This window comes from Bacteroides sp. AF39-16AC, assembly GCF_003602735.1.
GTDB lineage: Bacteria > Bacteroidota > Bacteroidia > Bacteroidales > Bacteroidaceae > Bacteroides > Bacteroides uniformis.
This window is the reverse complement of the sequence record NZ_QTLN01000007.1, coordinates 115,343-173,013: the sequence shown is the minus strand read 5'-3', so window position 1 is coordinate 173,013 and position 57,671 is coordinate 115,343. Positions and strand designations below refer to the sequence as shown.

The following is a 57,671-nucleotide window of genomic DNA, read 5'->3' as shown; positions in this document are numbered from 1 at the left end:
TTCCCTATTCCGCAGACGGAGATGGATGCTAATACCTTAATGGTGCAGAACCCGGGTTATTAATTAATTTAATCAGAAGAATATGAAGAAATATATTTCACACCTTGTATTTGCCTTACTGGGCTGTGCAGCCTTATCTGCTTGTGTAGATGATGATTACATGGAATTGGATAAAGGACAGAATGAACTTGTACTGACGGCCAGCAAGACGGAAGTTGTTTTGAATGAGCAGGCACATGCCGATGATGCCCTGGAGCTTTCCTGGACTACGGGAACCAATTATGGGACGGGTAATAAAATTTCTTATACGCTGGAATTGGCCAAGACCGGCAGTGATTTTGCAGATTCTTATGTAGCTGTGGAGAATGCCGTACAAGAATACTCATGGAAAAAGAGCGTGGAGGAATTGAATGACATCCTGCGCAACCATTTTGGGGCAACTGCCGGGGAGAACATTTCGTTGGAAGCGCGCTTGACAGCTACTGTAACGGAACGGGACGAAAAACAGGTGTCTACCACTGCTTTCAGTGTTACAGCCTATAAACCGCTCACATCCACCCTTTATCTGATAGGTAGTGCCACTCCGGGCGGCTGGAGTGCCGATGATGCGACAGAGATGACCCGCAAGGACAATGGTATCTTTACATGGACGGGCCGGCTTGTGGCCGGTGAATTTAAGTTCATCACGACCTTAGGCTCATTCCTGCCCTCTTACAACAAAGGAACAGATGGATTGCTGGTTCTTCGTAGCAGTGATGACCAGCCGGATGAACCTTTTGTTGTCGAAGAAGACCATAATTACATCGTCGAAGCCAATCTGTTTACCGGTGTTCTTACATTGACCCAGACAGAGACGTTGGCACCTGCCTACGACCAGCTTTATTTTGTGGGTAACGCTACGGATTGGGGATTCGTGAAGATGAAACAAGATGTGCTCGATCCATACTTGTTCCGCTTCGGCAAGTTCTTTGAAGTGGGCAAAGGAGGGGAATTCAAGTTCGGAACCTCCGATGGAAGTTGGGAGAACATGTATAAGGCCAAGAATGCCGATGCTGCTTATACCGATACAGAAGTGGTGTTTGTGAAAGGGTTCGACCCGGACAATAAATGGGTGCTGAAAGACGGGGAATGCGGCAAGGCCTACAAGATTTGCATGGATATCCGTAGTGGTAAGGAACGCATGATGATGAGCGAATTTACTCCGTATGAGATGATTTATATGGTAGGTGATGCTACTCCGGCCGGTTGGACGATTGGTGATGCTACGCCGATGCAGACAACGGATAATCCGTATGTGTTTACTTGGAAAGGTACGCTGAATGCCGGTGAGTTGAAATTTACTTGTGATAAGCAGGAAGATTGGAATGGAGCCTGGTTCATGCCGGCTGTAGCAGACAAACAGCCTGCAGGAGAAACAGAACCGATGCTTTTCCTTGATAAATCAGACGAAGCGTTCAAAGCGCAATATCTGGACGTGATGGTAGGCGGCATCGACCAGAAGTGGAAGATTACGACAGCAGGTTCCTATCTGATTACTTTGAATCAGCTGGAAGAGACAATTTCAATCGTGAAACAATAGGTATCTACAATAGATGAAGAAGATAGTTTATACAACAATGGTAGCCTTGCTGCTGGTTGCATGCAGCAAGGAGAGTGATGATACCGGTAGCGGTACCGGTGGAGGCGGAGAGAGTGGAGGGGTTACGGAAGTAACCCCAGTCACCTCGGACTTGACGGTCAATCTCACTACCGACAAGGCATGTTACCGGCCGGGCGAGAGTGTTTCTTTTACAGCTGACGCCCTTCCTGCCGGAGCTAAAATCCGCTACCGGACAATGGACAAGGTTGTATCGGAGCAGGCTGCTGTCGGTACTACTTGGACTTGGACTGCTCCGGCAACCGATTATACCGGTTATCTGGTGGATGTATACCGTACAAAAGAGAATGGAACAGAGGTTATTCTTGGTACTATTGCCGTAGATGTATCCAGTGACTGGACACGTTTTCCACGTTATGGTTTCGTTGCCACTTTTGATGCTTCGAAAAAGATGGATGGAGTGATAGAGAAGGAGATGGCTTTCCTGAACCGTTGCCACATTAACGGGGTACAGTTTCAGGATTGGCACAACAAGCATCATTGGCCGTTGGGCGGTACGCGTGAGCATCTGGACGAGGTCTATAAGGACATTGCCAACCGGGAGGTCTATACCGAGGTAGTGAAGAAGTATATCTCTACACAACACAGCCTGGGCATGAAGTCCATGTTCTACAATCTATGTTTCGGAGCTTTGGACGATGCCGTTTCCGACGGAGTAAAGGAAGAATGGTACATATTCAAGAACACGGGACGCATGGATAAGGATTCGCATGACTTGCCCTCCAGTTGGAAAAGTAATATCTTCCTACTCAATCCCGCCAATACGGAATGGCAGGCATATATTGCCCAAAGAAACGATGATATTTATGCCAATCTGGACTTTGACGGTTATCAGATAGACCAACTGGGAAACCGGGGTGACCGCTATGACTATGATGGCAATAAGGTAAATCTGCCTAAGGGATATGCCTCGTTCATCGAAGCCATGAAACAGAAGCATCCGGACAAGCGTTTGGTGATGAATGCCGTCTCCAGCTATGGAGCTTCCCAGATAGCTGGTACGGGTAAAGTGGATTTCCTTTATAATGAAGTATGGGGCGATGAGGCAGGCTTCAAGGATCTGCACACCATTATCAAAGCGAACGACCAGTATGGCAACCATGCCTTGAAAACGGTGTTTGCCGCATATATGAACTATGACAAGGCAGGTAGCAGTACCGGTGAGTTCAATACACCGGGTGTGCTGCTGACGGATGCTGTGATATTTGCTTTGGGAGGCTCTCATTTGGAATTGGGTGACCACATGCTATGCCGCGAGTACTTTCCAAGCACGGCTTTGCAGATGAACGATGTACTGAAAACAGCCATGATTCGTTATTATGACTTTATGACGGCTTATCAGAACCTGCTTCGTGATAAAGATACGGAGGCGGAGATTTCCGTTTCTCTGAACTGTACGGATGCTGCGCGGAATCTTTCTCTGAATGCATGGCCGCCGCAGAAGTCTGCCATCACTGTATATGCCAAGAATGTAAATGGCAGGCAAGTCATTCATCTGCTCAACTTCCTCAATGCGGATAACTTAAGCTGGAGGGATTTGAACGGAACAATGCCCGAACCGCGTCTGGTGTCCGACGTGCCGTTGAAGATGAATGTTTCCGGTAAAGTGAACAAGATATGGGTTGCATCGCCCGATTTCCATGCCGGTGCTTCGCAGGAACTGTCATTCGAACAGAAGGACGGCACGGTTACCTTTACCTTGCCCTTGCTGAAGTACTGGAGCATGCTTGTGATGGAATAAGAATATCCAATAAAGGAACAAACAGATTATAGTAATGAAGAAATATATATTTTTATTTTTTGCCGTCTGTGCATTTTCAGTATATGCGAATGCACAGAACCGCACCGGAGACTGCACTTCTTATACCAGTGACGACCGCAGTGTGACCTTCTATTTAAATGACAGTTCTGCCATACAATTACGTCTGTGTAGCCAGTCTACGGTACGTATATGGTTTTCTCCCGACGGTAGTTTCCAGCGGAGTAATCCTTCCTTTGCCGTCGTCAATGAGGACCTGGAGGATGTCGGTACCGTCCATGTGGACGAACAGAATGCCTGCTACGAGATTTTTACCCCTAAACTCCGTATCCGGGTAAACAAGTCTCCGTTTAACTTACAGATATTCGACAAGTATCAGAAACTGCTGTTCAGTGATTATGCCGATAAGGGGCATATCAGTAACGGGCAGCGCAAATTGGAATACAAGACCCTCCGTCGTGACGAACACTTCTTCGGCTTGGGAGAAAAGACCGGCAAGCTGGACCGTCGCGGCGAAGCCTACAAGATGTGGAACAGTGACAAGCCTTGTTATAGTACCGTTGAGGACCCGCTCTACAAGAGTATTCCGTTCTTTATGAGCAGTTATCGTTATGGTATTTTCCTGGACAATACGTATAAGACCGAATTTAAGTTTGGTACGGAAAGCCGCGATTACTACAGTTTCGAGGCTCCTGGGGGAGAGATGATTTATTATTTCATCTTCGGGAAGGATTATAAGGAAATCATGAAACAATATGTCGACCTGACGGGAAAACCCATAATGCCTCCTAAATGGGCATTGGGCTTTGCACAATGCCGGGGACTGCTGACGAGCGAGAAATTGTCTTATGAAATAGCTGAAGGCTATCGTAAGCGCGGAATTCCTTGTGATGTTATTTACCAGGACATAGGCTGGACACAGTATTTGCAGGATTTTGAGTGGCGGAAAGGGAACTACGAGAATCCGAAAAAGATGCTTGCAGACCTCAAGGATATGGGCTTCAAGGTGGTGGTTTCGCAAGATCCGGTCATTTCACAAGCCAATAAGCGGCAATGGGAGGAAGCTGATAGGTTAGGGTATCTGGTAAAGGACTCCACCAACGGCAGGAGTTATGACATGCCCTGGCCCTGGGGTGGTAATTGTGGCGTAGTGGACTTCACCCTTCCTGCTGTGGCAGACTGGTGGGGAGCTTATCAGCAGAAGCCCATTGATGATGGCATTGCCGGTTTCTGGACTGATATGGGTGAACCTGCCTGGAGCAATGAGGAGCAGACGGAACGCCTGGTGATGAAACACCATTTGGGCATGCATGATGAGATTCACAATGTTTATGGTCTTACGTGGGATAAGGTGGTGAAGGAGCAGTTTGAAAAACGGAATCCTAACCGTCGCGTATTTCAGATGACACGTGCCGCTTTTGCGGGCTTGCAACGCTATACCTTCGGCTGGACCGGTGACTGTGGAAACGGTGATGACGTGACGCAGGGTTGGGGACAGATGGCCAATCAGATTCCGGTACTGTTGTCTGCCGGTTTGGGAATTATTCCTTTTACTACTTGTGACATTACCGGTTATTGCGGAGATATAGAGGATTATCCTGCGATGGCTGAACTTTATACGCGGTGGATACAGATGGGCGCTTTCAATCCCCTGAGCCGCATTCATCATGAGGGCAACGTGGCTGTGGAGCCGTGGCTGTTCGGCGAAGAGGCCGAGAAGAATGCCAAGGCGGCCATCGAATTGAAGTATCGCCTTTTGCCTTATATCTATACGTATGCCCGCGAAGCACACGAAACGGGGTTGCCTCTCATGCGACCGATGTTTCTGGAATATCCGGCAGATATGGAAACGTTCTCTACGGATGCCCAGTTCATGTTTGGCAGCGAACTGCTGGTTGCTCCGGTGGTAAAGAAAGGAGCGCGAAACAAGAATGTGTATCTTCCTGAAGGAACTTGGATTGACTACAACAACAAACACACAGCATATAGCGGTGAGCAATGGATGACGGTGGATGCTCCCCTCAATACTATTCCTATGTTTGTAAAGCAGGGAAGTATCATACCTCAAATGCCGGTCATGAACTATACGGATGAGAAACCGGTCTATCCGGTTACGTTTGAGATATTTCCTGCTGCAGCGGGCAGTGAAACTACCTTCTCGCTTTATGAAGATGCAGGAACTGATTTAGGATATTTGCGTGGAGAGTTCATGCGCACTCCTATTACTTGCCAGACTACCGACAAAGGCTATACGCTGAAAGTAGGTACACGGACTGGTGAGAAATATAGCTTACCCGGCCAACGAAACCTGATGTTCTGCATCTATACGGAACAGATGCCGAGAACAGCTTTGCTGGACGGTCAGAAAATCAAGAAAACGAATGTCGGAAAGCTGGAAGAAAATCGGGAGACAGAGTTTACGATAACTACCTGGTGTCCTGACAAGAAGCTGGGGACTTGCCTGCTGAGGTTGCCGGATGATGGAAAGGAACATATCATTGAGTTTATCTATTAACACAAAAAACATATCATTATTATGAAGAAATTTGTACTTAGCGCGGCTTTGCTTTTTTCTGCCCTGGCGGGGAATGCTGAAGGCATTTCATCCCCTTCGGGCATGGTGAAGCTGGATTTTGAACTGACAAAAGACGGGAGACCAGCCTATCAGGTGGATTATAAAGGGGCTCCTGTCATCAATCCCAGTACGTTGGGATTGGAACTGAAAGGAGCTACCAGCCTGATGGATGGTTTCAAAGTAGTAAGGACTTCTACTTCCACTTTCGATGAAACCTGGCAACCGGTGTGGGGGGAGACAAAAGATATCCGCAACCACTACAACGAATTGCTGGTAGAACTTGAACAACCGTCTACCACTCGTTTTATGAATATCCGTTTTCGGGTATATGATGACGGCGTGGGATTCCGTTATGAGTTTCCGCAACAGAAGAATCTGGTTTATTTTGTGATAAAGGAAGAGCATTCCCGATTTGCCATGACCGGCGACCATACTGCCTGGTGGATTCCGGGAGATTATGATACCCAGGAATATGATTATACGGAGTCCAAACTCTCTGAAATCCGTGGACTGCTGCAGGGAGCTGTGAGTGACAATGCGTCACAAACTGTCTTTTCGCCGACAGGTGTCCAGACTTCCATACAGCTTAAAACAGCTGATGGAGTGTACCTTAACCTGCACGAGGCAGCCTTGGTGGACTACTCTTGCATGCATCTCAACCTGGATGACAAGAACCTCGTTTTTGAATCCTGGCTGACTCCGGATGCTCAAGGAAATAAAGGGTATATGCAGTCTCCCTGCCATACTCCCTGGCGTACGGTCATAGTCAGTGATGATGCCCGCGAGATACTGGCCTCCAATTTGATTCTCAATCTGAATGAGCCTTGTAAGTATGATGATACCTCCTGGATTAAGCCGGTGAAATATGTCGGCGTATGGTGGGAAATGATTGCAGGGGGAAAGCCCTGGGCATATACTTTTGACCTCCCTTCTGTGAAACTGGATGATACGGACTATTCCAAGGTGAAACCGAACGGCATTCATCCGGCCAACACGGCTAATGTGAAGAAGTACATAGACTTTGCTGCCGAACACGGTTTTGACCAGGTATTGGTGGAGGGTTGGAATACGGGTTGGGAAGACTGGTTCGGTAATTCCAAGGATTATGTTTTCGATTTCGTGACTCCTTATCCCGATTTTGACATCAAGTATCTGAATGAATATGCTCATTCCAAGGGTGTCCGTCTGATGATGCACCATGAAACATCGGCTTCCGTCCGTAACTATGAGCGGCACATGGAAGCTGCCTACCGTCTGATGAATAAATATGGATATAATTCGGTAAAGAGTGGCTACGTAGGCAATATGATTCCCCGTGGCGAGCATCACTATGGACAATGGATGAACAACCATTACCTATACGCCGTGACCGAAGCTGCCAAACACAAGATAATGGTCAATGCCCATGAAGCGGTACGTCCGACTGGTTTATGCCGTACCTATCCCAATCTGATAGGCAATGAATCTGCCCGAGGCACGGAGTACGAGGCTTTTGCTGGTAACAAGCCCTTCCACACAACGGTACTTCCGTTTACCCGTTTGCAGGGTGGTCCGATGGACTATACGCCCGGTATCTTTGAAATGGACATCAATAAGTTGAATCCGAACAGCCATACGCATGCCAATACTACCTTGACGCGTCAGCTGGCACTTTATGTCACTATGTACAGCCCTCTACAAATGGCTGCCGACCTTCCTGAGAATTATGAGCGTTTCATGGATGCTTTCCAGTTCATCAAAGATGTGGCTGTGGATTGGGACGACAGCCGCTATCTGGAAGCTGAGCCGGGACGTTACATCACTGTTGCCCGTAAGGCAAAAGGTACGAATGACTGGTTTATCGGTTGTACCAGCAGTGAGCACGGACATGCTTCAACTCTGAAACTGGACTTCCTGGATGCAGACAAGCAGTATATTGCAACCGTCTATGCCGATGCAAAAGATGCCGATTATAAAACAAATCCGCAAGCTTATGTTATCCGTGAAGGTATCGTTTCTCCCAAAACGGTCTTGAAACTGAAAGCTGCTTCCGGTGGTGGCTATGCCATCAGCATCATGGAGGTGAAAGATAAATCTGTATTGAAGGGACTGAAGAGGCTTTCCGGGAATATCTGATTTACGGGCATAAAAAAAGGAGTACCGCTGTACTCCAACCTTTGTTAACCTTAAATCTAATACTATGAAAAACACATTGCAAAGATACGGACTTTTGATAAATCTGCAAATTATCCAACTAAAAAAGTATGTTTTATAACACTTATTAGCCGTTTATTCCTTTGCTTCTATTTTTGTTAACAAAAAGGATGCGAATGTGTCAAAAGCACATGAAGACTTTTATAATGTTATAATATTAGGCGCGGATTACGCGGAATAATGCGGATTCAATAAACTAAATCCGTGAAATCTGCGTCATCCGCGCCTAAAATAAAGCGTTAAAGAAGGTTTTGACACATTCCCCTTACCCTTTTACTTCCTGATACATAAATCTTTTAATGCTCTTCTTTGCCGTTTTCTCGAACTCCTCGAAGTGTATCTTGACTTTTGTTATCTGGCAGTAGGCCGGTAATTGCAGATTCAATTCATTCCGATTGTCCTCCATAACCTTTTCGATGTCCGATTGTTCCATACCATGGGCGAATGCATCGTCAAAATCCGGATAGATAAGAGCCACGAGCTTGTCGTTCTGCAATACGATCAGTGATTCGGACACATAGGGCATGTTGTTCAGTTTGCTTTCAATCTCTTCGGGATAGATGTTCTGGCCACTGGCTGTGAGCAACATGTTCTTGCTGCGTCCACGGACAGTGACATATCCTTCGGTATCCATCGTTGCAAGGTCGCCGGTGTGCAGCCAGCCGTTTACATCGATGATTTGGGAAGTCGCTTCGGCATTTTTGTAATAGCCCAGCATCAGATTGGCACCTTTACAGATTATTTCTCCTGCCACGTTCTGAGGGTCGGGAGAGTCTATCTTTACTTCCATGCGGGTGGTTGCCTTGCCACAAGAGGCCAGTTTCAATGTTTCCCAGCGGCTGGAACAAATGATGGGGCCGCATTCCGTCATTCCGTATGCAATGGTATAGGGGAAGCCTATCTGCTTCAGGAAGCGTTCCACTTCGGCATTGAACGGTGCTCCTCCGATGATTATTTCATCGAAATTACTGCCGAATACTTCCATTGCCTTTTTGCGCATGTCAGCCTTGATTTTATCGTTGACAATGGGCATCCGCAATAGCAGCTTGCCTATTTTATTGTCTATCCGGGGCAGGATATCCTTCTTGATAATCTTTTCTACGATGAGCGGTACACACGAAATGACCCGTGGCCTGATTTCGGAGAATGACTGTGCAATAATCTTGGGAGACGGCATACGGGTAAGGAAATACAGATGGGCGCCTGCGGAAAAACCGTATAGAAAATCGTACACCATACCAAATACATGTCCCAGAGGCAGCATGGATACAATATGGTCGCCCGGACGTACGGGAAGCATCTCATGGCAATATGCAACATTGGACCAAAGGCTGCGATAGGGGAGCATGACCCCTTTGGAATATCCCGTGGTGCCCGAAGTATAGTTTATGACAGCCAGTTCTTCGGGTGATTCCTCCTTGCGGTAGCTGATATGCTCGGGACGGAAATTCTTGGGGAAACGTGTGCCATAGAGGACGTTGCGATGTTCGAAAGCCTCCATCAGCTGCTCGTTGCGGCAAACTACCGGAGTGAAGTCCGTCAGCAGTACGATACCCATCAGCAGGGGCATTGCCTCTTCATTGAGGTTTTCCCATGCCCGGTCGCCGACAAACAGCAGCTTGGCTTCGGAATGGTTGACGATGTTGTGGATATTGTCGGCCTTGAACTCATGCAGAATGGGAACAATGACAGCTCCATAGGTAACCGTCGCCAGAAAAGCGACTGCCCAATGTGCACTGTTACGTCCGCAAACGGCAATCTTGTCACCGGGCCTGATGCCGGCGCTTTCCAATACGATATGGAATTTGGCTATTTTCCGTGCTACATCTTTGTATTGCAGTGTAATTCCTTTGTAGTCTGTCAGGGCGTTGCGATCCCAGTTTTTAATAATGCTTTGTTCTATATAATCGATGAACCCTTGTTCTTGTTCCATTCAGCTGTTGCACACTTTAGTTAAAACTGCGCAAAGATAGGTCTTATAGTGATGCAAAGCAAATAGTTTCCACTTTTTTCTTGCCCTGAAACGGATAGAAACTTATCTGTAATTCTTATTCCTTGCTATTTTCCGAAATAAGAAGCAGCTTGTCACCGGCATGAAGTTTTAATGTTCCGTTCGGAATGAGGTACTCATCGCCACGTTTTACAATCATCACCAGTGTGCCTTTGGGCAGGTTCATGTCTTTCAGGGTGTCTGCCTGCTCCAGCATTTCTTGTGTAATGGTCATGTCGTGCAGGTTGGAGTCAATCTCTTCGGGCAGTTCAACTCCGAAATCATTTCCGGTCTTTTCCAGCGGGGTGGAGAGGCCAAGCAGCCGGGCTACCCAGGAGACTGTGGTACCCTGGATGACCAGTGAGACGATGGTTATGAAAAATACGATGTTGAAGATGACATGGGCGCCGGGCACGTCAGCCACCACGGGATAGGTGGCAAAGATAATGGGTACTGCGCCACGTAATCCTACCCACGATACGAATAGCCGTGACTTGAGGGTGATTCTCTTGCCAAAAGGCAGCAGGCAAAGAAAAACGCTGAGAGGACGTCCCACGACAATCATGAATACGCCGATGAGCAATGCCACGACTGCAACTTCCAGCATCTCATGGGGGTTGACAAGCAGACCGAGGCAGAGGAACATGATGATTTGGAAAAGCCAGGTCAGTCCGTCCATAAAAGTATAAATCTCTTTCCGGTGCATGATTTTGTTATTGCCTACCATCATTCCGGCGATATACACGGCCAGGTAACCGTTGCCTTTCAGCAGGTCGGTGATGGAGAAGGTGAAGAATACAAAGGACAGCAACAGGATAGGATAGAGTGCCTGGTTGTCTATATTCAGCCGGTTCAGCATAAGGATGGCCAGCTTTCCGAGGAAATAACCGGTTGCGGCACCGACAATGAACTGTATGGCAAAAGAGCCCAATATCTGGGGAACTCCCATTCCGGAGGACTGGATGAATTGAATCAGCACGATTGTCAGCATATATGCCATCGGGTCGTTACTACCGCTTTCCAGTTCCAGCATGGGGCGCAGATTATGCTTCAGGTTCATTTTTTGTGAACGCAGAATGGCGAATACAGAGGCTGAGTCGGTAGATGACATGGTGGATGCAAGCAAAAGGGAGGTTATCAACGGCAGGTGGATGTTGGTCCAGCTCATGCCGGACAGCCACCAGATAAATAATCCGGTAAAGAGGGCCGTGAGCAGCACTCCTGCAGTTGACAAAACAATGCCGGGAGTCAATATGGGCTTTATCTCCGTAAACTTGGTGTCCATGCCACCGGAGAACAGAATGATGCTGAGTGCAACCATGCCGATGAACTGTGCTTCCTTGGCGTTGTGGAACTGCAATCCCAATCCGTCACTGCCGAACAGCATACCGACGACAAGGAAAAGCAATAACGCAGGTACTCCGAAACGGTAGCCGGTCTTGCCGACAATGATGCTGACGAAAAGTAATATGGAACCTATAAGTAGTATGTTTCCTGCTGTAAATATCATAAATTCTATGCTATATAGTTTGAAATGTGATGTTTCTTATGTCTAATAGTACAAAGATATGCAATGTGTTTAACAAATACAAATCTAAAATAGTTCAATTGAATTTTAAAATAAAGGTGGTTTCTTTACCAGGCAATAAGGATAAATTTCCGCCGGAAAGCCTCATTATTTGCCGGGAAATACTCAATCCAATACCGCTTCCGCCCTCTTTGGTCGTAAAGAAGGGGATAAATATGTGTTCGGCAATGTCATTGGGAATGGCAGGTCCGTTGTTGGAAATTTCTATCAGTATGGCTTCCGCTTCGTTGCAGTAGGCACGTATGTTGATATGTCCTTCTTTATCTGTATTTTTATCCGATTCGATGGCTTGTATGGCATTTTTCAGTAGGTTGATGACCACTTGTGATACCAGGTTTTCATCGGCATATAGAATAAGGTCGCTTGGCGCGATGTCCGTATGAAAGGTGACCCGGACATCGGGGTACTGGTGACGGGCGAGTTCGACCATCCGCTCGATAAAGCTTTTTACGTAGAACAAGGATGGTTCGGGGGTGGGAATACGGGTGAATTTCCGGTATGATTCCACAAAAGAGAGCAGGCCTTTGCCTGTACTGCTGATAGTCTGCAGGCCGTTTCTGATTTCTTCTTTGGAAACTTGCGCTTCGGTCAGTCCCAGCAGTGTATCGCTCAGGGAGGTTATGGGAGTGACGGCATTCATTATTTCGTGCGTCAGTACGCGGGTAAGCCTAATCCAGGAATCTATTTCCTTTTCATCCAGCTCGTTGTTGATGTCGTTCAGGGCGAGGATGCGCAGATGCTCTTTACGGACTGTGATGTCGCTGACGCGGACAGACATGTTTACAGTGCCTCGTTCGTTGTTGAAAGGCATTTGCAGTTTGTCTCCCGGGCGGCAATTGGCAAGAAGGGACGAAAGACGCGGGTCTACGCGGTTCAGCTGGCTGACGTGGGTAAAGACATTGAGGCCCAGCAAACGGAGGGCTTCGCTGTTTTTCTGATATACGGCACCATTGTCGTTCAGCACGAGGATGCCGGTATTCACGCAGTCCAGGATGAGTTCGTAGTACTTTTCTTGCTGGGCTGTTTCACTTTTCACATTATAAAGTATATGGGCAACCCGGTTCAATGCACGGTTCACGAGGCGTGCGTCGGCAGTGTTTTCCGTTTCGGAGAAGTGGATGGCATTGTCGTTGTTTTCGATGGCGTCGAGCATGAAAAGCACCTTTCGCACATGATGGCGGTATAGCTTCTGCTGCCAGTACAGGGCTATGGAAAGCAGCGCAGTGCAGAACACGCCCCAAAATACGTCCACAGTCCACATCACCCCTGCAAGGAGCGCTACTGCCAGACTGACGGCAACGCGGAATGAATAATTAAAGGCCATACTTCTTCATTTTGTTGTACAACGTCTGGCGGGTGATACCCAGCTGTGCGGCGACGGCAGAGAGATTTCCGCTGCATTTGTCGAGCGTCTTCCGTATCATCTGCATTTCCATTTCTTCGAGCGTGGATGCGGTTGCTTCGGGAGTGCCGGTTCGCCGTGCCAGCTGGAACAGTTCTGCAGGAAGGGTTTCGTTGTCACAGATGATAATGGCTTTTTCGATGGCATGTTCCAGTTCGCGGATATTGCCGTACCAGGGGTGGAGCGTAAGTTTCTCGCAAGCGCCGTCCGTCAGGCGGACGGGGGGCTTGTCATATTGCTTGCAGAAGCGGGCGATGAAAAGTTCTGCAAGGGGGATGATGTCTTCGGGCCGCTCGCGCAACGAGGGTATCTCAAGATGTATCGTGTTGATGCGGTATAGCAGGTCCTCGCGGAATTCGCCTTTTGCCACCATCTCGGGCAGATTGCGGTTTGTAGCGCAAATCAGCCGTATGTCTACGGGAATGGGAGTGTTGCTGCCTACACGGACAATGCTGCGTCGTTGGATGGCGGTCAGCAGTTTGGCTTGCAGATGGTAGGGGAGATTGCCTATTTCATCGAGAAAGAGGGTGCTGCGGCTGGCTGCTTCGAACTTGCCGGCACGGTCGGCATGGGCATCGGTGAAAGAGCCTTTCATGTGGCCGAACAGTTCGCTCTCGAAAAGGCTTTCGGTGACTGCACCCATATCCACACTTACCATCTCCTGCCGGTTGCGCGGTGAAAGGGAGTGAATTTCGCGTGCCAGCATCTCTTTACCGGTACCGTTCTCGCCCGTAATAAGGATATTGGCATCGGTAGAGGCCACTTTTTCCACCAAAAGGCGGAGCTGCTGCATGGCGGGGCTGTTTCCCCAATACATGTTGCGGGTATCTGCAAACAGGTGGCTGCTTTCTGCCGTACGTCCGGCATTTGGGCCGTTGGCCGGAGATTTTGTTTCAGAAGCTGATACGGCATTCAGTAAGGTTTCCACCAGTTTCTGGTTGTTCCAGGGTTTTACGACGAAGTCTGTGGCTCCTTCCTTGATTCCCCGTACGGCAAGGTCAATGTCGGCATAGGCGGTAAACAGCACTACGGGCAGGGTGGGACATTGCTTCTTTATTTCATGGAGCCAGTATAGTCCCTCGTTGCCGGTATTGATGCCCGAGGTGAAGTTCATGTCAAGAAGAACCACTTGCCATGACCTTTCTCGCAATACGCTGGGCAGGGTTACGGGAGAGGGAAGTGTGATTATCCCTTCAAAATATGGCTTTAACAAAAGCTGCAAGGCGGTAAGTACGCCTCGGTTATCATCGACAATCAGGATGTTTCCGTTTTTTTTTGCCATAAACTATTTCTGTTTTCTGCAGGCAAAGTTAATGATTTATCTGCATTATATTCGGTAAATCTCTCAGTTTTCAAAGTATTAAGATTCTCCTTCTCATTTAGCAAATCCTTATGCCGCTTTATTTTATATTTTTGCTTACTAAGAATTAATCGTCCGACAGTTGTTGAATTATCGTCCGACAGCTGTCGGACGATAATTCAACAACTGTCGGACGATAATATAACGATTGTGGGACGAATAGATTTAAGTAAAACAGAAATTAGTTGGCAGCAACTTCAGTAAGAGTTCATGGCGGTACTGAAAAAAGAACTTATAGCAGTTGCAGTTTGATACCAAACGACAAGCTCAGATAATCCTTGGGTTTCAGATACTTGTTGGTGAAGGCGCTGACTACATATAGGTCACATGTACTTATTTCATAGAAGAAAGTGATTTCTTTGGCCGTGAACCGTCGTTGCGGGTCGATGTCGTAAGTGATGCGCTGTCCTAAGAATGCATGGATGCGTACCTTAGAGGAGAAACCATAATATCCTTTAGGGTAGCGTTCCGGTTCATTGACCCAGAATTCATCGCCGAATACCGTGTTCAGATACATACCGCAAGCCAGCGGTTCTACAGAAAAACGGCTCTGTTTTATTTGCAGGCTCCAGGGAAGGTAGTTCTGCTTGACGGTGAATGTCAGCTTGGTACGTTTGGAGTCATATTTGGGCAATACTCCGAAGAATACGTCTGTTTCCCATTGGTTTCTTCTGCCGTAATCCCATCCGGTACCGAATGACAGCAACCCCATATTGCCGGCAAACTGAATTTTGGTGTGCGTCGGAATCAAGGCCTCCCAATGCCTGCGGTAGCGGTGTACGCGGCGGTCATAACGGTTCTCTCTGGTCTGGCTTTCAATGACGGCATCCGGTTGCAGGTCCATCCATACGGTATCGTGTTCTATGATGAAGATGGTATCTCTCTCTTGTGAAAAAGCAGAAAAAGAGCATACCGACAAGAAGACGACGGCGCATGCCAGGTGATTAATAATATGCCACTTCGCGTTCATATCCGTCGGGGGTTATGGTGAATATATAGTAATTGCGGTTCTTCATGCAGTCGCTCATGTAATACATTATCCCATCTTCAAAGAGGTCTTTCTCGAAGCGATGGTGTTCGTGTGCGGATGTACAGAACTGCAGTCCGGGAAATTCCTTGATGTAACGCTGGAATACGTGTGCCACATTATTGTTGAACTCGTTGCAGAACGGGCGTATATGCATGGACACAACGGTTTTATCGAATTCCTCTTCATGGTCGCGTATCTGTGCGGCAAGAAACTCGAAGTCGGGAATGGGGCGGGAGTAGTCAAATTCGATGGCGTTGGTATTCAGGCAGACAAACTTTACCCGTCCTGCAATGAAGGAGAAATTGGGGTCTCCGAATATTACGCGATAAGTCTCTTCGCCCGTGCCCAGACAGTCGTGGTTGCCGAGAAGTACCACATAGGGTATCTTGAGTTTGTTCATAATGTCCCGTTGCCAAAGGAACTCGTCTGTTACACCGAAGTCACTGACGTCTCCGCCATGAATGACGAAATCTATGTCGTCCCGCTTGTTGAGGTGGCTTACAAAGTCGTCGGTCTCGTCATACCAGCGCTGGGAATCACCCATTGTTACGAACCGGATTGTTGTCTTGTTCTGGCAGTTCTGCTCTATTTGGGCAATGTTGTGGGCATTGACATCGGTTTCACCGCTGATGTGTACATCGTAAGGGTGATAATCTATCATGTCGCAGCCGGCTATAAGCAGGCATAGGAATGAAGGATATAAGAGTTTGGGGAATTTCATGTGCAGGTGCTTCATTTTACGTTTATACTCTATCTTTAGAAAACTGTGGGCAAAGGTAAAGTTTTCATTCTTATGGATTCTTTTCTAATTTCCCTTTTTTTTGTTCTATGAGGCTGAACAGAGATTCGGCCTCTGTCTAATTTTTAGACGGGAGTGTCTAAAAATTAGACACCTTTGTCTTCTTCTGAAATACGATATGCGCTGATAATCAGGTTTGTGTATTCTTTGGCACGCTTTCTGCAATATGAAAAGCAAGAAAATAAATCTAATAAACGATAAACGGAATGAAACAAATCTATTATGTAATTCAGACTTTACTGCGGGGACGCGGTTCGAATATCATCAAGGTCATTTCTTTGGGATTGGGATTGACGATGAGTATTCTGCTTTTCTCCCGCGTGGCATATGAACAGAGTTTTGACACTTGCTTTAAGGATTATGATAACTTGTATCAGGTATGGTCGATATTCTCGGTGAAAGGAGAGAAGTTTGAGCCTCAAGAGTGGAATTGCGGTCCCGTGGCAGGGGCCATTTTGGAGAACTTCCCCAAAGAGGTGGAGTCGGCAGTAAGTTTGAGCACGTCTATGGTATCTGCTCCTCTTTACAATGGAAGCGTGCGTCTTGATGACAGGAAGATTGCAGCCGATTCGCTGTTCTTTCGTACTATGGGCATCGACGTCCTGAACGGCAATCCCGAAAAGGACTTGGTGCAGAAGGATATTATTTTCTTGAGTGAACGCTTTGCAAGGAAAGTGTTCGGTGAGGAGAATCCTATAGGGAAAACGCTTAATTATGACCATCAGTTTGACCTGACGGTGAAGGGAATCTATGCCAATTTGCCTGAGAACGCCACAATCAATCCGGAAGCGGTTATCTCGATGCCTACCTTGTGGAGCCGCAACTGGAATAACTACTCGTGGAGCGGGGGAGACAGTTGGGTAGAGTTTATCCGTTTCCGTCCCGGTGCCGACAAATCTGTTGTCAATGCGCGTATTGATGCCATGATAGACAAATATCGCCCGGCAGAAGATAAGAAAGAGTACGGTTACACGGCTTTTGTGCAGCCCATCCGTGATACATACCGCAATTATGATGATGTGCAGCGGATGCGTGTCATTATGAGCATTCTTGGTTTTGCCATTCTTTTCATTGCGGCGTTGAACTATGTGCTGATTTCCATTTCCTCTTTGAGCTACCGCGCCAAGTCGGTAGGCGTACATAAATGCAGCGGTGCGAGCGGTGGCACGGTTTTCAGCATGTTTTTGCTGGAAACGGGTATCATCATTGTGGCGGCATTGCTGCTGATGGCGTTGATAATGCTCAACTTCCGCGATTTTGTGGAAGACACGGTCGTTGTAAAGCTCTCCACCTTGTTGGCTCCGGAGCGTATCTGGGTACCGTTGTCGGTAGTGCTTCTGCTGTTTATAGTGGGAGGCGTATTGCCGGGCCGGCTCTTTGCGCGTATTCCCGTATCGCAGGTGTTCCGCCGCTATACCGAGGGGAAGAAGGGCTGGAAGCGTCCGTTGCTGTTTGTCCAGTTTGCAGGCGTGGCATTCATTAGTGGATTGATGTGTGTGGTGATGTCGCAATACCAGTATGTACTGAAAAAGGATATGGGGTATAATCCCAAGCAGATAGCCATAGGCAATGCCTACTGGGATAATGAAGCGACGCGTGATGCGGCTTATCAGTTCTTCAAGGGATTGCCCTACGTGGAAGCGGTGTCCAGCGCCAACAGCACGCCCATTAGCGGATATAGCGGTTCGATGATTCATAGTGAGAGCGGGCAGGCACTGTTCTCTTGTCGTTCTTCTTATTTCATGCGCGAGGATTTTCCTGCTTTGATGGGCATGACTATGAAGACGGGACGTATGGCGCGCGATAAAGAGGAAGTCGTGGTGAACGAAACCTTTGCTGAGATGATGCGTTGGGGAGACGACGTCGTGGGCCGTACGGTATATACCGAAGGGAATACATTCAAGGTCGTAGGGCAGTTGAAGGATTTCCAGATAGAGAGTTTCAGAACCGAGAAGATGCCTTTCATAGCCCGGGGAAACAAGAATTTTTATGGAACGGTACATGTCCGTTTGAAAGAACCCTTTACCGAAAATCTGCAGAAGCTGAACCACGATGTAGCCGAGGCTTTCCATGACCAGACTATTGACTTTACCGGCTATGAGAAAAGAATAGAGAATAGTTATAATTCTGTCCGTGTATTCCGTAATGCCACTTTGATGGCGGCAGTGACCATGTTCTTCATCATGCTGATGGGACTGATTGGTTATACCACCGACGAGGTGCGCCGCCGCAGCAAGGAGATTGCCATCCGCAAAGTGAACGGCGCAGAGGCTTCTGGCATCTTGGAAATGTTGTCAAGGGATATACTCGTTGTGGCAGCTCCGGCAGTTGTCATCGGTACGGTATTGGCATGGTATGTCAACGGAATGTGGATGGAACAGTTCGCGGAGCGTATTCCCGTCAGTTGGGCAGTATACGTACTGGTAGTGATGGCCAATTTGGTGATTATCGTAGCCTGCGTACTTTGGAAGTCCTGGCGGATAGCGAACGAGAACCCGGTAAACAGCATTAAGAGCGAATGATAATAATATTAATACATAGAATATCATGATTGAAATTAACAACATCAGCAAAGTATTCCGTACTTCGGAAGTAGAGACAGTAGCATTGAACCACGTCAGCCTCGATGTAAAGGAGGGGGAGTTTGTAGCCATTATGGGACCGTCAGGTTGCGGCAAGTCCACCTTGCTGAACATCCTCGGGCTGCTGGACAATCCTACGGAGGGCAGTTACAAGCTCCTCGGTCAGGAAGTAGCGGATTTGAAGGAAAAGGAACGTACCCGTGTGCGCAAGGGCAAGCTGGGATTCGTGTTCCAGAGCTTCAACCTGATAGACGAACTGAATGTGTACGAGAATGTGGAACTTCCCCTTACGTACCTCGGCGTGAAGGCAAGTGAGCGCAAACGCATGGTAGAGGATATTCTGAAGCGGATGAACATCAGCCACCGTGCCAAACACTTCCCACAACAGCTTTCCGGCGGTCAGCAGCAGCGTGTGGCGATAGCCCGTGCGGTCGTAACCAATCCCAAGCTGATACTCGCCGATGAACCTACCGGTAACTTGGACTCCAAGAACGGAGCTGAGGTGATGAATCTGTTGACAGAACTGAATAAAGAGGGTACTACGATTATTATGGTGACCCACAGCCAGCACGACGCCTCGTTTGCACACCGCACGATACATCTTTTCGACGGTAGTGTGGTGGCAAGTGTGGCAGCGCAGGATTTGTAACGGACTTTTAAAACAACTTCCATGAGACAACTATATTACACTCTCCAGACATTGATACGAGGAAAAGGCTCCAACCTCATCAAGATTGTTTCTCTGGGACTGGGGTTGGCAGTCAGTATCCTCATTTTTTCCCGTCAGGCATTCGAGCTCAATTATGATACCTGCTACAAGGACCATGAACGTTTGTGTCTTGTCAAAACAGTATGGTATTACAACAACGAGTATCATCCTTCGCATATAACTCTTGGACCGGTGGCTGGTACCATTGCCGAAAACCTGCCTGACGAGGTGGAGAGTGTTACCGTCACCCAGCAATGGTGGAGCAATTCGGCTTGGTTTGCCAATGAACGCCGTTTCCAGACCAATGCCATGACGGCCGATTCTTGTTTCTTTGCCACTATGGGCATTGATGTTGTCAGTGGAGACCCTCGCGAGCTGAATAATCCGGAGGTGGTCTTCATCAGCAGGGAGCTGGCCGGCAGCATGTTTGCCGATAAGAATCCCATCGGGCAGACGGTGGTCTATAACAAACAGATGTCAATGACCGTGAAGGGCATTTTTGAAGATTTCCCCGAAAACTCCAGTTTCTATGGAAGTGGTGTCGTGATGTCTCTGGCTACCTCCTTCAAGCATCATTGGGGATACTGGGGATGGGGAGGTGGAGACAGCTATATGTCCTTTGTCCGTCTGCGCCCGGGGGTGCAACTGGACGATGTGAACACCCGAATAGAGAAACTTGCCGAGCAGGTGCGCAAGAGCGATGATGTGTTTATCAGTCTGGTTCCGATAAAGGACTACCGTATGGAATTTGGTATCAGTACCATGCGTATGGTATGGATTCTGTTGACGCTGGGAACCGCCATACTTTTTATTGTGGCGATGAATTATGTGCTTATTTCCATCTCAGCCATGAACCGTCGTGCCAAAGCTATAGGCGTACATAAATGTAGTGGGGCAAATACGGGAACTATTTTCGGTATGTTCTTATGGGAGACCGGAGTCATCATGCTTTCTTCCTTGCTGCTTGTAGCGCTGCTTCTATTTAATTTCCGTGAGCCGTTGGAGGACATGCTCGACGTTAGTCTTGCCGGTCTTTTCTCTTGGGAAAACATTTGGGCACCGCTTTCAGTGATAGTCATTTTGTTTATGATAGGCGGCATGTTGCCCGGGCAGCTTTTTGCCCGCATTCCGGTGACGCAGGTTTTCCGCCGGTACACCGAAGGCAAGAAAGGCTGGAAACGTCCGCTCTTGTTTGTGCAGTTTGCCGGTACCTCTTTTATTTTCGGCTTGTTGGGGCTGGTGCTTATGCAGAGCCATTACATCACCAATAAAGAACGTGGATTCGATTACCACCGGGTGGCTTATGCTTCGGGCGTATCCTTTGACTCGGATGCGGAAAGCGATGCAAATCGTAGTGTGATGCTTTCTTTGCCTTATGTGGAAGATGGAGCTTGTAGCGGTAATCTTCTTACAGACGGATTGAGCGGAGAAGGGGTTACGACTGATAACGGGCAGTGGATGAGCATGCGTTGGGTGGAATTTGGCAAGGACTATGCCCCGTTTATGAAGTTGGAATTTGCGGAAGGCAAGAATATGGATGCCCCTGGGCAGATATTGGTCAATGAAACATTTTTGAAAATGATGCATTGGGAAGATAAACCGATAGGCAGGCAAGTGCGCAACGGCGATCGCATAGCGGGCAATATTGTAGGTGTACTGAAAGACTTTGCTACATCCAATGCCGCTTATGTGGCGGTGCAACCTATGTATGCAACTTATCTTGACCGATTTTCCGGAAACATCCAATTACGTCTGAAAGAGCCTTTTGACGATAACCTCAAGCGTTTGAACGAAGACATGGAAAAGCTGTTTCCCACCCGTGACATTGTATTTTCCTCGTTCCAAAAGGTCATTGACGACCAGAACAGTACCGTCACGGATTTCCGTAATGCAGCTTTACTGGCTGCCATAACCATCCTTTTTGTTACGTTAATGGGGTTGATTGGCTACATCAATGACGAGATACAACGCCGCAGCAAGGAAATTGCCATCCGTAAAGTGAATGGTGCGGAAGCGTCATCCATTCTCCGGCTTTTCTCGAAGGATATATTCTGGATATCCTTGCCGGCCGTTTTTCTTGGAGGGCTGGGAGCCTGGTATATAGGCGGTGTCTGGATAGAGCAGTTTGTGGAGGGAGTGGATTTTGGTATCTGCGGATTCTTGCTTATTGCATGCATTGTACTATTGCTCATCATCGGTTGTGTAGTATTCAAGGCATGGCGGATTGCCAATGAGAATCCGGTAGACAGTATCAAGAGTGAATAAAGAATAACTTCAGGAAATTATGAGGCGGCACATTTATTATACATTACAAAGCTTGTTGCACAAGCAAGGTTCCAATGCCATTAAGATTGTATCTTTGGCATTGGGACTGCTGATGTCTGTATTTCTATTTGCACGGATTGCATTCGAGTTGAGTTTTGATAACTTTTATCATGATTCGGATAACCTTTATATTGTGAAGACGGGTTGGTTGAAAAATGGAGTGTTGGAAGGTAACGAAAGTCGCTTTACCATCATTCCGATTCCGGCTGCCATTGCCGAAGAGTTTCCGGAACAAGTGGAAAGTAGCACAGTGAGCTGTTCTCTTTTTGATAATAGTTTCCAGTTGGGTGAGCGCCAATTAGATATGTCCACGGTGATGGCAGATACACTTTATTTTTCTGTACTCGGTTTGGAGATGATAGAAGGCAATCCACAGGATTTGGCGGGTCCGGATGTCGTATTCCTTTCCGCCAAGTCAGCAAAGGAGGCCTTCGGTGACGAAAATCCGATAGGGAAAACACTGCGTTATGATTTTTGGGGATATCAGACTACACTGCTCGTGAAGGGTATCTTTGCCGATATTCCGTTGAACACTTCTTTGGAGAGGCGTCCAGAGGCAATCATTTCCTTTCCTACTATAGGGCGGCATCTGAAGTGGGACCTGGGTTGGCAGAGCGGCGGAAACTACGACGGTTATCTCAGGCTGCGCAGTCCGCAGGATGCTGATTGGCTGAATGAGCGTATGTCCATAGCTATTGCCCGTCATATTCCACCGGAAAGTGGTTTAGAATTGAGCGTACGTATTGTCCCTATCCATAATCTGCATGTCGAGACTCCTCAAGTACGGAAGATGATTTGGATTATGTTCTTCCTGGGTATCGTGCTGCTTTTTACGACCGCATTGAATTATGTACTCGTTTCCGTGGCTTCGCTGACACAGCGTGCCAAGGCCATCGGTGTACACAAATGCAGCGGTGCTTCGGGAAGTAGCATCTTTTCCATGTTCATGGTAGAGACTGCTATAGTAGTAGGGCTTGCCTTGCTGCTCATTGGACTGCTGGTGTATATTTTCCACGAAAAAATGGAAGAATTGGCAGCTGTACCTCTCAGTGCTCTTTTTGACTGGCAGAATCTTTGGGCACCATTGTCGGTGATACTGTTACTGTTTATTTTAGGTGGTTGCCTGCCTGCCATGCTTTTCGCTCGTATTCCGGTGACACAAGTGTTCCGCCGCTACACTTCCGGGCGTCGTGGCTGGAAACGGGTACTGCTTTTTGTTCAGTTCATCGGAGCGGCATTCATTCTGGGGATGATGCTGATGGTCGTTTCACAGTACAGTTATGTAACGACGCGTGACCGTGGTTGGCGTCCTGAACGTGTGGCATATACCACCCAGCGGGAAGTGGATGGCAATAGCCTGCGTAGTCTTGTCGGCAGTTTGCCTTATGTGGAAGGGGTTGCTTCGGCAGAACGCCCTATATTGTGGTTCGGTTCTAACCAGCCAATTCTTGACAATCAGGGTAACGAGCTTTTCTATCCTCGTAATACTTGGTTCGACAGTGATTTTCTTCCTTTCATTGGTCTGAGACTGAAAGAGGGGCATAACTTGACGGGAGAAGGTCAGTTGCTTGTCAACAGTGTCTTTTATGAGAAGATGAATTGGACAGACAGCCCCATAGGCAAGCGGGTGAATGATTATGGCACTGTTGTCGGGCTGTTAGACAGTTTCAGTTTTGCCGATATGCCCAACGATAATTTGCCGGTGATGGTGGAATGGACGGGGAAGACAGCTGCCACCCTGCATGTTCGCCTCAAAGAGCCATTGGATGAAAATCTCGCCCGCCTCAATGAAGAGATGCATCGGATTTATCCTCAGAAAAGCCTCGTATTCCGTTCGGTGGAGCAGGAAATGCGCAGTTATGCCGAGTCTGTACGGGTATTTCGTGATGTCACCCTGCTGGTTTCATTGACCATACTCTTTATCATTCTGATGGGACTGATAGGCTATGTGAATGATGAAATCCGCCTGCGTTCAAAAGAGATTGCCATTCGTAAAGTGAATGGAGCGGAGACGGAAAGTATTTTGCTGTTATTGTCAAGAGATGTGCTTTGGCTGGCCATTCCGTCTGTCGCCATAGGTATTGGGGGAGCATGCCGGGCCGGAAAGCTTTGGGCGAGCCAGTTCTCTGATGTTGTGCCATTCCCTATAGGCGGATATATTCTTGTAGGTTGTCTGTTGCTGTTGTTTATCGTTGCTACCGTGGTATTGAAGGCATGGTGCATTGCCAATGAAAATCCGGTAAAGAGCATCAAGAGCGAATAAAGTTGCCGCAACATACATCATGCGTTTGGGGTAGACAGACCATCTGTTTGGGGCGAATAGATGATGTGTTTGGGCTGAATGAATGATATATTTTCGAACAATTTGTTTGTTATAACATAAAATGCAATATTTGCAGTAGAATAAATCACTTTCACCTCGCTTTTTCGGTAATTCCTGTGGGTAATCTCTTTACATATATCCACAATGCCACCGCTGCCGTTACAAAAGCAAAGAAGTCCGATACCGGCATACATATCCAGATGCCGTCCAGCCCAAAGTAATGCGGGAATATCAGTAGTCCCGGCAACAGATACAGTAATTGGCGTGTCAGCGACAAGAAGATACTGATTTTCGCTTTCCCGATGCTTTGGAAGAAATTGCCGATGACAATCTGTGCACCTACCAACGGGAATATGGCTACGGCAATGCGTACGCCTCTGGAAGCAATATCTATCAACTCTTCATCACTGGTAAAGATGGCAGATATGGCATGGGGGAACAATTCGCAGATAAGGAAGCCGGTACTGGTGATACATACTCCGGCAATGATGGTCAGGCGCAGGGTAGCCTTCACACGGTCGTGCTTTTGCGCACCGAAGTTATAGCCTACAATCGGTTGCATTCCCATCGTCAGCCCCAATACAATCATTACATAGAGTACCAGCAGTCGGTTGATAATGCCATATGCCCCGATGGCCATATCGCCTCCGTACTGTTGGAGGCTGTTGTTTACGATAATCACAATGACACATGCCGTGACGTTCATCAGAAACGGTGACATACCGATGGATAATATACTACTGATGATACGTTTCTTCATCTTCCAGAACCCCCGTTGCAGACGTACCACACTTGTCTTTTGCAGGAAATGGCTCACTACCCACACCATGCCGATGAACTGCGAGATGACCGTTGCCGTTGCAGCTCCCCGTATTCCCCAGTCAAATTGGAAGATGAAAATGGGAGCGAGGATTATGTTGCAGACTACCGTTACCATAGACGTGAGCATCGCTTTCTTGGGATATCCCGTGGCACGCATGATATTGTTCAGGCCAATCATGGTATAAGTGACGGGGGTACCCAGTAATATCACCTGCATAAAGTCGCGGGCATATGGCAACGTATCATTGCTGGCACCGAAGAAGCGCAGGATGTCATCCAGAAAGATGAATGAAATACTGCCGAATAGGAATGCGTTGACCAGGCAGAACATCAGTGTGTTTCCCAATACTTCCGTTGCTCCGTCCAGGTCTTTCTGTCCCAACCGGATGGACGAAATGGTGGAGCCACCTGCCGATACCATCGTACAGAAAGCCACGACCAGATTCATCAGAGGGAAAGTAATGGCGAGTCCGGCAATGCCCATAGGACCTACGCCATGACCGATGAAAATGCTGTCGATGATGTTGTACAACGAAGTAATCGTCATGCCTATAATGGCCGGAATGGAGTACTGCACAAGCAGTTTGCCAATACGTTCGGTTCCTAATATATGCGCGTTGTTCATTTGATATGAGTCAATTAAGGAGCACAAAGGTATAAAATATTTGTTTGATTCGCAGATTATTCCCACCTTTGTACGCTATAATGTTTTGGTATTAACAGATTTAGGTAAAAGAAAGTTTATGGACACAACAAAAGCAACCGCCGTACTTTTTGATTTTGACGGCGTGGTGGTAGACACGGAAACACAGTACAGTCACTTCTGGCATGAAATGGGAAAGCAGTATTTGGGTATGGATGATATTGAAGGCAGGGTGAAGGGCCAGACGCTGGTCTATATTTATGATACCTTTTTTCCGGGCATGGCGAAGGAACAGGCCGAAATTACCGAACGGCTGAACCGCTTTGAACAGGAAATGTCATTCGACTTTATTCCCGGAGTGCTTGACTTCATTGCCGACCTACACCGGAATGGGGTGAAGACTGCCGTAGTGACCAGCTCCAACGAAGCGAAGATGGCAGCTGTCTATCGGGTTCATCCCGAAATAAAGACTCTTTTCGACCGTATCCTTACGGCCGAGATGTTTACGGCTTCCAAGCCTGCACCGGATTGTTTTCTGTTGGGTATGGAGGTTTTCGGCACAACTCCCGACACCACATATGTATTCGAGGATTCTTTCAACGGGCTGAAAGCCGGCATGGCTTCAGGAGCTACCGTTATAGGGTTGGCAACCACCAATTCCCGTGAAGACATAGCTCCGTTGTGTCATTATGTATTGGATGACTTTCAGGGATTCACTTACGATAAATTAACTCAATTGTACAAGTAATCAGAAAAAGGATTACCTTTGCGCCGAAAATTAAATTGAGTAATTGTAAATTGCCAAATTGTAAATACTATCATGGGTTATATTTCAGACGACACTCGTAAAGTGACTACACATCGCCTTATCGAAATGAAGCAGAGAGGCGAAAAGATATCAATGTTGACATCATATGACTATACTATGGCGCAGATTGTGGACGGTGCCGGGGTAGACGTGATTCTGGTGGGAGATTCCGCTTCCAATGTAATGGCAGGCAATGTCACCACGCTTCCCATCACGCTCGACCAGATGATTTATCATGGCAAATCCGTGGTTCGCGGTGTGAAGCGTGCCATGGTCATTGTCGACATGCCTTTCGGCTCTTATCAGGGCAACGAACTGGAGGGATTGGCTTCCGCTATCCGTATTATGAAAGAAAGCCATGCCGACGCCCTCAAACTGGAGGGAGGCGAGGAAATCATCGGTACGGTGAAGCGTATCCTCAGCGCCGGTATTCCCATCATGGGACATCTCGGACTGATGCCCCAATCCATCAACAAGTATGGAACATATACGGTCCGTGCCAAGGATGATGCCGAAGCCGAGAAACTGGTACGCGATGCGCATTTGCTGGAAGAAGCCGGATGCTTCGGACTGGTATTGGAGAAGATTCCTGCCGCATTGGCTGCCCGCGTGGCAAGCGAGCTGACTATACCCGTTATAGGCATCGGTGCCGGTGGCGATGTGGACGGCCAGGTGTTGGTGGTTCAGGATATGCTGGGTATGAATAACGGTTTTCGTCCCCGTTTCCTGCGTCGCTATGCCGACCTGCATACAGTGATGACGGATGCCATCAGCCGTTATGTATCCGATGTGAAGAATTTAGATTTCCCGAATGAGAAAGAACAGTACTAACAAACTCATGACACTCAATTTTTGGCGGATGTGTACGGCAAATCTGTTGCTGTTCATATCCGTCTATATGCTTTTCCCTTTGCTTCCTTTTGTGATGGGAGAGCAGTTGGGTGTTTCCGTCGGGCAGGCGGGCAGCATGTTTCTGGTCTTTGTGGTGGCCATGTTTGCTGTCGGTCCTTTCCATGCCTATCTGGTCGATGAATATAAAAGGAAACACGTGCTCCTTTACTCCGCACTCATTATGCTGGCGGCTGTTCTGGGATATGCCTTTGTGGATGGTTATACGAAATTTCTGCTGCTTGCCGCTGTGCAGGGAGCATGTTTCGGGCTGGCAACCACAGCGGGCATTACGGTGGCCATCGACATAACGACTTCCGCGCGCCGCAGCGCAGGAAACATGGTATATGCATGGGCTGCACGCTTGGGCATGCTGGTGGGTGTTGTGTTGGGCATTGGAATGTATAAGATGTATGGTTTCCGTATGGTGACCTATCTGTCCGTAGCGGCCGGACTGGCTAGCATATTTTTCGCATCGAGGGTATATGTGGCTTTCCGTGCTCCGATAGGCGTGTCGTTGTGCAATATGGACCGCTTCTTATTGCCGCGTGCATGGGTACCTGCCATCAATATGCTACTGATTGCTTTTGTACCGGGAGCGTTGCTGCCACTGATGTTTGTGGGCGATTACTGGTCATTGGCGGCATTGGCTGTATTGGTGTTCATTACAGTCCCGTTCATGAAGATGTTCGTCAAGCTGTCGCACCATTGCCAGCGTGGAACGGCAAACACCACTTGTCATTTGTCTATGGAGGCAGGGCTGCTGGTGGGCATGACTGTGGCTTGCCACCTGATGGACAAAGCGCAGATATACCATGTGGCGTCTGTTGCTGCTATGCTTGCCGTATTTTTCTTTGTACTGCTGACCTATCCTTATTATAAGAAGAAGCGGGTGAGGTAAGGGATAAATACAATCAATCCTATAATGGCTGCCGTTGCAGCACATACCAGTACTGCTCCGGCGGCTATGTCTTTTACTTGCCCTGCCACGGGATGCTGTTGGGGAGACACCAGGTCGACCAGCTTCTCAATGGCGGTATTGAACAGTTCGGCTGCTATCACCACTCCGATGCAGAGAATGATTATCATCCACTCCATGCGGGTAATGCCTAAAACGAATCCTGCAATGACTACCACAGCCGTAGCTATCAGATGGAAGCTCAGGTTCTGTTCTTTTCCTATGCAACACCGGATACCTTTCCAAGCATATCCGAAACTGCGCAACTGCTTTTTAAAGTCGTACTTCATGGATTATAGTTGTTGCTTAATTCCTTGAAACCTGTTTCACTCCCTTTACTGTTCTCAGTTTCTTGACAAGTGCTTCCAGATGTCCCGTATCGCTCACCATGATGGTCAGTGTTCCGGAGAACAGCCCGTCATGCGAGTCAATGCCGATGCTTCTCAAAGTAATACCCGTTTCTTTGGAAATGATGGAAGTGATGTTGGTCACGATGCCGATGTCATCGTGTCCCACTACGCGCAGGGTGATGGGGTACTGTGTACCTTGTGACTTTCCGGCCCAGCGTGCCTTCACGATACGGTAGCCGAAACGTGAGTGCAAATCACTGGCATTGGGACAATCGCAACGGTGTATCTTGATACCTCCCGTCACACTGACAAAGCCGAATACATCATCTCCATAGATGGGATTGCAGCAGCGTGCCAACTTGAAATCCAATCCTTTCAGATTTTGATCAATGACCAGTACATCTTCTTTGGTACCTATCTCTTCCGGTATGCCTTGTTGAAGGTTATAGCCTTCAGCACTGCGGTAGACAATATCGTCGCGCGTATCATTTTCCCGTCTTTGCTGTTCCTGGTATTTGTCTATAATCTCGTTGACATCCAGTTCTTCATCGGCTATGGCTTGATAGAAGTCGGTCACTATCTTGAAACCGAGGCGCTTGATGAGGCGCATCATGGTTCCTTCATCATACTCTATCTTCCGGTTCTTGAACTTGCGTTCCAGGGTTTCCTTAGCGAAGGCGTGCTGGCGTGCAGCCATTTCCTTCAATGCCTGGCGTATTTTGGTGCGTGCCTTGGAGGTGGTTACGATGTTCAGCCAGTCCTGCTTGGGCGTCTGCGTATTCGATGTCATTATCTCCACCTGGTCACCGCTATGCAGCATTTGCTTCAGCTGTACATTCTTGCCGTTCACTTTTGCACCGATACATTTGCAGCCCAGTTTGCTATGGATGTGGAACGCAAAATCGAGCACGGTGGAGCCTTTGGCAAGTTTGAACAAATCACCTTTGGGGGTAAATACAAATACCTCGTCTTCGTACAAATCCAGTTTGAACTGGTCCATCGTTTCCAGTCCGTTGCTGTCCGAGCTCTCTAAGGCTTCGCGTACGGAAGTCAGCCATTCGTCAAGACCAGATTCACCTTTCACTCCTTTGTATCGCCAATGGGCGGCCAGGCCTCGTTCGGCAATATCATCCATGCGTTCGGTACGTATTTGTACTTCCACCCATTTGCCTTCGGGGCCCATCACGGTGATGTGCAGTGATTCATATCCGTTGCTTTTAGGTACGGACAGCCAGTCGCGTAGCCTTTTCGGGTTAGGCTGGTACATATCTGTTACGATGGAGTAGGCCTGCCAACATTCCAGTTTCTCCTTTTCCAGGCAAGAGGCCAGGATGACGCGGATGGCGAACAGGTCATACACGCCTTCGAAGGGGCATTTCTGCTTCTTCATTTTCTGGTAGATGGAGTGGATGGACTTGGTGCGTCCTTTGATATGGAACTTCAGTCCGGCTTCTTCGAGCTTCTTCTGTACCGGTGCAATGAAGGCGGCAATGTACTTGTCACGCGATGCCTTGGTCTCATTCAGTTTTTCCTTGATATGGTAGTAAACTTCCTTTTCTGTATATTTCAATGAGAGGTCTTCCAGTTCCGACTTCAATTTGTACAGACCCAGCTTATGGGCAAGGGGCGCATAGAGATAAGCCGCTTCGTTGGCTACCTGCCGACGGGCTTCATCGTTCTTGCAATCTTTTATCTGCCGCATGATGTTTACGCGGTCGGCAATCATAATGAGAATGACACGCATGTCCTCAGCGAAAGTCAGCAACAAGTTGCGGAAATTCTCGGACTCGATGGTAGGACTTTTGGAATAAAGTTCGTTTACACGTATCAATCCCCGGATGATGCCTGCCACATCCTCGCCATAGATTTGCTCCACTTCCAGAGCGGTGCAAGTGCCGCAGCGCACGGAGTCGTGCAGCATGAGCCCCAGGATAGAAGCACGCTTCATTCCGATTTCTTCCGCTACAATGACAGCCGTCTGCATATCTTTGATGACGGGATTCAAACCGAATATATCACGCTGGATACGGTTGTTCTGTATAGTATTGACAAGATGTGTTTTCAGCTTTTTGCAGTCCCCCTTCTGGAGGGTTTCTCCGGAAAGTTGCAACAGTTTGCGGTAGAGCGAGAAGAGTAAATCTTTCTCTTTGATAGTGAAAAATTCATCAGTTTCCATAATCGTCCGTATTTTATGCTTCAAAGGTAAGTTTTTTCTTCATTTTCTTGACGGCAGTTCTGCTTTTTTTGTATTTTTGGGCATGAATTAATAAAACAAGATATTATGATAACACCGCAAGACAAAGAGTTGCTCGAAAATAAAGGCATCTCCGAAGAACAAATAGCTGAACAGTTGGCTTGTTTCGAAAAAGGTTTTCCATACTTGAAGCTGTCTGCCGCCGCTTCTGTAGAAAAGGGTATACTGGCTCCGGATACGGATGAACAGAAGAAATACCTGGATGCCTGGGAGGCATATACACAAACCGATAAAGTGGTGGTGAAGTTTGTGCCTGCTTCGGGTGCTGCCAGCCGTATGTTCAAGAACTTGTTTGAATTTCTCGGGGCAGACTATGACACTCCCCAGACAAACTTTGAAAAGACTTTCTTTGAGAAAATAGAGAAGTTTGCCTTCTATGATGACTTGAATACCGCTTGCCAGAGGACTGCCGGAAAGGATATACCGACTTTGGTTGCCGCTGGAAACTACAAGGCGGTTGTTGCTGCCTTACTCGAAGGGGCCGGACTGAACTATGGTGCTCTGCCCAAAGGATTGCTTAAGTTCCATAAGTATGAAGACGGTAGCCGCACGCCGCTGGAAGAGCACTTGGTAGAAGGAGCATTGTATGCTGCCAATAAGAACGGTAAGGTGAATGTGCATTTCACGGTTTCGCCCGAACATCGTGCCTTGTTCAAGGCTTTGGTAGACGAAAAGGCTGCCGCTTATGCAAAGAAGTATGGGGTGGATTATAACATCTCTTTTTCGGAACAGAAGCCGAGCACCGATACCATTGCCGCCGATATGGAAAACAAACCCTTCCGCGACAATGGCAAATTGTTGTTCCGTCCCGGCGGTCATGGCGCCTTGATTGAAAACTTGAATGACCTTGATGCGGATATTATCTTCATAAAGAATATAGACAATGTGGTACCCGACAAGCTGAAAGGTGACACCGTATTATATAAGAAACTGATTGCCGGTGTGCTGGTAGCGTTACAGCAGAGAGCGTTTGCTTATCTGCAGTTGCTTGACAGCGGGAAGTATACACACGAGCAAATTCTTGAAGTTCTGCAATTCCTGCAGAAACAACTCTATTGCAAGAATCCGGAGACAAAGAATCTGGAAGATGCCGAGTTGGTTATATATCTGAAAGAGAAGCTGAACCGTCCGATGCGTGTTTGCGGTATGGTGAAGAACGTAGGCGAACCGGGCGGAGGTCCGTTCTTGGCATACAACAGTGACGGTACTATCTCTCTGCAGATTCTGGAAAGTTCGCAGATTGATATGGACGACCCGGAAAAGAAGGAAATGTTTGAAAAAGGTACCCATTTCAATCCGGTGGATTTGGTTTGCGCCGTACGTGACTATAAAGGACATAAGTTCAATCTTGTGAAGTATGTGGATAAAGCGACGGGGTTCATCTCCTATAAGTCCAAGAACGGCAAGGACCTGAAAGCGCTTGAACTTCCCGGTTTGTGGAACGGAGCCATGAGTGATTGGAACACAGTATTTGTAGAAGTGCCTCTGACTACATTCAATCCGGTAAAGACGGTGAATGACTTGTTGAGAGACCAGCACCAATAAGAGGATTTACTATTAGACGATTTACGATGTACGATTGGGATTGCTTTGGCTTGTGGCGGTTTATTGTCTAAAGTAACTCTAATCGTACATCGTACGTCGTCAAATCGTAAATATATAAAATTGTAAATAAAAGAATTGATGAAAAAGATTTTATTGTTAGGTTCCGGTGAGTTGGGCAAGGAGTTTGTTATTTCTGCCCAACGTAAGGGCCAGTATATCATTGCTTGCGACTCGTATGCCGGAGCGCCTGCCATGCAAGTGGCAGATGAATGTGAGGTATTCAGCATGCTCGATGGAGATGCTTTGGAACGTGTAGTACGCAAACACCAGCCGGATATTATTGTTCCGGAAATTGAGGCTATCCGTACGGAACGTCTGTATGATTTCGAGAAAGAAGGCATTCAGGTAGTGCCCAGTGCACGCGCCGTGAACTTTACCATGAACCGTAAAGCCATACGTGACCTTGCAGCTAAAGAGCTGGGATTGAAGACTGCTAAATATTTTTATGCCAAATCTTTGGATGAACTGAAAGCTGCTGCTGAAAAGATAGGTTTCCCGTGTGTGGTGAAACCGCTGATGTCCTCTTCCGGTAAAGGCCAGTCTCTCGTAAAGAGTGCCGACGAACTGGAGCATGCCTGGGAGTATGGCTGTAATGGTAGCCGTGGAGACATCAAAGAACTTATCATTGAAGAGTTCATCAAGTTCGACAGTGAGATAACACTGCTCACCGTAACACAGAAGAATGGTCCGACCTTGTTCTGCCCGCCTATCGGCCATGTACAGAAGGGTGGGGACTATCGTGAAAGCTTCCAGCCTGCCCATATTGACCCTGCCCATCTAAGGGAGGCGCAGGATATGGCAGAGAAAGTGACCCGTGCCTTGACCGGTGCCGGATTGTGGGGAGTGGAATTCTTTCTCAGCCATGAGAACGGTGTCTATTTCTCCGAACTCTCTCCACGTCCGCACGATACGGGTATGGTAACCCTGGCCGGAACCCAGAATCTGAATGAGTTTGAATTGCACTGTCGTGCGGTGCTTGGTCTGCCTATCCCTGGCATCAAGCAGGAGCGTATAGGAGCCAGTGCTGTCATCCTTTCTCCGATAGCCAGTCAGGAACGTCCCAATTATCGTGGCATGGAAGAGGTTACGAAAGAAGAGGATACTTATCTGCGTATTTTTGGTAAGCCTACTACCCGCGTAAACCGCCGTATGGGTGTAGTGCTGTGTTATGCACCTCTTGACAGTGATCTTGACACGCTGCGCGACAAAGCGAAGCGTATTGCTGATAGGGTAGAGGTATATTAATGATTAGTGATGAATGATTGGTGATTTGTTGATGAATGGATACCATCAACAAATCACCAATCGTCAGTATTAATCATTGAAAAAGAGTCCGGGATAAATCTCTCCTCCAAGTTCTGTTACATCGAGGCTTTGTAATAGTTTTCCATCCGGAGCATAGAACAGTTGGAATTCTTCATCGGAATTGTATTGTTCCACCTCAATTATTATCACTGTGGGATGTTTGGGAAAGGTGATGATTCTTATATCCCTTAATCTCATGCCGGTCATTGTACTGCTCATGAATGCTTCTGCCACGGGAGCTGGCACTTTTTCCAGTGACTCTACATCCGTTTCAGTCATAACCCACTCCGCTTGTTTATTGAACCAGACATCAATTTCCTGACCATCTGCAATAAATTCTGCTACGTAGCAACCGGCCATTTGCTCCCATTCCACATCCGTTGCTTGAGGATAGAGCGTTTGAAAAGCTGTTTGTATATTTGCAGGAAGACGTCCTTCCGCAAAAGCGGACACCGACAGCAAGGCAAGTAGTCCTGCCAGAATACAGAATTTGAACTTTTTCATAATCAAGGTTGTTTTGAGTTTTCTGTAAGAACAACCTTGTTGTATTTTTGTTTCCGGAAATCAGTATATTGGTTGATGCATTTTTAAATATCAGTGAACTGGCCTTTGTATACAAAAGTTTTTTCTCCGAAATCCACTTCCGGTAATACGGCATCTTCCTTGAATAATCCGTAAACAGATGACCCCGAACCACTCATGGAGGCATATACAGCTCCTTGCCGGTACATCTCTTCCTTGATTTCTCCAATAGCCGGGAATTGGGGGAATACGCTTTCTTCAAAGTCATTGACCATTCGTCCGTTCCATTCTTCTACGGGAAGTTGGGCAATTTCTTTCAGGGACATTTCCGGATGATGCGGTTTTATTTTTGCAAAGGCATCCCGTGTAGAGACGAAAATGTCCGGCTTCACCAACCATATCCGATATCCTTTCAGTGAGAGGGGAAGGGGAGAAAATATGTTTCCGATACCTTCTGCGTAAGTCGGACGGTTTTTGATGAAGAAGGCACAATCGGCACCCAGCTTGGCGGCATACTCTTCCAGAGTGTCATCCGGCAGTCCGAGTTCAAACTTATTATTCAGAAGCTTCAGCATGAAGGCTGCATCGGCCGAACCGCCACCCAGTCCGGCTCCCGAGGGAATATGCTTGAAGAGATGAATATCTACCGGAGGAAGGTTGAACCGGTCATCCAGTAACTTGTAGGCTTTCACTACCAGGTTACTCTCTGCTTCTCCCTCAATTTCCAGACCTGCTTGATGCAGACGGAACTTTCCGTTTCCTTCGTTCAAGATATTGATTTCCAAAGCATCTTCTATGGGAACCGGATAGAAAATGGTTTCCAGATTATGGTATCCGTCCGGACGCTTTTCTGTGATATTCAGTCCCAGGTTTATTTTGGCATTTGGAAAAGTCAGCATGGCGTTGAAAATTAAGAATTAATAATTTAAAATTAAAAGGAGAAGCTATTGGAGTGCAGCTTCCGAAGACAAAGTTAGTGATTTCTGTTCATAGTAGATTGAAAACTTAACAATGATTTATTTACTGCTTATAAATAAATTCGCTTATCTTTGCCATACGAGCGAAGATAGGCTGCACCTCAACATAACTTTTTCATGCAAGCATGAAAGTTATGTATTCGGTTTGCACTATCTTTGCTTTCCCTTTCTAAAAGGGAAATTCATTTAATTTTTAATTTTCAATTTTTAATTCTTAAAGTGGCAGAACAAAGAAGAACATCCCGTACTCCGAAAGGAAAGGCACCACAGCCCGTAACAGACTACGGACGTATCCAGCCGCAAGCGCCGGAGCTGGAAGAAGCTGTCTTGGGAGCCTTGATGATTGAGAAGGACGCTTATTCGCTGGTAAGTGAAATTCTTCGTCCGGAGTCATTCTATGAGCATAGACATCAGTTGATATATTCCGCTATTACCGATTTGGCCGTGAATCAGAAGCCGGTCGATATCCTCACCGTGAAGGAGCAACTTTCCAAGCGGGGAGAACTGGAGGAAGTGGGCGGACCGTTCTATATTACCCAACTCAGCAGTAAGGTGGCATCTTCTGCGCACATCGAATATCATGCCCGTATCATTGCACAGAAAGCATTGGCACGTGAACTGATAACTTTTACCAGCAATATCCAGAGCAAGGCTTTCGACGAGACGCTGGACGTGGACGATTTGATGCAGGAGGCCGAAGGAAAGCTGTTCGAGATTTCCCAGCAGAACATGAAGAAGGATTATACGCAGATTAATCCTGTCATTGCCGAAGCCTATGATTTGATTCAGAAAGCTGCTGCCCGTACCGATGGTTTGAGTGGTTTGGAAAGTGGTTATACCAAGCTGGACAAGATGACTTCCGGATGGCAGAAGTCCGACCTCATCATTATTGCAGCCCGTCCTGCCATGGGTAAAACGGCATTCGTGCTTTCCATGGCGAAGAACATTGCCGTGAATTTCCGTAATCCCGTAGCGCTGTTCTCGCTTGAAATGAGTAACGTGCAGCTGGTGAACCGTCTGATTTCCAATGTGTGCGAGATTCCGAGTGAGAAAATCAAGAGTGGCCAGTTGGCGGACTATGAATGGCAGCAGTTGGATTACAAACTGCGTGACTTGCTGGATGCTCCGCTTTATGTGGATGATACGCCTTCTTTGTCGGTATTCGAACTCCGTACGAAGGCACGGCGTCTGGTACGTGAGCACGGAGTGAAGATTATCATCATCGACTACCTTCAGCTGATGAATGCAAGCGGAATGTCTTTCGGTAGCCGTCAGGAAGAAGTTAGTACCATTTCGCGTTCATTGAAAGGTTTGGCCAAGGAGCTGAACATTCCTATCATCGCTCTGTCGCAGTTGAACCGTGGTGTGGAGAACCGTGAAGGCGAGGAAGGCAAGCGTCCCCAGTTGAGTGACCTTCGTGAATCCGGTGCCATCGAGCAGGATGCCGATATGGTGTGCTTCATTCACCGTCCCGAATATTACAAGATTTATACTTCTGCCGATGGCAGTGACTTGCGCGGTATGGCGGAAATCATCATAGCAAAGCACCGTAACGGTGCTGTGGGGGATGTGCGTCTGAGATTTATCGGACAGTACACCCGTTTCCAGAATCCGGAGGATGATATGGTTATCCCACCTCCGACGGAGGGTGGAGGAGCTACATTCGGTTCACGTATGAATGCGCCTATCGGAAGTACGGCAACACCGCCACCTCCATCGGCTGCTGATTTTCCGCCACAGACGGACAACCCGTTTGGAGGTGTGGGGTCGGACGGGCCATTACCTTTCTGATGTATTTTTATGGCTACACCCTTTGCCTTGAATGCCTATACCATCGTAGAGTGATGGCTACACCTTTAGGTACAAAGGGTGTAGCCATGTTAAATACTGTATTTGAGCCTATTTACTTATTCTAAAACCTTCAATGTGGACAGTGAGGACGTCAATCTTATTTTTGCTCCCTTTTCCGTTTTGATTGTGCCTCGGGCATCTGCTGTTCTGTGTTTATTTTATCAGAGGATAGAGTATCTTGTTTTATTTCTTGTTCCTTTCTCAGCCGGTTGAGTTTCCATCTGTTCCAGAAAAGGAGCTCACTCCATTTGTTGAAATCCTTTTTGAAGATAATGCCAATACCTTGTGTTGTCAGATTTGTCCGGGTGTAGTAGCGGTCGTTCGTTTCGTTGTACGCTTTCAGGCGGATGTCTCCGGAACGGTTGACGAGCCATTCCGCTTCAAAGTCTCCCACAAAATTGGTATTTGCCATCGGATTGTCACGATAGCCAAAATTACCATTGATAAGTAGTCGGTTATTCAATAATTGTCCCGAAAGCATGGTCTCGAACTCCATGTCTGTCCAGCCTCTTTCACCGGTACTGAAATTGGTGCCGAAGTTCCAGTTATTGACATCGAGAATGTTTGATAAAGCGTTATTCAACTGTCCGGAAAGGGTGGATGAAACAACACTGGACATCATATTCGAATTCTGGGTGGCTCCCAAGTTTTCCGGGGTATAGAACTTGCCGATAGCCAACAGATAGAGTATCTGCATGTTCATTTGCTCGTCAGTAGGAATATAGTTACGGACAATGGCCTGCACTTCATCGCGTTCGTTGGGCAGCTCGATGTCGAATTTTACATCGGGTGAAGTCAATTGTCCGGTAAGGTCCATCATACAGTTCACTTTTACATTTGTCTGGCTGATGTAGCCGGAGGTTGCCTCGTTGGGCATCAGGTCATTTAAGGATGCTGAGTTGACCGTATAGCCTGCTTTTATGTCCAGAGTGGCATCCAGCGGCGAACCGTTGAATGTAATGGTACTCCCATCCCTGATAATAAAGTCCTTTCGGATAACCTCTTGCAGACTGAATTTATAGACTCCCTGGCTTATCCGGTAACTGCCGAACATCTTTACATCTCCTTTATTGAAGAACTCAGTACGGATATTTCCGGTTCCCCGTCCACTGATATAGTCGCCAGCGATAGGGTCCATGATAATCTTCATGGTAGCGTCGGGAGTGGCGTCTACCAAGAGATTCAACCGGATGTCAGTGTCGCTCTCTTTCTCTTCCTCGATTTCCTTTTGGGCAATCTCGTAGTCGGAAAGGCGGACAGAGTCTTGTACGGCACGGCGTGGCGTTTTGTCCACAAACTTGATGAACTGGTTGCTGACTGCTGTAGATACGTTATCCTTTATATAGGTAAAGGTGGTGTTGCGATTGGTAGTCATTGCAACGTCAATGTTAACGCCATCTTGGGCATTACCGGCAATAGTGGCATTTCCCGTACCGTAGACGGTGCCGTAGAAGGGATAGTCCGGTGATTCTTTGGTATTCATCACCAGCATGTCGTTGACATTGAAATTGAAACGGTACTCCAGGTTCTTGAAATGCTGATAGTGCAGATAGCCGCTCATGCTGCCTTGATGCCCTTGCGTGTCGAAAATGCGGTTGTTGCGGAAGGTCAACCCGCCGGGCTCGATGTAGATGCTGTCTTTGACGGAGAAAGTGGTGTTGAGCACGTCTACCTTCATGGAAGCATCGCCGAATACACGCCCTTCCATGGTGAGAGCCTTGAATTTGCCATAGAAATGTACATGGCCGGTGGCACGTCCGTTGAATTCGGGCGTGATGCTGCTCATATAATGATGTATAAACTTCAAGTTGGTACCGCCCGCTTCAATTTGGAGATCCAATGAACTGGTGGGCTTCAAGGGATAGACATAGCCATACACATGGCTTTTGGCGATATCTTTCTCCTGGATATGGGCATCCAGATAGATGCCCTTCACATCGTGATGCCATTCTCCGTGTATGTTGGCGTCCCCCAGCAAGCCTTCGTTCAATCCGAGGTTGCGGATAAACAAATCGGTGCTCATGACGGGTTTTTCCAGTACTCCGCTGGCGAAAGCCGGACCGGTGGCTTCTCCTTTGAAATTGACTCCGAGGTCTGCAATGTCGAACACATAACCGATGTTGATTTCCTTCAAATCCAGACGTACTGTATCTTCGGGATGTGGTGAAACGATGCCATTGATACGCAAGTGCCGGTCTTTATGGCTGAAGTAGAAATCATTGACATACACTTTGCCGGAGTCGAGTACTACCTGGGAAGGATGTATATCCCACAGTGTATCGTTCAGTATCACGTTGGTGGGCTGGACATCAATGACGGTTTTTAAGGGGGGAAGTTTCCTCTTGCTTTCATTCGCTTCTTTCTGTTCACGGATGAAGTGGGCGACGGCGGCGAGTTTCCCGCTGTAGGTTACAGTGCTGCTGTTACCCCAGTTCAGCGTGGTCTGTATGCTGTTGTTCTGGGCTTGCGCTTCTAAAGCTATATTGACAGCGCCGCTTGATTTGCGGTTGCTGAAGCGTAGGCGTGTATGGAACTGGTCACCGGGATTCTCGCAAAGGAACATTCCGGATTCGATGAATTTGTTTTCATAGCGGAGACGGGGAAAATAGCCTTCTACACGGAGTCGCTGTGCCTTGTCATTGAAGTATCCTTTAATGGTGGAATGGGTATATACTTTTACCGGAATCTGAAAGACGGTGGAGAGCAGTTCCGTATTGTAAATGTGCATGTCGAAATGGAAATTGTTCTCCGTCTCTATGGGTTTCTTGTCTGGCAGAATTAGGGCGGGGATATAACGCCGCATGATATTCAGTACACTGGCAGGCAGGGTACGATAAGAATAGTCGCCTTCTATGCGACCTTGGAGAAAGTTGGATTGGATGGTCAGCCGTTTCTGGTCTTCGCTTTCTCTGATGGCGGATATCTTCAGATTGTCCAGGAAGTATTGTGTTTCCGGAGCTGCGAACAGTAAGCTGTCAACGTTGATTTCACCGTTCATCTCGTCAATGGAACCGCCGGTGAAGTCAGCCTTGACTTTGACTGATATTTCCGTATCTTCATAGTTGGGTGTCAGATGTAGGGCGTGAGGACGAAATTTGTCGATGCTTGCCTGAAAGTTGAAAGTCGGTACCCGACTGGCGGTATTGATGGTACCGTTCAAAATAACAGAACCATTGGTGTCATCCAAGGCGACTTTTCCCGTGAAGCCTCCCTGCTTGTATTCTCCATCCAGAGTGATATTTTCGTAATTGTAGTCGCTGTAATCAATGGAGGCAACCAACCCTTTCAGCAGTACGGACGGATATTGCTTTTCATAATGGCTGCTGTTGACATCCAGATTGAAAGTTACTTTACCCAGTTTCTTGTTGCCCAGCATCTTGCCTAGCTCAAACTCTTTGGTTTTCACTGCACCGGAATAGGCAAAATAACCTTTATCTTTGTTAGAACTTAGTTTTACGTCAGTTTGGATGGTTCCGATGTCAGTGCGTACTTGTCCGTAAGTTACGAGGTCTGTGAAGTAGCCCGATACTTCTCCACGGAAGGAAACCGTTCCTAAGTGTTGCAGGACGGGAGGTACTCCATTATAGTTCTTGCTGAAATTCCGGACAAAGAAGGCAATTCCTTCCGGGTCTGCGTACAAATTGGACAAATTACCGAATATATAAGCATTTTCCGGATGGGAAAGGTCTTGTAGAGATACGTCTCCCCTCAGATAAAAATGATTTCCGACAGAGACGGAAAGGTGCGGGCAATTCAGTTGATTGATGGTGCCGTCTGTCTGTACCTCTACTTGCAATTTTTCCTTGAAGGAACCAAAAGCCGGAACAAAAGCCGATAAATCCTGCAAGGCGATTTGAGAGGGCAGCAAATGGAATGAGAAACGGACATCTTGGGCAAGATTGTCAAACGCCCCCAGACTGTCATAATCCATGTGTATAGTATCCATTGCCAAAGAGGTGTTGGGGAGGTCGATGGCGAAATTTTCGATTTTCATCCGTTGGTCATTGCCGATAACCTTTAGGCTTAGTTTCTTCAATTCAAATCCGGAATGTTCTTCTTCGATGCTCAGACGCTTGATGGCAGCATTGATAGAATCATTTTGCAATGCTTTTAGGGAGATGTTTGCAATAATGTTACGCAAGCGGAGATGCTGTGGATTGAACTTTCCCGGAGTCTCTTTCTCGGACAGCACATCATATGAAACCTTTCCGCGGCGTATCAGTAAGGAATTGATACGGAGATCCAGGTTGTTTTTCTTTTGAACCGTATCTTTGGATGCGAATGCGTCGAGTACAAACTGAAAATTAGGTTTATCCTTGGGAGTCTGCTTGTTCAGATTGATGTTAAAGCCGAACAATTGTATGTTACTGATGGATATTTTGCCGCTGAATAGGGGGAGAATATCGAATTTGGCAGAAAGACGGGTCACCTTCAGCATTTCCTTGCCAGACTGGTCGTCCAGGAGCAGATCGTCGATGATGATGCGGTTCAGCAATCCTATGTTTATTCGCCCAATGGAAATCTTGCTGTCCAGTATGGAAGCCAGTTCATTGGCAACAAATACAGACATTTGTCGCTGAACGGATGGAATGTTCAGCAACAATATGGTACCGATATACAATCCCAATACAATACCGAGTACCCAGCGTACTGTTTTTTTTAGCTTTCTGATAGGCGGTTAATTTTTATAATCAGCCAACAAAAATATGAAATAATACGTTATGAATCGTACTTTTATCACTACTTTTGCAGCGTTTAAACGTAAATAAACATTATGAGTACAATAATCTTGGGAATAGAATCTTCTTGTGATGACACTTCTGCAGCTGTCATCAAAGATGGTTATCTGCTTTCGAATGTGGTGGCCAGCCAAGCTGTGCATGAAGCATACGGCGGGGTAGTGCCTGAACTGGCTTCCCGCGCGCACCAACAAAATATAGTTCCGGTAGTGCATGAGGCATTGAAACGCGCCGGAGTAACCAAAGAGGAATTGAGTGCTGTGGCCTTTACGCGCGGACCGGGATTGATGGGGTCGTTGTTGGTGGGGGTATCTTTCGCCAAAGGGTTTGCCCGTTCATTAGGTATTCCTATGATTGATGTTAATCATTTGACTGGTCATGTGTTAGCTCATTTCATTAAAGCAGAAGGTGAAGATAATGTGCAGCCGGAATTTCCTTTCCTCTGCTTGCTGGTTTCCGGTGGAAACTCACAGATTATCTTGGTGAAAGCCTATAACGATATGGAAATTTTGGGGCAGACCATTGATGATGCCGCCGGTGAAGCCATTGACAAATGCTCGAAGGTAATGGGATTGGGATATCCGGGTGGTCCGATTATTGACAAACTGGCTCGGCAAGGTAATCCTAAAGCCTTCTCGTTCAGCAAACCGCATATTCCAGGGTTGGATTATAGTTTCAGCGGACTTAAGACCTCGTTTCTTTACTCTCTGCGCGACTGGATGAAGGACGACCCCGATTTCATCGAACATCACAAGACGGATTTGGCGGCATCACTGGAAGCTACCGTTGTAGATATCTTGATGGATAAGTTGCGCAAAGCTGCCAAACAATATAAAATAAAGGAAGTGGCTGTTGCAGGAGGCGTTTCTGCCAATAATGGATTGCGTAATGCTTTCCGTGAGCATGCCGGGAAGTATGGTTGGAAAATATTTATTCCGAAGTTCAGCTACACGACGGATAACGCTGCCATGATTGCCATTACCGGATACTTCAAGTATGTGGATAAGGATTTTTGTCCGATGGAAGCACCTGCTTATTCACGCGTAACTTTAGGATAATATATAATAAGGTATGAAGTTGGAAGAAAAGGTAGGAGAGCTGCTGAAAGCAAAGAAATTGTCCCTTTCCACCGCAGAAAGTTGTACGGGTGGAGGGATTGCCGCTCTGATTATTTCCGTTCCCGGCAGTTCGGAATACTTTAATGGTAGTATAGTGGCGTATTCCAATGAAATAAAGATGTCTTTGCTGCATGTATCTGCCGAAACTTTGGAAAAACATGGAGCAGTAAGCCGCGAAACTGTTACAGAAATGGTGAAAGGTGCGATGAAAACGCTGAAAACAGATTGTGCAGTGGCTACTTCCGGTATTGCAGGTCCTGGAGGTGGGACTCCGGAAAAACCGGTGGGTACGGTGTGGATAGCTGCTGCCTATAAAAATGAAATCGTTGCCATGAAGCAGGAGGGGGACGAGGGAAGAAAGGGAAATGTGGAAAAAGCAATTCAAAATGCCCTTTTGTTGCTTTGTGAGAAGCTGAAATGAGGAAAAAATGCTATCATACAGTGAATTATTTTAAGAAAAACTTGTTTGGTAACGATAAAAGTGCTTACTTTGCGCTCTGTTTGAAATAGGCAAAAAAGAAAACTATAAAATTAAGATAGAAATGTCAAAGATTTGTCAAATTACCGGAAAGAAGGCCATGATTGGCAACAATGTTTCACACTCAAAGAGAAGAACAAAGAGAACCTTTGATTTGAACTTGTTTAACAAGAAGTTCTACTATGTAGAGCAAGATTGCTGGATCAGCCTTAGCATTTGCGCTAATGGTTTGCGCATTATTAATAAGAAAGGACTGGACGCTGCTTTGAAAGATGCGGTAGCTAAAGGTTATTGTGATTGGAAAAGCATTAAAGTTATTGGCTAAAGTAGAGGAGAATACTGATTATGGCAAAGAAAGCAAAAGGTAACAGAGTACAGGTGATTCTGGAATGCACAGAACACAAGGATAGCGGTATGCCGGGTACTTCTCGTTATATTACGACGAAGAACAGAAAGAATACCACAGAGAGATTGGAGTTGAAGAAATACAACCCGATTCTGAAGAGAGTGACAGTACATAAAGAAATTAAATAATAAATCTATAACTTATGGCAAAGAAAGCGGTAGCAACCTTGCACGAAGGAAGCAAAGAAGGACGTTCTTATACAAAGGTTATCAAAATGGTGAAGTCTCCTAAGACTGGTGCTTACATCTTTGATGAACAGATGGTCCGTAATGAAGATGTTCAGAACTTCTTTAAGAAATAAGATAAATACAGTGGCTGTAAAGCGCTGATGACTTATAAAGATCCCCTTGTCGGTATTTCCGGTAAGGGGATTTCTTTTTAAAAAGAGGACGAAGTTTTTAATATTCGTCAGTTTTGTTATATCTTTGCTGAAAATGCGAAGATAGGCTGCACCTCAGCATAAAAAATGAACGGGTTCATTTTATTCTGCATCCGGTTTGCACTATCTTTGCAGGGAATGCGAAAACAGGTTGCATAAAAATAATTAGTGTATGGGATTTTTTAGTTTTTTCTCCAAGGAAAAAAAGGAAACATTAGATAAAGGATTATCTAAGACCAAAGAAAGTGTGTTTGGCAAGATTGCGCGTGCCGTGGCAGGAAAGTCAAAAGTTGATGATGAAGTATTGGATAATCTGGAAGAGGTGTTGATAACTTCGGATGTGGGCGTGGAAACGACACTGAAAATTATTGAACGTATCGAAAAGCGTGCAGCAGCCGACAAATATATGAATGCCACTGAGCTGAATCATATTTTACGTGATGAAATCGCAGCGTTGCTTACAGAGAATAATTCGGAGGATGTGGATGACTTTGAAGCACCGATTGCGAAGAAACCATACGTCATTATGGTAGTGGGCGTCAATGGTGTAGGGAAGACTACTACGATTGGCAAACTGGCTTATCAGTTCAAGAAAGCCGGAAAGTCTGTTTATCTAGGTGCTGCCGATACTTTCCGTGCTGCTGCTGTGGAGCAGTTGGTGATATGGGGTGAACGGGTAGGTGTGCCTGTTGTAAAGCAGAAAATGGGTGCTGACCCGGCTTCTGTCGCTTTTGACACACTGAGTTCCGCAACTGCCAATAATGCCGATGTGGTAATTATAGATACGGCAGGACGCCTTCATAATAAAGTTGGTTTGATGAATGAACTGACGAAAATCAAGAATGTGATGAAGAAGGTTGTTCCTGATGCTCCGAATGAGGTGTTGCTTGTGTTGGATGGCTCAACCGGACAGAATGCATTCGAACAAGCCAAGCAGTTCACTCTGGCAACGGAGGTTACGGCAATGGCTGTTACAAAGTTGGACGGAACAGCCAAGGGTGGCGTAGTCATCGGCATTTCAGACCAGTTTAAAATTCCGGTTAAATATATTGGATTGGGTGAAGGAATGGAAGATTTGCAGGTGTTCCGTAAAAAGGAATTTGTTGATTCACTGTTCGGGGAGAATGCATGAAACGGAAGACTATAGATATCATCACTTTAGGATGTTCTAAAAACCTGGTGGATTCGGAACATTTGATGCGTCAGTTGGAGGAAGTGGGATTCCATGTGACACATGATGCGGAAAGACCGAAGGGACAGATTGCCGTAATCAATACTTGCGGTTTCATCGGTGACGCCAAGGAGGAATCCATTAATATGATTCTGGAATTTGCGCAGGCCAAGGAGGAAGGAAACTTGGAGAAGCTTTATGTAATGGGTTGCCTTTCGGAACGTTATCTGAAGGAATTGGCCGTTGAAATTCCCCAGGTGGATAAATTCTATGGTAAATTCAATTGGAGAGAGTTGTTGCAGGATTTGGGAAAGGCCTATCATGACGAGCTGCACATAGAGCGCACATTGACCACTCCCAAGCATTATGCCTATTTGAAGATATCCGAAGGGTGTGACCGTAAATGTTCTTATTGCGCTATTCCCATCATTACGGGACGGCATGTGTCGCGCCCGATGGAGGAGATACTTGACGAGGTGAAGTATTTGGTTGCACGGGGTGTAAAGGAATTCCAGGTTATAGCCCAGGAGTTGACCTATTACGGAGTAGATTTATATAAGAAGCAAATGTTGCCCGAGCTTGTTGAGCGGATTTCGGATATTCCCGGAGTGGAGTGGATACGCTTGCATTATGCCTATCCGGCACATTTTCCGGCTGATTTATTCCGTGTGATGCGCGAGCGTGACAATGTATGCAAATATATGGATATTGCCCTGCAACATATCAGTGACAATATGCTGCAAAAGATGCGCCGCCATGTGACGAAGGATGAGACGTATAAGCTGATAGAACAATTCCGTGAGGAGGTTCCCGGTATCCATCTCCGTACTACACTGATGGTGGGGCATCCAGGAGAAACTGAAGCCGATTTTGAGGAGCTGAAAGAGTTTGTCCGTAAAGTGCGTTTCGATAGAATGGGGGCTTTTGCGTATTCGGAAGAAGAAGGGACGTATGCCGCTGCTGAATATGAGGATTCTATTCCCCAGGAAGTGAAACAAGCGCGCTTGGATGAGTTAATGTCTATTCAACAAGGCATTTCAGGGGAGTTGAGTGCGGAGAAAGTAGGCAGGCAGATGAAAGTAATCATTGACCGGCTGGAAGGCGAATATTATATTGGACGTACAGAATTTGATTCTCCCGAAGTGGATCCTGAGGTTTTGATTGAGCGTGGAGACAGGGCGTTGCATATAGGTAACTTTTACCACGTAGAGATAGTAAATTCCGATGATTTCGACCTTTTTGGACGAATAATTTAAAGATTTTTCCTTATCTTCTTGCATATGTGAAGAAGATTTGCTAATATAGCACCGTAGTTCAATTTAAAGGCTTACATTTTGAATAACAAAGAGTTTACTTCTGAATTGTCGCGGAGGTTAGGGTACACATTGAAAGATACTTCTGAGCTGGTTGCTTCATTGCTGGCAGATATGACACGGCAGTTGGAGGAGGGGAATATTATCTCTATACAAGGGTTCGGTACATTCGAAGTGAAAAAGAAGGCAGAGCGTATATCTGTGAATCCGACTACAAAGCAACGTATGCTGGTGCCTCCCAAATTGGTATTGACCTATAAGCCGAGTACATTGTTAAAGGATAAGTTTAAGTAACCGGCTTTTAAAAAATCTCCCGTATTATGAACGAGAAACTGAACATACAAGACCTGATTGACACGCTGGCTGAAAGGCATGGCATGAGCAAGAAGAATGCGGATAGTTTTGTGAAAGAATTCTTCCAGCTGATTGAGGAGTCTTTGGAGAAGGACAAGTATGTGAAGATACGAGGTTTGGGGACTTTCAAGCTGATAGATGTCGGGAGTCGTGAAAGCGTTAATGTGAATACGGGGGAAAGGTTTGAGATACAAGGGCATACAAAAGTGTCGTTTACACCGGAACCGGCTTTGAAAGATATTATCAATAGACCATTTTCGCATTTTGAAACTGTAGTTTTGAATGACGCTACGGTGCTTGAGGACACCCTGCAGGAAAATGACAGTGAAGATGATGAAGATACTGAAATCAAAACTCCGGAACAAGAGGTGGAGGAGAAGGTTGCCTTAGTGGAAGAAGCCACGATAGAAGAACCTTTGGTGGAAACTGTAGTCGAAGAGCCGTTAGTTGAGCCCGAACCGGAAGTTGAAGAGGAGAAACCGGAAAAAACTGAACCTGAAGCAATGCCTGAAAATATAGTTGCTGTTGAACCGGAACCGTCTGAGCCAGTGATAAAAGATACGGCAGATTCTTCGACTATGAAATATTTTATAGGCATCGTTGTATTTGTAATGTTGTTGTGTGGTGGTGCCGTAGCTTTCATGTATTATCCGGACTTGCTTGACAAACTTACTGCAAAGCCTCTTGTAGAAGAGGTTGCAGACTCGGATGTGAAGGAATCTGTTACTGAAAAGGTGGATGTCCCTGCCGGTCAAGACAATATTGCCTTGACAGACAGCATTGTTTCAAAAGATGTTGTAGTTCCTGCCCGGACAGATACTGTGGCAGAAACTGTTGCTACAACAACTCCTGCGCTTACAACAACTCCAAAGGAAAATGTACAGGCACAGTCTCCCGCTCCTAAAAAAGAGCAGAAAAAGACAGTTGCACCGTTTGAACCGGATTCTGTGGGGTATACGATTGTGGGAACAGAAATCACTTATACCATCAAGGAAGGGGAAACGCTGACTAGGGTAGCGCTTCGTTTTTATGGGACAAAAGCGCTTTGGCCTTATATCGTGAAGCATAATCCCGGCGTAATCAAGAATCCGGATAATGTACCTTATGGTACCACTATCAAGATACCGAAATTAGCCAAGAAGCAGTAAAAAATTACTGCTTCTTTTTTGTTAAATACTAAACTCTATGAAAGTAGTTTAATCTAAAAGGTTTCGCATAGTTTTTTAATAAAAATTAGTTGGTATGGTTAATTTATTCCCGTACTTTTGGGAGCGAAAAAAATAATTGCCGGTTCAAAACCGGATAAATGAAGAAATTAAACATTAAAAAATAGATTGATTTATGGCTGAAACAATTGACATCCGCGAACTGAATGAGCGGATTGAAAGACAAAGTGCTTTCGTTACCAATCTTACCACAGGTATGGACCAGGTCATTGTAGGACAAAAGCATCTGGTAGAGTCGTTGTTAATTGGTTTGTTGTCCGATGGACATGTGTTGTTGGAAGGTGTGCCCGGTTTGGCAAAGACTTTAGCTATCAAGACGCTTGCTTCGTTGATTGATGCGCAATACAGCCGCATTCAGTTTACGCCTGACTTGTTGCCTGCCGACGTAATAGGTACAATGGTTTACAGCCAGAAGGATGAAACATTCCAAGTAAAAAAAGGTCCGGTCTTCGCAAACTTTGTTTTGGCTGATGAAATCAACCGTGCTCCGGCCAAAGTACAGAGTGCTTTGCTGGAAGCCATGCAGGAACGTCAAGTTACTATCGGCAATGAAACTTTCGGGTTGCCCAAACCATTCCTGGTGCTTGCCACACAGAATCCTATCGAGCAGGAAGGTACTTATCCGCTGCCCGAAGCGCAAGTGGACCGTTTCATGCTGAAAGTCGTAATAGACTATCCGAAGCTGGAAGAGGAGAAACTGATTATCCGTCAGAATATCAATGGTGATAAATTTGAAGTGAAGCCCATTTTGAAGGCAGACGAAATTATTGAAGCTCGTAAAGTGGTTCGCCAGGTGTATCTGGATGAGAAAATAGAAAAATATATTGTTGATATTGTATTTGCTACCCGTTATCCGGAAAAATATGATTTAAAAGAACTGAAAGACATGATTGGTTTCGGCGGTTCGCCCCGTGCTTCCATCAACTTGGCCTTGGCTGCCCGTAGCTACGCGTTCATCAAGCGTCGCGGTTATGTCATTCCGGAGGATGTGCGCGCTGTGGCACACGACGTACTTCGCCACCGTATCGGCTTGACTTACGAGGCGGAAGCCAGCAATATGACATCTGATGAAATCGTCAGCAAGATACTGAACAAGGTTGAAGTGCCCTAACGCATAATAGAGGTTTTCGTAAACTTGAGGTTTACAATCCTATACCTGAGGCTTAGCGTCGTAAACCTTAGGGTTGAGTACCGAAAACCTCACCCCTTTTCATAGGGAAGTTTCTGTTATAAACTAAATTGCGCTTGTGTGCTTAAATGAGATTATTAAAATAAATCAATGGAAACAACAGAACTTTTGAAGAAAGTCCGTCAGATTGAGATAAAGACGCGCGGATTGTCCAACAATATCTTTGCCGGGCAGTATCACTCTGCCTTCAAGGGTAGAGGTATGGCATTCTCCGAGGTGCGCGAGTATCAGTTTGGCGACGACATACGCGACATTGACTGGAATGTGACCGCCCGCTTCAACAAGCCTTACGTCAAGGTGTTTGAGGAGGAGCGCGAATTGACAGTGATGTTGTTGGTAGATGTTTCCGGTAGTTTGGAGTTCGGTACGGTAAAGCAGATGAAGAAGGATATGGTGACGGAAATTGCCGCTACACTGGCATTCTCTGCCATTCAGAATAATGACAAGATTGGTGTCATCTTCTTTTCGGACCGGATTGAGAAGTTTATTCCGCCCAAGAAGGGACGTAAGCATATACTTTACATCATCCGCGAACTGATAGATTTTCATGCGGAAAGCCGGAGGACGAACATCCGTTTGGGATTGGAATATCTGACGAATGTGATGAAACGCCGTTGTACGGCATTTGTCTTGTCCGACTTCATCGACCAGGAAAGTTTCAAGAACGCCATGACCATTGCCAATCGTAAGCATGACCTGGTTGCCGTTCAGGTGTACGACCGTCGTGTGGAAGAATTGCCACCCGTGGGACTGATGAAGATTAGGGATGCCGAGACGGGACATGAGCAGTGGATTGACACCTCCTCGCGTGCCGTGCGCCGTGCCCATCATGATTGGTGGGTGAACAAGCAGGCGGAATTGAATGAAACGTTTACCAAGAGTAATGTCGACAATGTGTCGGTACGTACCGACCAGGATTATGTCAAGGCATTGATGAATTTGTTTGCGAAACGAAATTAATCGGAAAATGAAAAGATATTTATTTCTGATAGCGTTATTGATAGCATGGTCGGGAAGGGTAGTAGCCCAGTCGGTAACGGTAGATGCTACGATTGACTCTTTGCAGATTCTTATTGGAGAGCAGGCAAAGATAAAGCTTCAAGTATCTCTGGATGCCGATAAGCGTGCCATATTCCCGGTATATACCGATACGCTGGTGAATGGGGTTGAAATTATTGATGTGGCCAAGCCGGATACGCAACTGCTGAATGATGGTCGGCGTGCATTGATAACTCAAGAGTATACAGTTACCTCTTTCGACTCGGCTCTTTATTATCTGCCGCCTATGGAAGTGACGGTGGATAATGAGAAGTATCGCTCCAAAGCGTTGGCCTTGAAAGTATATTCGGTGAATGTCCCGTTAGACCCGGAGAATCCGGAACAGTTCTTCGGTCCCAAAACAGTGATGCAAGCGCCTTTTGCCTGGGAAGACTGGTATGGTCTTATGGCTTGTGGTGCGCTGATTATCCCGATAGGGATATTACTTGTCTATCTGATAATGCGCTTCTTCGACAATAAGCCTATTATCCGTAAGGTGAAGGTAGAACCTAAGCTGCCTCCCCATCAGTTGGCTATGCAGGAGATAGAACGTATCAAGAATGAGAAGGTATGGCAGAAAGGGGAACCGAAGGAATATTATACGGAATTGACTGATGCTCTTCGTACATATATAAAAGACCGCTTTGGTTTCAATGCTTTGGAAATGACTTCTACGGAAATCATAGATAAGTTGCTGGAAATGAAAGATAAGGAAGCAATATCGGATTTGCGTGAATTGTTCCAGACTGCTGATTTGGTGAAATTTGCCAAGCATAATCCATTGATGAACGAAAATGACGCTAACCTGATTAATGCCATTGACTTTATTAATGAAACCAAGGAGAAAGAAGAGGAGAATGCCAAGCCGCAGCCTACGGAGATTACCATTATCGAGAAACGTTCTTTGCGTACCAAGATTTTGCTGGGAACGGGTATTGTAGTGTTGGCTGTAGCCCTTGTCAGTTCATTGATATATATCGGATTGGAGTTGTATAATTATTTTGCTTAATACAGGAAAAGTGACTTCAATCGGATATACATGAGTGAAAAATGAGGGATGTTTGGAGCGAAGCTGAATTGTAAATCGTTAAATCGTACATAAATATGGTTTTTGCCAATATTGAATATTTATTTTTGCTGCTGTTGCTTATACCTTATATAGTATGGTATATTATGAAGCGGAAGAATAGTGAAGCTACGCTTCAGATTTCGGATGCCCGTGTGTATGCCCATACCCCTAAAAGCTATAAGAACTATTTGTTGCATGTACCGTTTGTATTGCGGATAATTGCCTTGATACTGATTATTCTTGTTTTGGCACGTCCGCAAACCACCGATAGCTGGCAGAACAGTGAGATTGAGGGTATTGATATCATGCTTGCTATGGACGTTTCTACCAGTATGCTGGCCGAAGACCTGAAACCTAACCGGTTGGAAGCGGCGAAGGATGTGGCGGCAGAGTTTATTAACGGACGTCCGAATGACAATATAGGTATAACTTTGTTTGCTGGAGAAAGCTTTACGCAATGTCCGTTGACAGTAGACCATGCCGTATTGTTGAACTTGCTTAAAGATATGAAGTGCGGGCTGATTGAAGACGGAACGGCAATCGGTATGGGTATTGCCAATGCCGTTACCCGTTTGAAGGATAGCAAGGCAAAGTCGAAAGTCATTATTCTGCTGACGGACGGTGTCAATAATAAAGGTGATATTTCTCCTTTGACGGCTGCTGAAATAGCCAAGAGTTTTGGCATTCGCGTTTATACTATTGGGGTAGGAACCAATGGTATGGCTCCTTATCCTTATCCGGTAGGCGGAACAGTGCAATATGTCAATATGCCCGTCGAAATTGATGAAAAGACTTTGACACAGATTGCCGGAACAACGGAAGGTAACTATTTCCGTGCCACCAGCAACTCGAAGTTGAAGGAAGTGTATGAGGAGATAGACAAGCTGGAGAAAACAAAATTGAATGTAAAAGAATACAGCAAGCGCCAGGAAGAGTACCGCTGGTTTGCGTTGGCTGCTTTCTTGTGCGTATTACTGGAGGTACTGTTACGCAACTCTATATTGAAGAAGATACCGTAAAAACGGAGAATGTCTTTTAGTGTATCAGTCATTGCGTAGCCAAATTGTAAATTGTAAATTGCTAAATTGTAAATAAAAAGATGTTTCGATTTGAAGAACCTGCATATTTGTACTTGTTGCTGCTGCTGCCTTTATTGGCGGCCTTCTACTTGTACTCCAATTATCGGAGGAGGAAAGCCATTCGTAAATTAGGTGACCCTATACTGATGGCACAGCTAATGCCGGATGTTTCCAAATACCGTCCGGATGTGAAGTTTTGGTTGGTTTTTGCAGCTATCGGGTTGTTCACGGTACTGCTGGCACGTCCGCAGTTTGGTTCCAAACTGGAGACGGTAAAACGCCAGGGAGTGGAAGTGATGATTGCGTTGGATATATCCAATTCCATGCTGGCACAAGACGTACAGCCAAGCCGCTTGCAGAAGGCAAAACGGCTGGTGGCGCAGTTGGTAGATAAGATGCAGAATGACAAGGTCGGTATGATTGTTTTTGCAGGTGACGCATTTACCCAGTTGCCTATTACGAGTGATTATATTTCTGCCAAGATGTTTTTGGAGTCCATCGATCCTTCGCTGATTTCCAAGCAAGGTACGGCAATTGGAGCTGCAATAAATCTGGCTGCCCGGAGTTTTACACCTCAAGAAGGAGTGGGACGTACTGTTATTGTCATCACCGACGGTGAAAACCATGAAGGTGGTGCCGTAGAAGCTGCTAAGGCTGCTGCAGAGAAAGGTATCCAGGTCAATGTATTAGGGGTAGGTATGCCCGAGGGTGCCCCCATTCCAATAGAGGGTACTAATGATTATCGTCGTGACCGTGAAGGTAATGTAATCGTTACTCGCTTGAATGAGCAGATGTGTCAGGAAATTGCTCAGGCAGGAAATGGTATTTATGTGCGCGTAGACAATACCAATGGTGCACAGAAAGCGATTAGTCAGGAAATCAACAAGATGGCAAAGGCAGATGTGGAAACACAGGTGTACACGGAATTCAATGAACAGTTTCAGGCAGTGGCATGGATTATTCTGCTGTTGTTACTGACTGAGATGTTGATATTGGAGCGCAAGAATCCTCTGTTCCGCAACATTCATTTATTCTCTAATAAGAAATGATGCGTATGTTACAGAAAAAATATATTGGAATAGTTTTGCTGCTGTTAGTGGCAGCTTCAGCTTCTGCACAGAAGGCGGAACGCGATTATATCCGTAAGGGAAACCGTTTTTTTAAGGATAGCGTATATGTGGATGCAGAAGTGAACTATCGGAAGGCTTTGGAGGTAAACCCGAAGTCAACGGTTTCCATGTTCAACCTGGGAAATACATTGACCCAGCAGAACAAGCTGCAGGAAGCGATGGAGCAATATGTGGGAGCTACCAAGATAGAAAAGGACAAATCGAACTTAGCACAGATTTATCATAATATGGGAGTCATCTTTCATTCTCAGAAGGATTATGCAAAGGCGGTAGAAGCCTATAAGGAGTCGTTACGCAATAATCCGAAAGATGATGAAACGCGCTATAACCTTGCTTTGGCACAGAAACAATTGCAAGACCAGCAGCAGAACCAGGATCAGAATCAAGATCAGGATAAACAGGACCAACAGAAGGAGCAGGATAAACAGCAGGATCAGCAGAAAGACCAGCAACAGAATCAAGACCAGCAACAACAACCTTCTCAGCCGGAAAAGAAAGATAATGAGATGTCTAAGGAAAATGCCGAGCAGCTGTTAAACTCTGTCATGCAAGACGAGAAGGATGTGCAGGATAAAGTGAAAAAGCAGCAGGTACTTCAAGGAGGTCGTCTGGAAAAAGATTGGTAACAAACATAATAGGAATAATATATGAGAAAAATAGTTTTCTTATGGATAGCACTGATTGCAGTCAGTATGAATGCCTTTGCCGATGGCAAGGTATCGTTTACTGCGTCCGCTCCTGACGCTGTGGCGGTAGGAGACCAGTTCAGACTGTCGTATACGGTGACTACACAAAAGGTAAGGGACTTTCGTGCTCCTTCTATGAAGGGATTTGATGTGTTGATGGGGCCCAGCCGCTCGCAACAGAGTAGCGTGCAGATGATTAATGGGCAGACGACTTCAACCAGCAGTATTACATTCACTTATATTTTAATGGCGACTGCAGAAGGTGATTTTACTATTCCAGGAGCCACTATCACTGCTGATGGTAACCAAATGGTTTCGAATTCTGTACAAGTAAGGGTTCTTCCGGCAGATCAGGCTGCTAATGGAGCTTCTGGAAATGGTGGCAAACAGAGTGAGGGCACTGCCAGCCGCGCTTCTTCCGGGACATCTGTATCGAATAGTGATTTGTTTATTACAGCTACTGCCAGTAAGATGACGGTGTATGAACAAGAGGCTTTTCTGCTGACATACAAGATATATACCTTGGTGGACTTACGTATGTTTGATAATGTGAAATTGCCTGACTTCAAAGGATTCCATTCTCAGGAAGTAGAATTGCCTAATGACAGAAGATGGGGATTGGAGCATTATAAAGGTAGAAATTATCAGTCTACAATCTATCGTCAGTTTGTGTTGTTCCCGCAACAAGCCGGTAAGCTGACAATTGATGCAGCACGCTTTGATGCTTCCATTGCAAAGGCTACACAAGTTGCTGATCCGTTCGAGGCATTTTTCAATGGAGGAAGCAATTACGTAGAAGTTAAAAAGACAATTTTGACTCCGCAACTGACAATTGACGTAAAGCCCTTGCCGGCAGGTAAGCCAGCCGATTTTTCGGGAGGAGTGGGAGAGTTCAATATAACTTCTTCTATCAATAGTACAAATGTCAAGACCAATGATGCTGTTACTGTCAAACTTGTCATTTCTGGTACCGGTAATCTGAAATTGCTCTCTAATCCGGAAGTTAAATTCCCCGAGGATTTTGAAGTATATGATCCGAAGGTGGACAATAAATTCCGTCTGACAAATTCGGGCCTCTCCGGTAGCAAGGTCATTGAGTATCTGGCAATTCCTCGTAATGCGGGAACTTATAAGATTCCTGCCGTAAAGTTCAGTTATTTTGATATTAATTCCCGTTCGTATAAAACGTTGACTACGGAAGAGTATGAATTGCATGTGGAAAAGGGAGCAGGCAATGCTGCTCAGACTATTGCAAACTTTACAAGCAAGGAAGAGTTGAAAGTATTGAACGAGGATATTCGTTTTATCAAGCAGAATAATGTTACTCTGTCTCCCAAAGGTGATTTCTTCTTCGGTTCGTTGACGTATTGGTTACTTTATTTGATACCGGGTATTGCATTCATTACATTCTTTATCATCTATCGTAAGCAAATAGCAGCCAATGCAAATGTAGCAAAGATGCGTACCAAGAAAGCCAATAAAGTGGCGGTGAAACGTATGAAGCAAGCTGGTAAATTATTGGTTGAGAATAAGAAAGATGCGTTTTATGATGAGGTTTTGAAGGCTCTTTGGGGGTATATCAGTGATAAACTGAACATTCCGGTATCCCGTTTGTCTAAGGATAATATCGAAGAGGAACTTCGTAATTATGGTGTGAATGATGCGTTGATAAAGGAATTCCTCGATGCATTGAATAACTGTGAGTTTGCCCGCTTTGCTCCGGGTGATGATAACCAGGCTATGGATAAGGTATATTCAGCTTCTTTGGAAGTTATCAGTAAAATGGAAAACTCGATAAAACATTAATCAGGAGGAAATGGTAATGAATAAAATATTGTTTTTTACTCTTAGTCTAGTGATGGCAATTACTGCCTATGGGCAGAATTCTGCATCTGTAGATACATTACAGACTGCTAGTGACTCTACATCCGTCGGTTCACATGCGGAATTCTCTGCTGCAAGGCAAGAAAGCAATGTGACAAAGGCTGAAGGTGACAGCGCTTATATACGGAATGATTATGCTTCTGCCATTCAAATATATGAGAATCTGTTAAAGAAGGGAGAGGCTGCAGAGGTCTATTATAATCTTGGCAACAGTTATTATAAGGCAGATGATATAGCAAGAGCTATATTGAATTATGAGCGTGCCTTGTTGTTGGAACCTGGTAATGCTGATATTCGTGCAAATTTGGAGATAGCACGTTCTAAGACAATCGATAAGGTAATCCCAATTCCTGAGGTTTTCTTTGTATCTTGGACTAAATCGTTGATTAATTGTCTTAGCGTAGACGCATGGGCTAAGTTGGGGATTGTGTTCTTTGTACTATTACTCGTTTCGTTCTATCTCTTTTTCTTTTCAAAACAGATTACGGGAAAGAAAGTGGGATTTATTGCAGGAATAGTATTCCTGGTTCTTGTTATATTGAGTAATGTGTTTGCTGCTCAGCAAAAAGGCGAACTGATGGAACGTAACGAAGCTATAGTGTTGGCACCTAGTGTCACAGTGCGTAGTACTCCCAGTGAAAGTGGTACAAGTCTGTTCATTCTTCATGAGGGACGTAAAGTTGAGATAAAAGACAACTCTATGCGTGAATGGAAAGAAATTCGTTTGGAAGATGGTAAAGTAGGGTGGGTTCCAGCTTCTGCCATAGAAGGTATTTAAATTTTCCCTGTATTCTAAAAACAGCTCGTATAAACCCGATAATTCTGCTTTATACGAGCTGTTTCTGTCTATTTTTAGGAGCTTTTTCTCTGTACTTATAATTCTGCATACTTGAAAATGATTATTTTTTGGAGAGGCAATATTCTTTTTGAAAAAAGATAAAGAAATAGTTTGTTTTATCCTTTTTTTTCCTTAAGTTTATAGCGTGATAATAAAAAGTACAGAGTATTAACCATTAAATTTATGAATATGAGAACAATAACATTTAATGAATTACGTAAGATTAAAGACTCATTGCCTAGTGGTAGTATGCATAGAATAGCCGATGAACTTGGACTGAATGTTGACACTGTAAGAAA

Annotated in this window: 45 protein-coding genes (2 of these 45 running past the window's edge); 33 read left to right on the top strand and 12 right to left on the bottom strand. The window is 46.1% G+C overall.

The window, feature by feature from the left end; translation table 11 throughout:
• The 5 genes in view from DW039_RS08640 to DW039_RS08620 are tightly spaced (at most 34 nt apart) and all read left to right on the top strand, a layout consistent with a single transcriptional unit that may run on beyond the window.
• A protein-coding gene (locus DW039_RS08640) for a RagB/SusD family nutrient uptake outer membrane protein (RefSeq protein ID WP_165853107.1) crosses the window boundary here: on the top strand, positions 1–63 show its end. 1,428 nt of this gene lie to the left of the window's left edge; 63 of the gene's 1,491 nt are visible here — the last part of the coding sequence; its start codon lies beyond the left edge, outside the window; the stop codon is at positions 61–63.
• Positions 64–82: 19 nt separating this feature from the next.
• A complete protein-coding gene (locus tag DW039_RS08635) occupies positions 83–1,579 on the top strand; it encodes a SusF/SusE family outer membrane protein (RefSeq protein WP_016273861.1) in 1,497 nt (498 codons plus the stop codon).
• A gap of 13 nt (positions 1,580–1,592) precedes the next feature.
• Complete coding sequence (locus DW039_RS08630; protein WP_117588859.1) at positions 1,593–3,398, top strand: glycoside hydrolase family 66 protein; 1,806 nt, start codon at positions 1,593–1,595, stop codon at positions 3,396–3,398.
• 34 nt (positions 3,399–3,432) lie between these two features.
• A complete protein-coding gene (locus DW039_RS08625) occupies positions 3,433–5,931 on the top strand; it encodes a glycoside hydrolase family 31 protein (RefSeq protein ID WP_057256486.1) in 2,499 nt (832 codons plus the stop codon).
• 21 nt (positions 5,932–5,952) lie between these two features.
• The gene (locus DW039_RS08620) at positions 5,953–8,106 is read left to right on the top strand and encodes a glycoside hydrolase family 97 protein (RefSeq protein WP_117887242.1); all 2,154 of its coding nucleotides are present in this window, start codon (positions 5,953–5,955) and stop codon (positions 8,104–8,106) included.
• 343 nt (positions 8,107–8,449) lie between these two features.
• Here the strand turns inward: DW039_RS08620 and DW039_RS08615 are convergent, their stop codons facing one another.
• From DW039_RS08615 to DW039_RS08590, 6 genes are all read right to left on the bottom strand, one after another.
• Positions 8,450–10,117 carry a long-chain fatty acid--CoA ligase gene (locus DW039_RS08615; protein WP_035448595.1) on the bottom strand — a complete coding sequence of 556 codons (1,668 nt, stop codon included), beginning with the start codon at positions 10,115–10,117 and terminating at the stop codon, positions 8,450–8,452.
• Between the two features lie 115 nt (positions 10,118–10,232).
• Positions 10,233–11,684 (bottom strand): potassium/proton antiporter, encoded by a 1,452-nt coding sequence (locus DW039_RS08610; protein WP_035448593.1) that lies wholly within the window; start codon positions 11,682–11,684, stop codon positions 10,233–10,235.
• Positions 11,685–11,778: 94 nt separating this feature from the next.
• Positions 11,779–13,086: a PAS domain-containing sensor histidine kinase gene (locus tag DW039_RS08605; protein ID WP_057256488.1), complete on the bottom strand. Its 1,308-nt coding sequence runs from the start codon at positions 13,084–13,086 to the stop codon at positions 11,779–11,781.
• The gene (locus DW039_RS08600) at positions 13,076–14,446 is read right to left on the bottom strand and encodes a sigma-54 dependent transcriptional regulator (RefSeq protein WP_057256489.1); all 1,371 of its coding nucleotides are present in this window, start codon (positions 14,444–14,446) and stop codon (positions 13,076–13,078) included. Before DW039_RS08600 ends, DW039_RS08605 begins: the two co-directional genes overlap by 11 nt.
• A gap of 310 nt (positions 14,447–14,756) precedes the next feature.
• Positions 14,757–15,494 (bottom strand): hypothetical protein, encoded by a 738-nt coding sequence (locus DW039_RS08595; RefSeq protein ID WP_005827685.1) that lies wholly within the window; start codon positions 15,492–15,494, stop codon positions 14,757–14,759.
• The gene (locus tag DW039_RS08590) at positions 15,469–16,275 is read right to left on the bottom strand and encodes a metallophosphoesterase (protein WP_034529839.1); all 807 of its coding nucleotides are present in this window, start codon (positions 16,273–16,275) and stop codon (positions 15,469–15,471) included. Before DW039_RS08590 ends, DW039_RS08595 begins: the two co-directional genes overlap by 26 nt.
• Before the next feature lie 284 nt (positions 16,276–16,559).
• On the opposite strand from DW039_RS08590, the gene DW039_RS08585 reads away from it, so the two are divergent.
• From DW039_RS08585 to DW039_RS08570, 4 genes are read left to right on the top strand one after another with little or no spacing between them, the layout of a single operon-like run.
• Positions 16,560–18,875, top strand: a complete 2,316-nt coding sequence (locus DW039_RS08585; RefSeq protein ID WP_009038362.1) for an ABC transporter permease — start codon at positions 16,560–16,562, stop codon at positions 18,873–18,875.
• A 25-nt stretch (positions 18,876–18,900) separates the two neighbouring features.
• The gene (locus DW039_RS08580) at positions 18,901–19,584 is read left to right on the top strand and encodes an ABC transporter ATP-binding protein (RefSeq protein WP_008664472.1); all 684 of its coding nucleotides are present in this window, start codon (positions 18,901–18,903) and stop codon (positions 19,582–19,584) included.
• Positions 19,585–19,605: 21 nt separating this feature from the next.
• Positions 19,606–21,909 (top strand): ABC transporter permease, encoded by a 2,304-nt coding sequence (locus tag DW039_RS08575; protein WP_120381863.1) that lies wholly within the window; start codon positions 19,606–19,608, stop codon positions 21,907–21,909.
• 19 nt (positions 21,910–21,928) lie between these two features.
• Positions 21,929–24,232 (top strand): ABC transporter permease, encoded by a 2,304-nt coding sequence (locus DW039_RS08570; RefSeq protein WP_005827699.1) that lies wholly within the window; start codon positions 21,929–21,931, stop codon positions 24,230–24,232.
• A gap of 151 nt (positions 24,233–24,383) precedes the next feature.
• Here the strand turns inward: DW039_RS08570 and DW039_RS08565 are convergent, their stop codons facing one another.
• A complete protein-coding gene (locus DW039_RS08565) occupies positions 24,384–25,739 on the bottom strand; it encodes an MATE family efflux transporter (protein WP_057253038.1) in 1,356 nt (451 codons plus the stop codon).
• A 118-nt stretch (positions 25,740–25,857) separates the two neighbouring features.
• Here DW039_RS08565 and DW039_RS08560 point away from each other — a divergent pair, with 118 nt between their 5' ends.
• The 3 genes from DW039_RS08560 to DW039_RS08550 all read left to right on the top strand — a co-directional run bounded on the left by DW039_RS08560 (position 25,858) and on the right by DW039_RS08550 (position 28,354).
• The gene (locus DW039_RS08560) at positions 25,858–26,505 is read left to right on the top strand and encodes an HAD family phosphatase (RefSeq protein WP_005837215.1); all 648 of its coding nucleotides are present in this window, start codon (positions 25,858–25,860) and stop codon (positions 26,503–26,505) included.
• Positions 26,506–26,574: 69 nt separating this feature from the next.
• Complete coding sequence (panB, locus tag DW039_RS08555; protein WP_034523185.1) at positions 26,575–27,396, top strand: 3-methyl-2-oxobutanoate hydroxymethyltransferase; 822 nt, start codon at positions 26,575–26,577, stop codon at positions 27,394–27,396.
• Positions 27,377–28,354, top strand: coding sequence for an MFS transporter (locus DW039_RS08550; protein WP_034523184.1), 978 nt, complete (start codon positions 27,377–27,379; stop codon positions 28,352–28,354). The genes panB and DW039_RS08550 overlap by 20 nt, the downstream gene beginning before the upstream one ends.
• On the opposite strand, the gene DW039_RS08545 is transcribed toward DW039_RS08550, so the two are convergent.
• Both DW039_RS08545 and DW039_RS08540 read right to left on the bottom strand, forming a co-directional pair.
• Complete coding sequence (locus DW039_RS08545) at positions 28,330–28,701, bottom strand: diacylglycerol kinase family protein (RefSeq protein ID WP_005827712.1); 372 nt, start codon at positions 28,699–28,701, stop codon at positions 28,330–28,332. The two genes, DW039_RS08550 and DW039_RS08545, sit on opposite strands and share 25 nt — an antisense overlap.
• 16 nt (positions 28,702–28,717) lie before the next feature.
• Entirely contained in the window at positions 28,718–30,937 is a 2,220-nt protein-coding gene (locus DW039_RS08540) for a bifunctional (p)ppGpp synthetase/guanosine-3',5'-bis(diphosphate) 3'-pyrophosphohydrolase (RefSeq protein ID WP_120381862.1), read from the bottom strand.
• A gap of 105 nt (positions 30,938–31,042) precedes the next feature.
• On the opposite strand from DW039_RS08540, the gene DW039_RS08535 reads away from it, so the two are divergent.
• Together DW039_RS08535 and purT are read left to right on the top strand one after the other, a co-directional pair.
• Positions 31,043–32,560, top strand: a complete 1,518-nt coding sequence (locus tag DW039_RS08535; protein ID WP_119957893.1) for a DUF4301 family protein — start codon at positions 31,043–31,045, stop codon at positions 32,558–32,560.
• 138 nt (positions 32,561–32,698) lie between these two features.
• Complete coding sequence (gene purT / locus DW039_RS08530) at positions 32,699–33,865, top strand: formate-dependent phosphoribosylglycinamide formyltransferase (RefSeq protein WP_005827720.1); 1,167 nt, start codon at positions 32,699–32,701, stop codon at positions 33,863–33,865.
• Positions 33,866–33,934: 69 nt separating this feature from the next.
• Here the strand turns inward: purT and DW039_RS08525 are convergent, their stop codons facing one another.
• A complete protein-coding gene (locus DW039_RS08525; RefSeq protein WP_005827722.1) occupies positions 33,935–34,429 on the bottom strand; it encodes a PepSY-like domain-containing protein in 495 nt (164 codons plus the stop codon).
• An 83-nt stretch (positions 34,430–34,512) separates the two neighbouring features.
• Positions 34,513–35,346: a 4-(cytidine 5'-diphospho)-2-C-methyl-D-erythritol kinase gene (gene ispE / locus DW039_RS08520; RefSeq protein ID WP_016273799.1), complete on the bottom strand. Its 834-nt coding sequence runs from the start codon at positions 35,344–35,346 to the stop codon at positions 34,513–34,515.
• Positions 35,347–35,643: 297 nt separating this feature from the next.
• Here ispE and dnaB point away from each other — a divergent pair, with 297 nt between their 5' ends.
• Positions 35,644–37,215 (top strand): replicative DNA helicase, encoded by a 1,572-nt coding sequence (gene dnaB / locus DW039_RS08515; protein ID WP_008664493.1) that lies wholly within the window; start codon positions 35,644–35,646, stop codon positions 37,213–37,215.
• Between the two features lie 157 nt (positions 37,216–37,372).
• Here the strand turns inward: dnaB and DW039_RS08510 are convergent, their stop codons facing one another.
• Positions 37,373–41,845, bottom strand: a complete 4,473-nt coding sequence (locus DW039_RS08510; RefSeq protein ID WP_120381861.1) for a translocation/assembly module TamB domain-containing protein — start codon at positions 41,843–41,845, stop codon at positions 37,373–37,375.
• Between the two features lie 204 nt (positions 41,846–42,049).
• Between DW039_RS08510 and tsaD the strand changes: the two genes are divergently transcribed.
• The 18 genes from tsaD to DW039_RS08420 all read left to right on the top strand — a co-directional run.
• A complete protein-coding gene (tsaD, locus tag DW039_RS08505; protein ID WP_117713683.1) occupies positions 42,050–43,072 on the top strand; it encodes a tRNA (adenosine(37)-N6)-threonylcarbamoyltransferase complex transferase subunit TsaD in 1,023 nt (340 codons plus the stop codon).
• Positions 43,073–43,085: 13 nt separating this feature from the next.
• Positions 43,086–43,553: a CinA family protein gene (locus tag DW039_RS08500; protein ID WP_120381860.1), complete on the top strand. Its 468-nt coding sequence runs from the start codon at positions 43,086–43,088 to the stop codon at positions 43,551–43,553.
• Between the two features lie 121 nt (positions 43,554–43,674).
• The gene (gene rpmB / locus DW039_RS08495; RefSeq protein ID WP_004291052.1) at positions 43,675–43,935 is read left to right on the top strand and encodes a 50S ribosomal protein L28; all 261 of its coding nucleotides are present in this window, start codon (positions 43,675–43,677) and stop codon (positions 43,933–43,935) included.
• A gap of 20 nt (positions 43,936–43,955) precedes the next feature.
• Positions 43,956–44,144, top strand: coding sequence for a 50S ribosomal protein L33 (rpmG, locus tag DW039_RS08490; RefSeq protein WP_002560155.1), 189 nt, complete (start codon positions 43,956–43,958; stop codon positions 44,142–44,144).
• A 14-nt stretch (positions 44,145–44,158) separates the two neighbouring features.
• Positions 44,159–44,317 carry a DUF4295 domain-containing protein gene (locus tag DW039_RS08485; RefSeq protein WP_005827735.1) on the top strand — a complete coding sequence of 53 codons (159 nt, stop codon included), beginning with the start codon at positions 44,159–44,161 and terminating at the stop codon, positions 44,315–44,317.
• A gap of 250 nt (positions 44,318–44,567) precedes the next feature.
• Positions 44,568–45,527, top strand: coding sequence for a signal recognition particle-docking protein FtsY (gene ftsY, locus DW039_RS08480; RefSeq protein WP_005827738.1), 960 nt, complete (start codon positions 44,568–44,570; stop codon positions 45,525–45,527).
• A complete protein-coding gene (rimO, locus tag DW039_RS08475) occupies positions 45,524–46,822 on the top strand; it encodes a 30S ribosomal protein S12 methylthiotransferase RimO (protein ID WP_005837204.1) in 1,299 nt (432 codons plus the stop codon). Before ftsY ends, rimO begins: the two co-directional genes overlap by 4 nt.
• A gap of 78 nt (positions 46,823–46,900) precedes the next feature.
• Entirely contained in the window at positions 46,901–47,173 is a 273-nt protein-coding gene (locus DW039_RS08470) for an HU family DNA-binding protein (protein ID WP_005827742.1), read from the top strand.
• A gap of 26 nt (positions 47,174–47,199) precedes the next feature.
• The gene (locus DW039_RS08465; protein ID WP_120381859.1) at positions 47,200–48,381 is read left to right on the top strand and encodes an HU family DNA-binding protein; all 1,182 of its coding nucleotides are present in this window, start codon (positions 47,200–47,202) and stop codon (positions 48,379–48,381) included.
• Between the two features lie 193 nt (positions 48,382–48,574).
• Positions 48,575–49,570, top strand: a complete 996-nt coding sequence (locus tag DW039_RS08460) for a MoxR family ATPase (RefSeq protein WP_005827745.1) — start codon at positions 48,575–48,577, stop codon at positions 49,568–49,570.
• A 168-nt stretch (positions 49,571–49,738) separates the two neighbouring features.
• Complete coding sequence (locus DW039_RS08455; protein WP_005827747.1) at positions 49,739–50,608, top strand: DUF58 domain-containing protein; 870 nt, start codon at positions 49,739–49,741, stop codon at positions 50,606–50,608.
• Between the two features lie 7 nt (positions 50,609–50,615).
• Positions 50,616–51,695 carry a hypothetical protein gene (locus DW039_RS08450; protein WP_016273797.1) on the top strand — a complete coding sequence of 360 codons (1,080 nt, stop codon included), beginning with the start codon at positions 50,616–50,618 and terminating at the stop codon, positions 51,693–51,695.
• A gap of 95 nt (positions 51,696–51,790) precedes the next feature.
• Positions 51,791–52,774, top strand: a complete 984-nt coding sequence (locus DW039_RS08445; protein WP_005827750.1) for a VWA domain-containing protein — start codon at positions 51,791–51,793, stop codon at positions 52,772–52,774.
• Positions 52,775–52,854: 80 nt separating this feature from the next.
• Positions 52,855–53,883: a VWA domain-containing protein gene (locus DW039_RS08440; protein ID WP_016273796.1), complete on the top strand. Its 1,029-nt coding sequence runs from the start codon at positions 52,855–52,857 to the stop codon at positions 53,881–53,883.
• Entirely contained in the window at positions 53,880–54,590 is a 711-nt protein-coding gene (locus tag DW039_RS08435) for a tetratricopeptide repeat protein (protein ID WP_044468212.1), read from the top strand. The genes DW039_RS08440 and DW039_RS08435 overlap by 4 nt, the downstream gene beginning before the upstream one ends.
• Before the next feature lie 21 nt (positions 54,591–54,611).
• Entirely contained in the window at positions 54,612–56,456 is a 1,845-nt protein-coding gene (locus tag DW039_RS08430; protein WP_016273794.1) for a BatD family protein, read from the top strand.
• A gap of 10 nt (positions 56,457–56,466) precedes the next feature.
• Positions 56,467–57,312, top strand: a complete 846-nt coding sequence (locus DW039_RS08425) for a tetratricopeptide repeat protein (RefSeq protein WP_022402395.1) — start codon at positions 56,467–56,469, stop codon at positions 57,310–57,312.
• A gap of 249 nt (positions 57,313–57,561) precedes the next feature.
• Positions 57,562–57,671 carry the start of a DNA-binding protein gene (locus DW039_RS08420; RefSeq protein ID WP_085929906.1) on the top strand. 166 nt of this gene lie beyond the right edge of the window, so 110 of the gene's 276 nt are visible here — the first part of the coding sequence; the start codon lies at positions 57,562–57,564; its stop codon lies off the right edge, out of view.

Excerpts from the sequence above, each read along its gene's own strand:
- DW039_RS08615 (WP_035448595.1), bottom strand. The coding sequence starts at position 10,117 with ATGGAACAAGAACAAGGGTTCATCGATTATATAGAACAAAGCATTATT.
- DW039_RS08580 (WP_008664472.1), top strand. The coding sequence starts at position 18,901 with ATGATTGAAATTAACAACATCAGCAAAGTATTCCGTACTTCGGAAGTA.
- DW039_RS08525 (WP_005827722.1), bottom strand. The coding sequence starts at position 34,429 with ATGAAAAAGTTCAAATTCTGTATTCTGGCAGGACTACTTGCCTTGCTG.
- DW039_RS08535 (WP_119957893.1), top strand. The coding sequence starts at position 31,043 with ATGATAACACCGCAAGACAAAGAGTTGCTCGAAAATAAAGGCATCTCC.
- ispE (WP_016273799.1), bottom strand. The coding sequence starts at position 35,346 with ATGCTGACTTTTCCAAATGCCAAAATAAACCTGGGACTGAATATCACA.
- DW039_RS08585 (WP_009038362.1), top strand. The coding sequence starts at position 16,560 with ATGAAACAAATCTATTATGTAATTCAGACTTTACTGCGGGGACGCGGT.
- DW039_RS08450 (WP_016273797.1), top strand. The coding sequence starts at position 50,616 with ATGAAAAGATATTTATTTCTGATAGCGTTATTGATAGCATGGTCGGGA.
- tsaD (WP_117713683.1), top strand. The coding sequence starts at position 42,050 with ATGAGTACAATAATCTTGGGAATAGAATCTTCTTGTGATGACACTTCT.
- DW039_RS08625 (WP_057256486.1), top strand. The coding sequence starts at position 3,433 with ATGAAGAAATATATATTTTTATTTTTTGCCGTCTGTGCATTTTCAGTA.
- DW039_RS08485 (WP_005827735.1), top strand. The coding sequence starts at position 44,159 with ATGGCAAAGAAAGCGGTAGCAACCTTGCACGAAGGAAGCAAAGAAGGA.
- DW039_RS08500 (WP_120381860.1), top strand. The coding sequence starts at position 43,086 with ATGAAGTTGGAAGAAAAGGTAGGAGAGCTGCTGAAAGCAAAGAAATTG.
- purT (WP_005827720.1), top strand. The coding sequence starts at position 32,699 with ATGAAAAAGATTTTATTGTTAGGTTCCGGTGAGTTGGGCAAGGAGTTT.
- rpmB (WP_004291052.1), top strand. The coding sequence starts at position 43,675 with ATGTCAAAGATTTGTCAAATTACCGGAAAGAAGGCCATGATTGGCAAC.
- DW039_RS08465 (WP_120381859.1), top strand. The coding sequence starts at position 47,200 with ATGAACGAGAAACTGAACATACAAGACCTGATTGACACGCTGGCTGAA.
- rimO (WP_005837204.1), top strand. The coding sequence starts at position 45,524 with ATGAAACGGAAGACTATAGATATCATCACTTTAGGATGTTCTAAAAAC.
- rpmG (WP_002560155.1), top strand. The coding sequence starts at position 43,956 with ATGGCAAAGAAAGCAAAAGGTAACAGAGTACAGGTGATTCTGGAATGC.
- DW039_RS08540 (WP_120381862.1), bottom strand. The coding sequence starts at position 30,937 with ATGGAAACTGATGAATTTTTCACTATCAAAGAGAAAGATTTACTCTTC.
- DW039_RS08610 (WP_035448593.1), bottom strand. The coding sequence starts at position 11,684 with ATGATATTTACAGCAGGAAACATACTACTTATAGGTTCCATATTACTT.
- ftsY (WP_005827738.1), top strand. The coding sequence starts at position 44,568 with ATGGGATTTTTTAGTTTTTTCTCCAAGGAAAAAAAGGAAACATTAGAT.
- DW039_RS08430 (WP_016273794.1), top strand. The coding sequence starts at position 54,612 with ATGAGAAAAATAGTTTTCTTATGGATAGCACTGATTGCAGTCAGTATG.
- DW039_RS08600 (WP_057256489.1), bottom strand. The coding sequence starts at position 14,446 with ATGGCAAAAAAAAACGGAAACATCCTGATTGTCGATGATAACCGAGGC.
- DW039_RS08445 (WP_005827750.1), top strand. The coding sequence starts at position 51,791 with ATGGTTTTTGCCAATATTGAATATTTATTTTTGCTGCTGTTGCTTATA.
- DW039_RS08460 (WP_005827745.1), top strand. The coding sequence starts at position 48,575 with ATGGCTGAAACAATTGACATCCGCGAACTGAATGAGCGGATTGAAAGA.
- DW039_RS08510 (WP_120381861.1), bottom strand. The coding sequence starts at position 41,845 with ATGTCTGTATTTGTTGCCAATGAACTGGCTTCCATACTGGACAGCAAG.
- DW039_RS08620 (WP_117887242.1), top strand. The coding sequence starts at position 5,953 with ATGAAGAAATTTGTACTTAGCGCGGCTTTGCTTTTTTCTGCCCTGGCG.
- DW039_RS08565 (WP_057253038.1), bottom strand. The coding sequence starts at position 25,739 with ATGAACAACGCGCATATATTAGGAACCGAACGTATTGGCAAACTGCTT.
- DW039_RS08550 (WP_034523184.1), top strand. The coding sequence starts at position 27,377 with ATGAGAAAGAACAGTACTAACAAACTCATGACACTCAATTTTTGGCGG.
- DW039_RS08455 (WP_005827747.1), top strand. The coding sequence starts at position 49,739 with ATGGAAACAACAGAACTTTTGAAGAAAGTCCGTCAGATTGAGATAAAG.
- DW039_RS08605 (WP_057256488.1), bottom strand. The coding sequence starts at position 13,086 with ATGGCCTTTAATTATTCATTCCGCGTTGCCGTCAGTCTGGCAGTAGCG.
- DW039_RS08545 (WP_005827712.1), bottom strand. The coding sequence starts at position 28,701 with ATGAAGTACGACTTTAAAAAGCAGTTGCGCAGTTTCGGATATGCTTGG.
- DW039_RS08440 (WP_016273796.1), top strand. The coding sequence starts at position 52,855 with ATGTTTCGATTTGAAGAACCTGCATATTTGTACTTGTTGCTGCTGCTG.
- DW039_RS08630 (WP_117588859.1), top strand. The coding sequence starts at position 1,593 with ATGAAGAAGATAGTTTATACAACAATGGTAGCCTTGCTGCTGGTTGCA.
- DW039_RS08595 (WP_005827685.1), bottom strand. The coding sequence starts at position 15,494 with ATGAACGCGAAGTGGCATATTATTAATCACCTGGCATGCGCCGTCGTC.
- DW039_RS08560 (WP_005837215.1), top strand. The coding sequence starts at position 25,858 with ATGGACACAACAAAAGCAACCGCCGTACTTTTTGATTTTGACGGCGTG.
- DW039_RS08570 (WP_005827699.1), top strand. The coding sequence starts at position 21,929 with ATGAGGCGGCACATTTATTATACATTACAAAGCTTGTTGCACAAGCAA.
- DW039_RS08425 (WP_022402395.1), top strand. The coding sequence starts at position 56,467 with ATGGTAATGAATAAAATATTGTTTTTTACTCTTAGTCTAGTGATGGCA.
- DW039_RS08435 (WP_044468212.1), top strand. The coding sequence starts at position 53,880 with ATGATGCGTATGTTACAGAAAAAATATATTGGAATAGTTTTGCTGCTG.
- DW039_RS08575 (WP_120381863.1), top strand. The coding sequence starts at position 19,606 with ATGAGACAACTATATTACACTCTCCAGACATTGATACGAGGAAAAGGC.
- DW039_RS08590 (WP_034529839.1), bottom strand. The coding sequence starts at position 16,275 with ATGAAATTCCCCAAACTCTTATATCCTTCATTCCTATGCCTGCTTATA.
- DW039_RS08635 (WP_016273861.1), top strand. The coding sequence starts at position 83 with ATGAAGAAATATATTTCACACCTTGTATTTGCCTTACTGGGCTGTGCA.